The sequence below is a fragment of the uncultured Brevundimonas sp. genome (genome assembly GCF_963974615.1).
Taxonomy (GTDB): Bacteria; Pseudomonadota; Alphaproteobacteria; order Caulobacterales; family Caulobacteraceae; genus Brevundimonas.
This window is the reverse complement of the sequence record NZ_CAXBDH010000016.1, coordinates 1-55,440: the sequence shown is the minus strand read 5'-3', so window position 1 is coordinate 55,440 and position 55,440 is coordinate 1. Positions and strand designations below refer to the sequence as shown.

The 55,440-nt window shown below is 65.5% G+C and carries 57 protein-coding genes, 1 tRNA gene and 1 pseudogene (1 of these 59 only partly in view); 38 read left to right on the top strand and 21 right to left on the bottom strand.

Annotated features, from left to right (window positions below):
- The 10 genes and pseudogenes from rplO to AAC050_RS11920 all read left to right on the top strand — a co-directional run.
- Positions 1-319 (top strand): annotated as a pseudogene (rplO, locus tag AAC050_RS11965) (50S ribosomal protein L15); its annotated part reaches 128 nt to the left of the window's first position; the annotation flags it as partial.
- A gap of 247 nt (positions 320-566) precedes the next feature.
- Entirely contained in the window at positions 567-1,961 is a 1,395-nt protein-coding gene (gene secY / locus AAC050_RS11960) for a preprotein translocase subunit SecY (RefSeq protein WP_339915318.1), read from the top strand.
- Between the two features lie 24 nt (positions 1,962-1,985).
- Positions 1,986-2,558, top strand: coding sequence for an adenylate kinase (locus tag AAC050_RS11955; protein ID WP_339915317.1), 573 nt, complete (start codon positions 1,986-1,988; stop codon positions 2,556-2,558).
- A 107-nt stretch (positions 2,559-2,665) separates the two neighbouring features.
- A complete protein-coding gene (locus tag AAC050_RS11950) occupies positions 2,666-3,358 on the top strand; it encodes an energy transducer TonB (protein ID WP_339915316.1) in 693 nt (230 codons plus the stop codon).
- A 141-nt stretch (positions 3,359-3,499) separates the two neighbouring features.
- Positions 3,500-3,868, top strand: a complete 369-nt coding sequence (gene rpsM / locus AAC050_RS11945) for a 30S ribosomal protein S13 (RefSeq protein WP_339915315.1) — start codon at positions 3,500-3,502, stop codon at positions 3,866-3,868.
- Positions 3,869-3,883: 15 nt separating this feature from the next.
- On the top strand, positions 3,884-4,273 hold the full coding sequence (gene rpsK / locus AAC050_RS11940) for a 30S ribosomal protein S11 (protein WP_013268944.1): 390 nt from the start codon (positions 3,884-3,886) through the stop codon (positions 4,271-4,273).
- Between the two features lie 87 nt (positions 4,274-4,360).
- Positions 4,361-5,380: a DNA-directed RNA polymerase subunit alpha gene (locus tag AAC050_RS11935; RefSeq protein ID WP_339915314.1), complete on the top strand. Its 1,020-nt coding sequence runs from the start codon at positions 4,361-4,363 to the stop codon at positions 5,378-5,380.
- 102 nt (positions 5,381-5,482) lie between these two features.
- Entirely contained in the window at positions 5,483-5,902 is a 420-nt protein-coding gene (gene rplQ, locus AAC050_RS11930; RefSeq protein ID WP_339915313.1) for a 50S ribosomal protein L17, read from the top strand.
- Positions 5,903-6,110: 208 nt separating this feature from the next.
- Entirely contained in the window at positions 6,111-8,501 is a 2,391-nt protein-coding gene (locus AAC050_RS11925; RefSeq protein WP_339915312.1) for a TonB-dependent receptor, read from the top strand.
- Positions 8,502-8,595: 94 nt separating this feature from the next.
- Positions 8,596-9,069: a GNAT family N-acetyltransferase gene (locus AAC050_RS11920; protein WP_339915311.1), complete on the top strand. Its 474-nt coding sequence runs from the start codon at positions 8,596-8,598 to the stop codon at positions 9,067-9,069.
- Positions 9,070-9,072: 3 nt separating this feature from the next.
- On the opposite strand, the gene AAC050_RS11915 is transcribed toward AAC050_RS11920, so the two are convergent.
- Both AAC050_RS11915 and AAC050_RS11910 read right to left on the bottom strand, forming a co-directional pair.
- Positions 9,073-9,927 (bottom strand): hypothetical protein, encoded by an 855-nt coding sequence (locus AAC050_RS11915; protein ID WP_339915310.1) that lies wholly within the window; start codon positions 9,925-9,927, stop codon positions 9,073-9,075.
- A complete protein-coding gene (locus AAC050_RS11910; protein WP_339915309.1) occupies positions 9,917-10,828 on the bottom strand; it encodes an ABC transporter ATP-binding protein in 912 nt (303 codons plus the stop codon). The genes AAC050_RS11915 and AAC050_RS11910 overlap by 11 nt, the downstream gene beginning before the upstream one ends.
- Positions 10,829-10,923: 95 nt before the next feature.
- Here AAC050_RS11910 and AAC050_RS11905 point away from each other — a divergent pair, with 95 nt between their 5' ends.
- Positions 10,924-12,147 carry an ectonucleotide pyrophosphatase/phosphodiesterase gene (locus AAC050_RS11905; RefSeq protein WP_339915308.1) on the top strand — a complete coding sequence of 408 codons (1,224 nt, stop codon included), beginning with the start codon at positions 10,924-10,926 and terminating at the stop codon, positions 12,145-12,147.
- A gap of 84 nt (positions 12,148-12,231) precedes the next feature.
- A complete protein-coding gene (locus AAC050_RS11900; protein WP_339915307.1) occupies positions 12,232-13,611 on the top strand; it encodes a trypsin-like peptidase domain-containing protein in 1,380 nt (459 codons plus the stop codon).
- A gap of 3 nt (positions 13,612-13,614) precedes the next feature.
- Here the strand turns inward: AAC050_RS11900 and AAC050_RS11895 are convergent, their stop codons facing one another.
- Entirely contained in the window at positions 13,615-14,034 is a 420-nt protein-coding gene (locus AAC050_RS11895; protein ID WP_339915306.1) for a VOC family protein, read from the bottom strand.
- A 70-nt stretch (positions 14,035-14,104) separates the two neighbouring features.
- Between AAC050_RS11895 and AAC050_RS11890 the strand changes: the two genes are divergently transcribed.
- The 6 genes from AAC050_RS11890 (at position 14,105) to AAC050_RS11865 (ending at position 18,025) form a co-directional block, all read left to right on the top strand.
- The gene (locus tag AAC050_RS11890) at positions 14,105-15,421 is read left to right on the top strand and encodes a replication-associated recombination protein A (RefSeq protein ID WP_339915305.1); all 1,317 of its coding nucleotides are present in this window, start codon (positions 14,105-14,107) and stop codon (positions 15,419-15,421) included.
- Positions 15,418-15,801: a VOC family protein gene (locus AAC050_RS11885; RefSeq protein ID WP_339915304.1), complete on the top strand. Its 384-nt coding sequence runs from the start codon at positions 15,418-15,420 to the stop codon at positions 15,799-15,801. The genes AAC050_RS11890 and AAC050_RS11885 overlap by 4 nt, the downstream gene beginning before the upstream one ends.
- 47 nt (positions 15,802-15,848) lie before the next feature.
- Complete coding sequence (locus AAC050_RS11880; RefSeq protein ID WP_339915303.1) at positions 15,849-16,286, top strand: hypothetical protein; 438 nt, start codon at positions 15,849-15,851, stop codon at positions 16,284-16,286.
- A 39-nt stretch (positions 16,287-16,325) separates the two neighbouring features.
- Positions 16,326-17,051: an RluA family pseudouridine synthase gene (locus AAC050_RS11875; RefSeq protein ID WP_339915302.1), complete on the top strand. Its 726-nt coding sequence runs from the start codon at positions 16,326-16,328 to the stop codon at positions 17,049-17,051.
- 58 nt (positions 17,052-17,109) lie between these two features.
- Positions 17,110-17,604: a hypothetical protein gene (locus AAC050_RS11870; RefSeq protein ID WP_339915301.1), complete on the top strand. Its 495-nt coding sequence runs from the start codon at positions 17,110-17,112 to the stop codon at positions 17,602-17,604.
- Positions 17,605-17,674: 70 nt separating this feature from the next.
- Entirely contained in the window at positions 17,675-18,025 is a 351-nt protein-coding gene (locus AAC050_RS11865) for a DUF3147 family protein (protein ID WP_339915300.1), read from the top strand.
- A 494-nt stretch (positions 18,026-18,519) separates the two neighbouring features.
- Here the strand turns inward: AAC050_RS11865 and AAC050_RS11860 are convergent, their stop codons facing one another.
- Positions 18,520-19,683 carry a hypothetical protein gene (locus AAC050_RS11860; RefSeq protein WP_339915299.1) on the bottom strand — a complete coding sequence of 388 codons (1,164 nt, stop codon included), beginning with the start codon at positions 19,681-19,683 and terminating at the stop codon, positions 18,520-18,522.
- Between the two features lie 200 nt (positions 19,684-19,883).
- Here AAC050_RS11860 and crcB point away from each other — a divergent pair, with 200 nt between their 5' ends.
- The 4 genes from crcB to AAC050_RS11840 are packed head-to-tail and all read left to right on the top strand — an operon-like array spanning position 19,884 to position 23,483.
- Positions 19,884-20,279, top strand: coding sequence for a fluoride efflux transporter CrcB (crcB, locus tag AAC050_RS11855; protein ID WP_339915298.1), 396 nt, complete (start codon positions 19,884-19,886; stop codon positions 20,277-20,279).
- 23 nt (positions 20,280-20,302) lie between these two features.
- Entirely contained in the window at positions 20,303-21,319 is a 1,017-nt protein-coding gene (locus tag AAC050_RS11850; protein WP_339915339.1) for an RluA family pseudouridine synthase, read from the top strand.
- Positions 21,316-22,809, top strand: coding sequence for a putative 2OG-Fe(II) oxygenase (locus AAC050_RS11845; protein WP_339915297.1), 1,494 nt, complete (start codon positions 21,316-21,318; stop codon positions 22,807-22,809). Before AAC050_RS11850 ends, AAC050_RS11845 begins: the two co-directional genes overlap by 4 nt.
- Positions 22,806-23,483, top strand: a complete 678-nt coding sequence (locus tag AAC050_RS11840; protein ID WP_339915296.1) for an HAD-IA family hydrolase — start codon at positions 22,806-22,808, stop codon at positions 23,481-23,483. The genes AAC050_RS11845 and AAC050_RS11840 overlap by 4 nt, the downstream gene beginning before the upstream one ends.
- Positions 23,484-23,489: 6 nt before the next feature.
- Here AAC050_RS11840 and AAC050_RS11835 read toward each other — a convergent pair whose 3' ends face one another.
- Positions 23,490-23,867, bottom strand: a complete 378-nt coding sequence (locus tag AAC050_RS11835; RefSeq protein WP_339915295.1) for a DUF202 domain-containing protein — start codon at positions 23,865-23,867, stop codon at positions 23,490-23,492.
- Positions 23,868-23,949: 82 nt separating this feature from the next.
- Here AAC050_RS11835 and AAC050_RS11830 point away from each other — a divergent pair, with 82 nt between their 5' ends.
- From AAC050_RS11830 to AAC050_RS11820, 3 genes are all read left to right on the top strand, one after another.
- Positions 23,950-24,711: an ATP12 family protein gene (locus tag AAC050_RS11830; protein WP_339915294.1), complete on the top strand. Its 762-nt coding sequence runs from the start codon at positions 23,950-23,952 to the stop codon at positions 24,709-24,711.
- Between the two features lie 51 nt (positions 24,712-24,762).
- Complete coding sequence (locus AAC050_RS11825; protein ID WP_339915293.1) at positions 24,763-25,557, top strand: PHB depolymerase family esterase; 795 nt, start codon at positions 24,763-24,765, stop codon at positions 25,555-25,557.
- Positions 25,558-25,634: 77 nt separating this feature from the next.
- A complete protein-coding gene (locus AAC050_RS11820) occupies positions 25,635-27,167 on the top strand; it encodes an acyl-CoA carboxylase subunit beta (protein WP_339915292.1) in 1,533 nt (510 codons plus the stop codon).
- 6 nt (positions 27,168-27,173) lie between these two features.
- Here AAC050_RS11820 and AAC050_RS11815 read toward each other — a convergent pair whose 3' ends face one another.
- Together AAC050_RS11815 and AAC050_RS11810 are read right to left on the bottom strand one after the other, a co-directional pair.
- A complete protein-coding gene (locus tag AAC050_RS11815) occupies positions 27,174-27,500 on the bottom strand; it encodes a hypothetical protein (RefSeq protein ID WP_339915291.1) in 327 nt (108 codons plus the stop codon).
- 53 nt (positions 27,501-27,553) lie between these two features.
- The gene (locus tag AAC050_RS11810; RefSeq protein WP_339915290.1) at positions 27,554-28,207 is read right to left on the bottom strand and encodes a hypothetical protein; all 654 of its coding nucleotides are present in this window, start codon (positions 28,205-28,207) and stop codon (positions 27,554-27,556) included.
- Between the two features lie 103 nt (positions 28,208-28,310).
- Here AAC050_RS11810 and AAC050_RS11805 point away from each other — a divergent pair, with 103 nt between their 5' ends.
- Positions 28,311-28,700 carry a low molecular weight protein tyrosine phosphatase family protein gene (locus AAC050_RS11805; RefSeq protein WP_339915289.1) on the top strand — a complete coding sequence of 130 codons (390 nt, stop codon included), beginning with the start codon at positions 28,311-28,313 and terminating at the stop codon, positions 28,698-28,700.
- A 95-nt stretch (positions 28,701-28,795) separates the two neighbouring features.
- On the opposite strand, the gene AAC050_RS11800 is transcribed toward AAC050_RS11805, so the two are convergent.
- The 6 genes from AAC050_RS11800 to AAC050_RS11775 form a co-directional block, all read right to left on the bottom strand.
- Positions 28,796-29,182 (bottom strand): DUF302 domain-containing protein, encoded by a 387-nt coding sequence (locus AAC050_RS11800; protein WP_339915288.1) that lies wholly within the window; start codon positions 29,180-29,182, stop codon positions 28,796-28,798.
- Positions 29,183-29,375: 193 nt separating this feature from the next.
- Complete coding sequence (locus tag AAC050_RS11795) at positions 29,376-30,554, bottom strand: porin (protein WP_339915287.1); 1,179 nt, start codon at positions 30,552-30,554, stop codon at positions 29,376-29,378.
- Positions 30,551-31,423: a hypothetical protein gene (locus AAC050_RS11790; RefSeq protein ID WP_339915286.1), complete on the bottom strand. Its 873-nt coding sequence runs from the start codon at positions 31,421-31,423 to the stop codon at positions 30,551-30,553. Before AAC050_RS11790 ends, AAC050_RS11795 begins: the two co-directional genes overlap by 4 nt.
- Positions 31,420-33,108: an ABC transporter ATP-binding protein gene (locus AAC050_RS11785; RefSeq protein ID WP_339915285.1), complete on the bottom strand. Its 1,689-nt coding sequence runs from the start codon at positions 33,106-33,108 to the stop codon at positions 31,420-31,422. The genes AAC050_RS11790 and AAC050_RS11785 overlap by 4 nt, the downstream gene beginning before the upstream one ends.
- Before the next feature lie 2 nt (positions 33,109-33,110).
- Positions 33,111-34,172: a DUF1611 domain-containing protein gene (locus tag AAC050_RS11780; RefSeq protein ID WP_339915284.1), complete on the bottom strand. Its 1,062-nt coding sequence runs from the start codon at positions 34,170-34,172 to the stop codon at positions 33,111-33,113.
- Between the two features lie 264 nt (positions 34,173-34,436).
- Positions 34,437-35,210: a pseudouridine synthase gene (locus tag AAC050_RS11775; protein WP_339915338.1), complete on the bottom strand. Its 774-nt coding sequence runs from the start codon at positions 35,208-35,210 to the stop codon at positions 34,437-34,439.
- Between the two features lie 309 nt (positions 35,211-35,519).
- Here AAC050_RS11775 and AAC050_RS11770 point away from each other — a divergent pair, with 309 nt between their 5' ends.
- On the top strand, positions 35,520-36,023 hold the full coding sequence (locus AAC050_RS11770; RefSeq protein WP_339915283.1) for a hypothetical protein: 504 nt from the start codon (positions 35,520-35,522) through the stop codon (positions 36,021-36,023).
- Here the strand turns inward: AAC050_RS11770 and AAC050_RS11765 are convergent.
- Positions 36,020-36,676, bottom strand: a complete 657-nt coding sequence (locus AAC050_RS11765; RefSeq protein ID WP_339915282.1) for a DUF938 domain-containing protein — start codon at positions 36,674-36,676, stop codon at positions 36,020-36,022. The two genes, AAC050_RS11770 and AAC050_RS11765, sit on opposite strands and share 4 nt — an antisense overlap.
- A 206-nt stretch (positions 36,677-36,882) precedes the next feature.
- Between AAC050_RS11765 and AAC050_RS11760 the strand changes: the two genes are divergently transcribed.
- Together AAC050_RS11760 and AAC050_RS11755 are read left to right on the top strand one after the other, a co-directional pair.
- A complete protein-coding gene (locus AAC050_RS11760; RefSeq protein ID WP_339915281.1) occupies positions 36,883-38,733 on the top strand; it encodes a phosphoenolpyruvate carboxykinase (GTP) in 1,851 nt (616 codons plus the stop codon).
- A gap of 44 nt (positions 38,734-38,777) precedes the next feature.
- The gene (locus tag AAC050_RS11755; RefSeq protein ID WP_339915280.1) at positions 38,778-39,800 is read left to right on the top strand and encodes an FAD-dependent oxidoreductase; all 1,023 of its coding nucleotides are present in this window, start codon (positions 38,778-38,780) and stop codon (positions 39,798-39,800) included.
- Here the strand turns inward: AAC050_RS11755 and AAC050_RS11750 are convergent.
- On the bottom strand, positions 39,797-40,537 hold the full coding sequence (locus AAC050_RS11750; protein WP_339915279.1) for a TonB family protein: 741 nt from the start codon (positions 40,535-40,537) through the stop codon (positions 39,797-39,799). The genes AAC050_RS11755 and AAC050_RS11750 overlap by 4 nt on opposite strands.
- 129 nt (positions 40,538-40,666) lie before the next feature.
- On the opposite strand from AAC050_RS11750, the gene AAC050_RS11745 reads away from it, so the two are divergent.
- Both AAC050_RS11745 and AAC050_RS11740 read left to right on the top strand, forming a co-directional pair.
- Positions 40,667-41,464, top strand: coding sequence for a transglycosylase SLT domain-containing protein (locus AAC050_RS11745; protein ID WP_339915278.1), 798 nt, complete (start codon positions 40,667-40,669; stop codon positions 41,462-41,464).
- Between the two features lie 103 nt (positions 41,465-41,567).
- Positions 41,568-42,707, top strand: a complete 1,140-nt coding sequence (locus AAC050_RS11740; protein ID WP_339915277.1) for a DUF2336 domain-containing protein — start codon at positions 41,568-41,570, stop codon at positions 42,705-42,707.
- A 64-nt stretch (positions 42,708-42,771) separates the two neighbouring features.
- Here AAC050_RS11740 and AAC050_RS11735 read toward each other — a convergent pair whose 3' ends face one another.
- The 3 genes from AAC050_RS11735 to AAC050_RS11725 all read right to left on the bottom strand — a co-directional run bounded on the left by AAC050_RS11735 (position 42,772) and on the right by AAC050_RS11725 (position 45,265).
- Positions 42,772-43,248, bottom strand: coding sequence for an Hpt domain-containing protein (locus tag AAC050_RS11735; RefSeq protein WP_339915276.1), 477 nt, complete (start codon positions 43,246-43,248; stop codon positions 42,772-42,774).
- Between the two features lie 63 nt (positions 43,249-43,311).
- Positions 43,312-44,097, bottom strand: coding sequence for an NAD kinase (locus AAC050_RS11730; protein ID WP_339915275.1), 786 nt, complete (start codon positions 44,095-44,097; stop codon positions 43,312-43,314).
- A gap of 31 nt (positions 44,098-44,128) precedes the next feature.
- Positions 44,129-45,265: a DUF2336 domain-containing protein gene (locus tag AAC050_RS11725; RefSeq protein ID WP_339915274.1), complete on the bottom strand. Its 1,137-nt coding sequence runs from the start codon at positions 45,263-45,265 to the stop codon at positions 44,129-44,131.
- A 190-nt stretch (positions 45,266-45,455) separates the two neighbouring features.
- Between AAC050_RS11725 and AAC050_RS11720 the strand changes: the two genes are divergently transcribed.
- From AAC050_RS11720 to AAC050_RS11705, 4 genes are all read left to right on the top strand, one after another.
- Positions 45,456-46,220, top strand: coding sequence for a class II aldolase/adducin family protein (locus AAC050_RS11720; RefSeq protein WP_339915273.1), 765 nt, complete (start codon positions 45,456-45,458; stop codon positions 46,218-46,220).
- A complete protein-coding gene (locus tag AAC050_RS11715) occupies positions 46,217-46,975 on the top strand; it encodes a hypothetical protein (RefSeq protein ID WP_339915272.1) in 759 nt (252 codons plus the stop codon). Before AAC050_RS11720 ends, AAC050_RS11715 begins: the two co-directional genes overlap by 4 nt.
- 128 nt (positions 46,976-47,103) lie before the next feature.
- Positions 47,104-48,237, top strand: a complete 1,134-nt coding sequence (locus tag AAC050_RS11710; protein WP_339915271.1) for an efflux RND transporter periplasmic adaptor subunit — start codon at positions 47,104-47,106, stop codon at positions 48,235-48,237.
- Positions 48,237-51,467 carry an efflux RND transporter permease subunit gene (locus AAC050_RS11705; RefSeq protein WP_339915337.1) on the top strand — a complete coding sequence of 1,077 codons (3,231 nt, stop codon included), beginning with the start codon at positions 48,237-48,239 and terminating at the stop codon, positions 51,465-51,467. Before AAC050_RS11710 ends, AAC050_RS11705 begins: the two co-directional genes overlap by 1 nt.
- Here AAC050_RS11705 and AAC050_RS11700 read toward each other — a convergent pair.
- Positions 51,437-51,931 carry a cytochrome c family protein gene (locus tag AAC050_RS11700; protein WP_339915270.1) on the bottom strand — a complete coding sequence of 165 codons (495 nt, stop codon included), beginning with the start codon at positions 51,929-51,931 and terminating at the stop codon, positions 51,437-51,439. The two genes, AAC050_RS11705 and AAC050_RS11700, sit on opposite strands and share 31 nt — an antisense overlap.
- A gap of 146 nt (positions 51,932-52,077) precedes the next feature.
- Here AAC050_RS11700 and AAC050_RS11695 point away from each other — a divergent pair, with 146 nt between their 5' ends.
- Positions 52,078-52,353: a FeoA family protein gene (locus AAC050_RS11695; protein WP_339915269.1), complete on the top strand. Its 276-nt coding sequence runs from the start codon at positions 52,078-52,080 to the stop codon at positions 52,351-52,353.
- Entirely contained in the window at positions 52,353-54,224 is a 1,872-nt protein-coding gene (locus tag AAC050_RS11690; RefSeq protein ID WP_339915268.1) for a ferrous iron transporter B, read from the top strand. Before AAC050_RS11695 ends, AAC050_RS11690 begins: the two co-directional genes overlap by 1 nt.
- A 20-nt stretch (positions 54,225-54,244) precedes the next feature.
- Here the strand turns inward: AAC050_RS11690 and AAC050_RS11685 are convergent.
- A tRNA-Thr gene (locus AAC050_RS11685) sits at positions 54,245-54,320 on the bottom strand.
- 68 nt (positions 54,321-54,388) lie between these two features.
- A complete protein-coding gene (locus tag AAC050_RS11680) occupies positions 54,389-54,826 on the bottom strand; it encodes an HIT family protein (RefSeq protein ID WP_339915267.1) in 438 nt (145 codons plus the stop codon).
- Between the two features lie 101 nt (positions 54,827-54,927).
- On the opposite strand from AAC050_RS11680, the gene AAC050_RS11675 reads away from it, so the two are divergent.
- Positions 54,928-55,293 carry a phage holin family protein gene (locus AAC050_RS11675; RefSeq protein WP_339915266.1) on the top strand — a complete coding sequence of 122 codons (366 nt, stop codon included), beginning with the start codon at positions 54,928-54,930 and terminating at the stop codon, positions 55,291-55,293.
- Positions 55,294-55,440 lie beyond the last annotated feature (147 nt).

The window sequence follows — 55,440 nt, the reverse complement described above, 5'->3', positions numbered from 1 at the left end:
TGTCGCCATCGGCGGCTTCGAGGGTGGCCAGATGCCGCTGTACATGCGGATGCCCAAGCGCGGCTTCAACAATCCCAACGCCCTGAAGCTGGCCGAAGTGAACCTGTGGCGTCTGCAGGACGCCATCGACGCCAAGAAGCTGGACATCAAGGGCGAGATCAAGGGCGATGCCCTGGTCGCCGCCGGCGTGATCCGTCGCGTTAAGGACGGCGTCCGCATCCTCGGCACCGGCGAGATCAAGTCGAAGCTGAACCTGGTCGTCTGGTCGGCCTCGGCCGGCGCCGTCAAGGCCATTGAGGCTGCCGGCGGTACCGTGGTCCAGGAGCGGATCGCGGCTGAAGCCAAGGCTGCAGCCCGCGTCGAAAAACGCAACGCCGCCAAGGGCAAGGCTCCGGCTCCCAAGGCTCCGCGGGGCGACGCCAACAAGATCTCGGCCCGCGCTGCGCGCACCGCCGCGAAATAAGCTTTACGGGCGGCCCTCGCTAAGGGGCCGCCCATCGCCTATCTGGGTGCAGGTGCCGGATATGATTCCGGACGCCGCATTCTGACAAGTCGGGGTAGTGACTATGGCTTCGGCCGCCGAACAACTCGCAGCCAATATGAACATGGGCTCGTTCGCCAAGGCGACCGAGCTGCATAAACGTCTCCTGTTCACGCTCGGAGCGTTGCTGGTCTATCGCATCGGCACCTATGTGCCGATCCCGGGGATCAATTCCGAAGCCTTCCTGCAGTTCTTCCAGGACCCGGAGGGCAAGCGCGGCATTCTCGACATGTTCAACATGTTCTCGGGCGGCGCGGTCCAGCGTATGGCCGTCTTCGCCCTGAACGTGATGCCCTATATCTCGGCCTCGATCATCGTCCAGCTGATGGGCGCGGTCTATCCGCCGTGGGAGAAGCTGAAGAAGGAAGGCGGCGAGAGCGGCCGCAAGCAGCTGAACCAGTACACCCGTTATCTGACGGTGTTCCTGGCGCTGATGCAGTCGTTCGGGATCGCCATCGGCCTCAACAGCCAGCCGGGCCTGATCGACACCCCGGGCCTGTTCTTCATCGTCTCCACGGTCACGACCCTGACCGGGGGCACCATGTTCCTGATGTGGCTGGGCGAGCAGGTCACCGCGCGCGGCGTCGGCAACGGCATCTCGCTGATCATCTTCGCCGGTATCGTCGCCGTGCTGCCGGGCTCGATCGCCCGCATGCTGGGCCTGGCCCAGGAAGGCCAGATGTCGGCCTTCGCCCTGCTGTTCATCGCCACACTGGCGGTGGCCGTGGTGGTCTTCATCGTCTTCATGGAGCGGGCCCAGCGCCGGTTGCTGATCCAGTATCCGAAGCGACAGGAAGGCAACCGCATGGCCGGCGGCGAACGCTCGTTCCTGCCGCTCAAGGTCAATACCGCCGGCGTTATTCCGCCGATCTTCGCCTCGTCGCTGCTGATGCTGCCGACCACGGTGGCCCAGCTGACGGCCCAGGCCAATCTGCCGCCGTGGATGAGCTGGTTGCCGCTGGTGACCTCGCAGATGCAGCACGGCCAGCCGCTGTTCACCGCGCTGTACGGCGTGCTGATCGTCTTCTTCTGCTTCTTCTACACTTCGATTACCTTCAACCCGGAAGACACCGCCGAGAACCTGCGGAAATACGGTGGCTTCCTGCCGGGCATCCGTCCGGGCAAGCGCACGGCCGAATATCTCGACTATGTGCTGACGCGTCTGACGACCATCGGTGCGGCCTATATCACCGCCGTCTGTCTGATCCCGGAGTTCATCGGAGCCCAGTTCGGCAACGGCATCATCTTCGGCGGCACCTCGATCCTCATCGTCGTGTCGGTGACCATGGACACCGTGGCCCAGATCCAGTCCCAGTTGCTGGCCCACCAGTACGAAGGCCTGATCAAGAAGGCCAAGTTGCGCGGTCGTGGCGGCAAGGGGTCCGGCGGACGGGGTGCCCTGGCACCGGCGCGTCGCTGATCCGCTGACGGGGGAGGGCAAGCCTTGAATCTGATCCTGTTCGGACCGCCGGCTGCCGGCAAGGGAACCCAGGCCAAGCGCCTGGTCGAACAGCGGGGCATGGTCCAGCTGTCGACGGGTGACATGCTGCGCGAGGCCATCGCCTCGGGCAGTGATCTGGGACGGGAGTGCCAGGCCATCATGTCGCGGGGTGACCTGGTCTCGGACGCCATCGTCATCGCCCTGATCGAGGCCCGGCTGAAAGAGGCCGAGGACGCCGGTGGAGCCATCTTCGACGGCTTTCCGCGCACCGTGGCCCAGGCCGAGGCGCTGGATGCGATGCTGGCCAAGCTGGGCAAGCAGATCGACCGCGTCATCCGCCTCAAGGTCGACGACACGGCCCTGCTGGCGCGGGTCGCCAAACGGTTCGCCGAACAGGGCCGACCGGATGACAATCCCGAAGCCTTCTCGGTCCGGCTCGAGGCCTATAATCGCAATACGGCACCGCTGTTGCCCTATTATGCCGACAAGGGTCTGCTGACCGAGATCGACGGTATGGGGGCGATCGAGGTGGTTTCGTCCACCATTGATGCGGTCCTTGCGGCCCCGGTCAGCTGATTTTCGCCTGACCTTTCCCGCTTCCGTGCGTTGATGCGGGGATGACCGGGACTGATGTGCAAATTGATCGATCGAATTCCCGGCGCCGGCGTCTGAAAAGAGCGGGGGTGGTTGCCGGGGTAGGGTTGGCCCATGCCGGGCTGTTCGCCCTGCTGGCCCTGGCCCATGTCCCGGCGCGCCTGCTCGAGCCCGCGGTGCCGATCATGGTCGAGCTGGTTCGTCCGCCCGAGCCGCCCCCGCCGCCACCCCCGCCGCCGCCGCCCGAGCCTCCGGCTCCGGTGGCCGGGGGCGGGGCACCGGCGGCTCCGTCCCGCGTCCATGTTCCGCCCAAGCCGGCCCCGGTTCCCCGTGAGGTTCCCGCGCCCCGGGTTCAGGCTCCCGAACCGGCGCTGGTGGTCGGGGTTTCCGACAAGGCCAGCCCCACGCCCGATATGGGGCAGGGCGGTGAGGGCACCGGAACCGGGTCTGGCCGTGGGGCCGGTGACGGTCCCGGCTCAGGCGGAACCGGGCCACAGTTCCTGCGCGGACCGTCCCAGCGCGACATCCTGTCCGTGGTGCCGCCGGAAGCCCGCCGTGCCCGCCAGGCCGGTCGCAGTACCATCAGCTGCCTGATGCGCGCCGACACCCGCCTGGAGGGCTGTCGTATCGTCAGCGAGACGCCGGAGGGGTTCAATTTCGGCCAGGCGGCGCTCAGGGCGTCGGTCTTCTTCCGGTTCCGCCCGCCGACCTCGGCTGACGGTCGGGTGGTGGAAGGTCAGCGGGTGACGGTTAACGTACAATTCGGTCGCCAGGGCCGCTGATTGAGGGGCCGGACGCCAGACAAGCCATTGACGGAAACTGAATCGGCTATATAAGGACCGACTTCCGCGAAGGACGCACACGCTCCTGGTCTGTTGACCGGAGCGTTTCCTGCGTCTGTCCACGCGTATCTGGAGAACTACGTGGCCCGTATTGCTGGCGTCAACATTCCGACCAACAAGCGCGTTGAAATCGCGCTGCAGTATATTCATGGCATCGGCTCGCACGCCGCCAAGGACATCACCGGGAAGGTGGGTATCGAGGCTTCGCGCCGCGTGAACCAGCTGACCGATGCTGAAGTTCTGCAGATCCGCGAGACGATCGACCGCGACCATACGGTCGAGGGCGACCTGCGCCGCGAGACCTCGATGAACATCAAGCGTCTGATGGACCTGGCCTGCTACCGCGGCCTGCGTCACCGCAAGGGCCTGCCGGTCCGCGGTCAGCGTACCCACACCAATGCACGGACCCGCAAGGGCCCGGCCAAGCCGATCGCCGGCAAGAAGAAATAAGAGAGAGCCGAACCGATGGCCAAGGAACCGGGTCGCGTAAAGAAGCGCGAGCGCAAGAACATCACGTCGGGCGTCGCCCATGTGAATGCGTCTTTCAACAACACCATGATCACCATCACCGACGCCCAGGGAAACGCGATCTCCTGGTCCTCGGCCGGTCACATGGGCTTCAAGGGGTCGCGCAAATCGACCCCGTACGCCGCCCAGATGGCCGCCGAAGACGCGGGCAAGAAGGCGCAGGAGCACGGCGTCAAGACGCTGGAAGTCAACGTTTCGGGTCCCGGTTCGGGTCGTGAATCGGCGCTTCGGGCCCTGCAGTCGGTCGGCCTGACCATCACCACCATCCGCGACGTCACTCCGATGCCGCACAACGGCTGCCGTCCGCCCAAGCGCCGTCGCGTCTAAGCTGCCGCCTACCCCCTATTCCACGCCGGTTCCGGCGACCCTGATCACAGGGGCGCGGATCCGGCGAAACCCGTTCGAGGGACACCAATGATCGAAAGAAACTGGCAAGAGCTGATCCGTCCCGAGAAGCCGCAGATCGAAATGGGATCTGACCCGCAGCGCAAGGCGCGGCTGGTCGCTGAACCCCTCGAGCGCGGCTTCGGTGTGACACTCGGCAATGCCCTGCGCCGCGTCCTGCTGTCGTCACTGCAGGGTGCCGCCGTCACCGCCATCCAGATTGACGGCGTGGTCCATGAATTCTCGTCGCTGGAAGGCGTTCGCGAGGACGTGGTCGACATCGTCCTCAACATCAAGCAGCTGGCCCTGCGCATGCACGCCGAGGGTCCCAAGCGCATGACGCTGAAGGCCACCGGCCCCGGTGCCGTCAAGGCCGGCCAGATCGAGCTGCCGGCCGATATCGAGGTTCTGAACCCGGACCATGTGATCTGTACCCTCGACGACGGGGCTTCGATCCGCATGGAAATGACGGTCCAGAACGGCAAGGGCTATGTCGCCGCCGAGCTGAACCGTCCGGAAGACGCGCCGATCGGCCTGATTTCGGTCGACGCCCTCTATTCCCCGGTCAAGCGCGTGGCCTATCGGGTCGAGCCGACCCGCCAGGGTCAGTCGCTGGACTATGACAAGCTGGTGCTGGAAGTCGAAACCAACGGTGCGGTTTCGCCGGTTGACGCGGTGGCCTTCGCCTCGCGCATCCTGCAGGACCAGTTGCAGATCTTCATCACCTTCGACGAGCCGAAGAAGGTTGCAGAGGTTTCGGACGGCAAGCCCGACCTGCCTTTCAACCCGGCGCTGCTGAAGAAGGTCGACGAACTGGAGCTTTCGGTTCGTTCGGCCAACTGCCTGAAGAACGACAACATCGTCTACATCGGCGACCTGATCCAGAAGACCGAGGGCGAAATGCTTCGCACCCCGAACTTCGGGCGCAAGTCGTTGAACGAGATCAAGGAAGTTCTCGCGACGATGGGCCTTTCGCTCGGCATGGATGTGCCGAACTGGCCGCCTGAGAACATCGAAGATCTGGCCAAGAAGTTCGACGAACAGATCTAGTTTCAACCCTCCGCCCATTTCCCACACGGGGATGCGGGGCGGTTAGAATTATACGGCCCCAGGTCCTGAAGAGGATACCGGGGTTGAGTAGGAGAGACCCCGATGCGCCACGGCGCCGCCTATCGCAAGCTCGGCCGCACGGCCAGCCACCGGACCGCGTTGTTCGCCAATATGGCGGCTTCGTTGATCAAGCACGAGCAGATCACCACGACCCTGCCCAAGGCCAAGGAACTGCGTCCCTTTGTCGAGAAGCTGGTCACCCTCGCCAAGAAGGGTGATCTGCATGCCCGTCGTCAGGCAATCAGCGCCGTGCGCGACGTGACCCAGGTCGGCAAGCTGTTCGACACGATCGGCACCCGTTACGCCGACCGCAGCGGTGGCTATATCCGCATCATGAAGGCCGGTTACCGTCACGGTGACAACGCCGCCATGGCCGTGATTGAATTCGTCGATCGCGACGTCGACGCCAAGGGCCTGGACTCGGGTCCGGTCTATGCCGTCGAGGGCGACGACGAAGCCTAGGTCTTTCCGGACTGTAGCGATTTTAAAGGCTCCGGTGTTCGCACCGGAGCCTTTTTCGTGGCCGTCGTCCGCCCCTCAGGAGCTATTCCTGAGGCCTCGGGAACATCGGCTGCAGAGGGTTCCGGAGGCAAACGTGGGCGCTTACCAAACGCCGGTCTTAAGAGTATTCTGACATCCGGATTCCGATTTTTCGGAGGGGAGCAGGGACATGCGTAACCATCACTACATGAGCCGTGGCACGAAGACAGTGCTGCTGGCCGCGACGGCCCTGGCGGCTGTCGGCGTACCGACACTGGCATTCGCGCAGTCGTACCAACCCACTACGCTTGACGAGATCATCGTCACCGGCACCAAGCGGGATTCGACTATTCAGGACGTGCCCTTCTCGATCAACGCCCAGACCCAGGAAGACATCCAGCGGTCGGGTGCGGTCACGCTTGAGGATCTGTCCCGCAATGTGGCGGGTCTGACGATCCAGAATTTGGGACCGGGTCAGAGCCAGGTGTCCGTTCGCGGCGTGTCGGCCGGCCAGGTCGTGCGCGATCAGCCCGGGGTCAAGGAGCAGGTCGGCATCTATCTCGACGAGTCGGTCATTTCCCTGTCGCTGTTTACGCCTGATATCGATCTGTTTGACCTGAACCGGGTCGAGACCCTGCGCGGTCCCCAGGGTACCCTGTTCGGTTCAGGGTCGGTCGGTGGCACCATCCGCTACATCACCAACCAGCCGCAGCTGGGCGTGACCGAGGGTCTCGTCGAGGGCAACCTGAACATGGTCGACGGCGATGACGTCGGCGGTCACCTCAAGGGGGCGATCAACCTGCCGCTGGGCGAGAATGCCGCCATCCGCGCGGTCGCCTACCACACCGACTATGCCGGCTTTATCGACGCCCTTGGTGAGGGTGGCACGCGCCGGAACAATGTGAACGGCGGCTCACGGACCGGGGGGCGTCTCGCCATCCTGTTCCAGCCGACGCCCGGCATCAGCATCACCCCGCGCATCGTCTACCAGGAGATCCGGGCGGACGGCTTCAACCGTCAGGACAGCTTCAATCTGTTCGCCAACCCCTTCACCACCACCCGCCCGGCGATCACCCTCGGCGAGCGCGAACAGTATTTGCTGCTGAGCGAGAGCTTCGCCGATAACACGATGCTGGCGGACCTGACGGCTTCGTTCGACATGGGCGGTGTCGAGCTGACCAGCGTCACCAGCTATATCGACCGCAGTATCGAAGTGAACCGTGATGCCAGCGCCCTGACGGGCAGTGTGTCGGTCGATCTGGGCTATCCTGACGCGGCCGTCGTACTGCCGTCCAAACTGGTGGACACGACCGACCTGCAGACCTTTACCCAGGAACTACGCCTCAGTTCCGTGAGCGACGGTCCGTTCCAGTGGCTGGTCGGTGCCTTCTATTCGAAGGTCGATCGCCTCTACAACCAGCGTCTGCCCACACCGGGATATGATGCCTATACCGATGCCGCATTCGGCGCGGGCACCTCGGCCGCGGTCGCCAACGGCTTCCCGCTCAACTCGCCCTATAACGCCCGACTGCCCTACGACATCAAGCAGACGGCCGTGTTCGGTGAGGCCAGCTACAATATGGACCGCTGGACGGTCACGGCCGGTGGCCGTTTCTATGATTTCACCGAAGAGCGGCGGTTCACCTCGGGCGGCCTGTTCGCCAACGGCGACGACCAGACCGACACGACCTCGTCCAATGGCTTCACGCCGCGGGTTCTGCTGAGTTACGAGGCCTCCGATGCCCTGACCTTCAACGCCCAGGCGGCCCAGGGCTTCCGTCTCGGTGGGGTCAATGACCCCCTCAACCTGCCGCTCTGCTCACCCGGGGATGCCGCTATTTTCGGCGGCTTCCAGTCCTATGGGGATGAGTCCCTGTGGAACTACGAGGCCGGATTCAAGTCCCGCGCCAACGGGATCACCTTCAATGCGGCGGCCTTCTACACTGACATCAAGGATCTGCAGACGACCCTCGACGCCGGTTCGTGCTCGTCGCGCGTGGTCTTCAACGTGCCGAAAGCCCATACCAAGGGCATAGAGGCTGAACTGTCGGCCATGCTCGCTCCCGGTTTCGAAATCGGCCTTTCGGGCAGCCTGGTGGAAGCCCAGTTCGACTCGACTGTTCGTGACGGTTCGGGGACGGTCATTGGCGGAATCCGGGAAGGTAACCGACTTCCGTCGGTGCCGAATTTCCAGATTTCGTTCAATGCCACCTACACCCGGCAGATTGCATCCAACATGGATGGCTATGTCAGTGCCTCGATTCAGCACGTCGGCAGCCGCTTTACCCAGGCCAGCGATCAGGAAAACAATCCGCGGTCGTTCGTTTCCGGCCTGCCGTTCGGCGGCGCTCCCGGAACCAATGCCACAGTGCTCGATCTTGAACTGCCCAGCTATGAGCTCGTCAATCTGAGCGCCGGTATCGAGATGGACAACGGTGTCGACGTCGTTGCCTACATCAACAACGTCTTCGACGAGAATGCGCTGATGTCGTTTGACCGTGAGCGGGGCGGCCGGGCCCGTCTGGGCTACTCCGTCGGTCAGCCGAGGACGGTGGGCGTCACCGTGCGGAAAGCCTTCTGAAGGCGATCCCAACCCTGAAGACAGGAGGGCGGCCGGAGCGATCCGGTCGCCCTTTCGCTTGCCCCGTCGCCGGGGCGGGACCATCTGGAACGCCATGACCCCGGCCGATGATATCCGCATCGTGGACTACCGCCCCGACCATGCCGCGGCCTGGCGGACCCTGAACGAGGCCTGGCTGTTCGCCGGCGGCTATGCGCTGGAGGCCAAGGACCAGTGGGTGCTCGGCGACCCGCAGGGAGCGGTGCTGGACCGGGGCGGCCGGATTTTCATCGCCGAGCGCGCCACGGAAGCCGTCGGCTGCTGCTCGCTGATGACCATGACCGACGGCGGCTTCGAGGTCGGCAAGATGGCCGTCGACGTCGGTTCGCACGGTCTGAACCTCGGTCGACGCCTGCTGGACGCGTGCGAAGCCGCCGCGCGGGCGGCGCAGGCCCCGCGCCTGTATCTGGAAACCAACCGGAGCCAGACCCACGCCATCGCCCTCTACCGGCGGTTCGGCTTCGTCGATGTGCCACCCCGGCCGTCACCCTACGCCCGCTGCGACGTCTGGATGGAAAAGCGGCTGTAACGCCTATTCCTTCGACAGGTCCTGACGCCGGAACCAGGCCAGGGCCCCGGCCAGCGGGACGGCGGTCCACAGGCCCAGGCCGACCAGGGCACGCATCGTCGATTCAGCCGTCGGTACCGCCGGGGCAGTCCCCTGAACGATCGCCATCTTGAGCGTGTCATAGTCCAGTCCCGGCAACAGCAGCAGCGGGGCCCACATGTGCGGCTCCCAGCCGAACATCCCCATGGCCTGCCCCAGGATCGACTGCACGAAGCCCAGCGCCCACGGCACGAACAGCGCCGCCATCATCGACCGGGTCATCACCGCCGTCAGCAGGGCGATCAGGGTGAACTGGATCACGCGCACCCAGGCCAGCAGCCACAGCAGGCCGAACTGGCCCGCATGGGCCCCGTCCAGGCTGAAGGTCATGGGCCGGTGATAGACAAGGGCCTGGGCGGCGTAAAAGACGAGGCTGGCGATCAGGAAGGCGGTGGTGGCGGCCAGCGCCGTCAGCTTGACCACCCCGACCTTGCCGAGGATCAGTGACATCCGGTCATTACGCGCGCTGATCAGCCGCCAGGTCTCCCAGTGGTAGTCGCCGGCATAGATGCCGGCCGCAGCGATCAGGACGCAGATCATCAACACGCCGTTGGCGGCGTAGTTGGCCCCGAACGCGAGCGCCTCGGCCATGTTCACCGGGGCGGCGGCCACGGTCAGGCCGACCTTGGCCGCCATCTCGTCACCCTTGCTCTTGGTGAAGATGTGGAAGGCGATGCCGCCTACGGCGAACAGCAGTGGTGTGAGCAGCACGCTCCAGAACAGCTGCAGGCGGTTCTTCGTCAGCCGGTAGCCCTCGGCCCGGATCGCATCAAACAGCATGATCGCGCTCCGGTGTGCGGACGTTGCCCGTCTCGGTGAAGAAGATGCTCTCCAGATCGGTCCCGACCCAGCGGGCCTCGTCGATCTCGATGCCGGCCTCGACCAGGGCCCTGATCAGGGTCGGGCCCTCGGCGCGGGGGATATCGGCCAGCACCGCAGTCCCGTCCTGCGTTCCGCGGCTGCCGAGAACTTCCAGCACCCGGTCCATCGGCGTCACCGACAGCCGCAGGCGTTCGCCGCCGGTCGTCAGTTCGCTGACCACGCCTTCGCGTACCAGCTTGCCCCGGTTGAGGATGGCGACGCGGTCGCAGACGCGCTGGACCTCCAGCAGCTGATGGCTGGCCAGGGCGACGGTGACCCCGTCCTGATCGGCCAGACCGCGGATCAGGGCGCGCATCTCCTGGATGCCGGGTGGGTCCATGCCGCTGGTCGGTTCGTCGAGGATGACCAGCTCGGGCCTGCACATCAACGCCGCCGCGACGCCCAGTCGCTGCAACATCCCGACCGAGAAGCCCTTGACCCGGCGATCCGCCGCCTCGGCCAGGCCGACCCGTTCGATCCAGTAGGGGATGTCCGCGCTGCCGGTCGCCCCGTGCTCACGTGCCAGCCATTCCAGCACCTGTCGGGCGGTCAGGAAGGGCGGGAAGCGCGGCGTCTCGATCATCGAGCCCATGCGGCGCATGGCGGCGACGTCACCGATGGCCCCGCCCATCACCGTGGCGCTGCCGTCACTGGGCCGGATCAGGCCCAGCAGGATGCGGAACAGGGTCGACTTGCCGGCCCCGTTGGGACCCAGAATGCCATAGACCCCGCCGCGCGGGATCGACAGGCTCAGCCCGTCCAGGGCCCGGACCGCGCCATAGGCCTTGGTCAGGTCGCGGGTTTCGATCACAGCGGTCATGGAGCGAGCCTGACCTGTGTTTGGAGCTCCGGCAAGCTGTCGTGAGCCTGTCGCGCATTAAGGTTAGGCAATACAGAGGGTTTTCCGGAGACATTATGTTCGCTCGTCTGATGGCCGTTGTGGCCGCGCTCACCCTTTCGGCCTGCGCCGCCCTGTCGCCGCCGATGTCGGCCCCGGAGCCGCGGCCGCTGGTGCTGCTGGTCTCCATCGACGGCTTCCGCCCGGACTATCTGGACCGGGGCGTGACCCCGACCCTGTCGCGGCTGGCGGCGGAAGGGGCCACGGGGCCGATGCAGCCGTCCTTTCCCAGCAAGACCTTCCCCAATCACTACACCCTGGTCACCGGCCTCAGGCCCGACCACCACGGCATCGTCAACAATACGATGGAAGATCCGGCCATTCCGGGGGTGACCTTCCGCCTGTCCGACAAGGCGGCGGTCACCGACCGGCGCTGGTGGGATGACGGCGAACCGGTCTGGGTCACGGCCGAAAATGCGGGTCTGCATACGGCGACCCTGTTCTGGCCGGGGTCCGAGGCCGATATCCATGGGGTGAGGCCGGAACGCTGGCTGCCGTTCGACCAGACGATGACCGGTGATGCCCGGGTCGATCAATTTCTGGCCTGGCTCGATGATCCGGCGGCGGCCCGTCCGGATTTCGGCACCCTGTATTTCGACATCGTCGACACCGCCGGTCACCGGTCCGGGCCCGACTCGCCCGAGGTTGACGCCGCTGTCGCCTCGGTCGATGCCTCGATGGCGCGTCTGCTGGCCGGATTGCGGGCCCGGGGACTGGCGGATCAGGTGGTGCTGGTCGTCGTCGCCGACCACGGTATGGCTGCCACCGCCCCCGAACGCAGCATCCCGCTGGGGCCGGTCACCGCTTCGGACGCGGCCCATGTGGTCTTCGCCGGGGCCATCCTCGGCGTCGACCCTGTGCCGGGTCACGAGGCCGCGGTCCGGGCCGAACTGCTGGCTCCGCATGACCACATGCAGTGCTGGGAGCGCGGGCATCTGCCGCCGCGGCTGGCCTTCGGCACCCATCGCCGGGTCCCGGCCATCTTCTGCCTGGCCGAGACTGGCTGGGAGATCGTCTGGCCGGACCAGAAGGGCTGGAGCGGCGGTGACCACGGCTATGACAATGCGGCCCCCGAGATGCAGGCCCTGTTCATTGCTCACGGCCCCGGCGTGGCGCGCGGAGCCCGGATCGAGGGACTGCGCAATGTCGATGTCCACGCCCTGCTGGGGCGGTTGCTGGGCATCGCGGTGCCGGCCGATGACGGGGACCCCCGGCTTGCGGCGACGGTTCTGGTTCCCTAGGTCTTCGCCATCGCCGGGCCGGTGCCATGTTAAGGCCCGAAATTCGTAGCCGAATGGATCACCGCCATCAGTATCGACCGGACCATGATGAAGACCTCCAGCCTCGCCATCGCCGTCACCCTGCTGCTCGCTGCCTGCGGGTCGCCCGACAACTCCAGCGCCCAGGACAATGTCTTCGCCGAGAGCAATCGCCAGATTCCCGGCGACGCCAGCGCGATGAAGGCCAGTTTCGCCCCCGTGGTGCGCGAGGCGGCCCCGGCCGTGGTCAACATCTCGGCGCGCGGTGTGCAGACGATGCGCGATCCCTTCTGGGGTATTCCGGGTCAGCGTCAGACCGGCTCGATCGGCTCGGGGGTCATCGTCCGCGACGACGGGGTGGTGGTGACCAACCGCCATGTGATCGAGAACATGCAGCAGATCCGCGTCACCCTGGCCGACCGGCGCGAATTCGCGGCCCGGGTGGTGCTGGCCGACGAACGCTCCGATATTGCCGTCTTGCAGCTTGAGGGCGTCAACGAGCGCCTGCCGGTCCTGCGTATCGATGACCGTGAGGAACAGCAGGTCGGTGATCTGGTGCTGGCCATCGGCAATCCGTTCGGGGTCGGTCAGACGGTCACCAACGGTATCATTTCGGCCCTGAACCGCACCGACACCGGCATCTCCGACTCCGGCTCCTTCATCCAGACCGACGCGGCCATCAACCCGGGCAATTCCGGCGGGGCCCTGGTTGATCTCGACGGTGACCTGATCGGTATCAATACCGCCATCTTCTCGCGTTCGGGCACCTCGTCCGGCGTCGGTTTCGCCGTGCCCGCATCCATGGTGCGTCAGGTGGTCGATTCCGCCATGGGTGGGGCCAGCGCCGTGATCCGGCCGTGGCTGGGGATCAAGGGCGACACCATCACCGCCGAAGTCGCCCGCAGTCTCGATCTGGCCCGGCCGCAGGGCGTGGTCGTTACCGACGTCTATGCCGACGGCCCGGGGGCCCGCGCCGGTTTGCGGGCAGGGGACGTGATCACCGCCATCGACGGTCAGGAGATCAATGACCAGGGTGGACTCAATTTCCGTGTCGGCTCCCGCGAGCCCGGGGCCACGGTCGAGGTCGCCGTCCTGCGCGACGGTCATCCGCAGACGATCCGCGCCCGGGTTCAGAAACTGCCCGGTGAGGTCGATCCCGACCGGGCGGTTCTGATCCGGGAAGGTGGACTGTCCGGGGCCCAGGTGCTGGTGCTCAATCCGGCTCTTGCCGACAGTCTGGGTGGGGATCCGTTCAGCCGGGGAGTCATCGTCGGACGCGTCGTGCGCGGCAGCTATGCCGAACGCACGGGCTTCCGCACCGGTGACGTCATCGTCAGCCTCAACAACCGTCCGGTGACCACCGCCGCCAGCCTGGCCAATATCGGGCGCGGCACCGAGGTCACGATCGAGCGTCAGGGCCGCCGCGTTACCGGCACCATCCGCTGAGGTTCAACCCTTGACCGGTCCGCCGATCGACCATGTGTGGCCGAACGGGTCGCGCACCTGACCGTAGCGGTCGCCCCAGAACTGGTCGGCCATCGGCATCACCGGCACGGCGTCGGCCAGCAGGGCCCGGGCCCACCATTCGTCAGGGTCGTCGACCTGCAGATGCAGGGTCACGCCCTTGGGCACGACGTTCTGTTCGCCGTTGTATTCGGGGAATTCGTCATTGAGCATGACGCTGGAGCCGTTGATCAGCAGATGGGCGTGCATCAGCCGTTCGCCGTCGTCGGCGAGATGACGATTCAGCTCCTTCGCCCCGAAAGCACGGGCGTAGAAGGCGATGGCGGCCTCGCCGCCGCGACCCGGAATGGTCAGATGCGGTGTGACCCCGGACGTCGGGGCCTGGACTTTGGCATCGTCGGACATGTCGGCTCCTCTGGCTGTGTCGATACTAACGCGTGAAAAGCCCGTCGGTAACGCCTATCTGTGTGGGTTCATGACTGATCTGTTCGAAGCCTCCGGCATCCATCCCCCCGACGCGCCCCTGGCCGACCGGCTGCGTCCGGCCACCCTCGACGAGGTGGTGGGCCAGGACCATCTGCTGGGCGAGGGCGGGCCGATCCGGCGCATGGTCGAGGCCGGCCGTCTGGGGTCGATGATCCTGTGGGGTCCGCCCGGCACCGGCAAGACCACCATCGCCCGGTTGCTGGCCAATGCCGCCGGCTATCAGTTCCAGCAGATCAGCGCCGTCTTCTCGGGCGTGGCCGACCTGAAGAAGGCGTTCGAGGCCGCGCGCATGCGCCGCGCCGCCGGCCAGTCGACCCTGCTGTTCGTCGACGAGATCCACCGTTTCAACCGGGCCCAGCAGGACGGCTTCCTGCCGTTCGTGGAGGAGGGGGTCATCACCCTCGTCGGGGCCACGACCGAAAACCCCAGCTTTGAATTGAACGGGGCCCTGCTGTCGCGCAGCCAGGTCTATGTGCTGAAACGGCTGGATGACGCGGCGCTCGATCAACTATTGATTCGGGCCGAGGCACAGGAGGGCAAGACCCTGCCCCTGACGCCCGAGGCGCGACAGGCGCTGGCGGCCCTGGCCGACGGCGACGGCCGCTATCTGCTGACGATGAGTGAAGTGCTGTTCGACCTCGCCGACACCACCACCGAACCACTCGACGTCCAGGCCCTGGCCGGCGTGCTGCAGAAGCGCGCGCCCGCTTACGACAAGAGTCGAGAAGAACACTATAACCTTATATCTGCGCTGCATAAATCTGTTCGCGGATCGGACCCGGACGCCGCCCTTTACTGGCTGGCGCGGATGCTGAACGGCGGCGAGGATCCGCTGTATCTGGCGCGCCGTATCGTGCGCATGGCGGTCGAGGATATCGGTGAGGCCGACCCCCTGTCGCTGCTGGTCGCCAACGCGGCCAAGGACACCTACGACTTCCTCGGCAGCCCCGAGGGTGAACTGGCCCTGGCCCAGGCCGTGGTTCACCTCGCCACCGCACCCAAGTCGGTCGGGGTTTACGAAGCCTTCAAGGCGGCGAAGAAGGCCGCGCACGAGACCGGCTCCCTGATGCCGCCGGCCCACATCCGCAACGCCCCGACCCAGCTGATGAAGTCGCTCGGCTACGGCAAGGGCTATGCCTATGACCCCGACACGCCCGAGGGGTTTTCCGGGGCCAATTTCTTCCCCGACGAGATGGAACGCCGCACCTTCTACAAGCCGAAAGGCGAGGGCCACGAAGAGAAGGTCCGGGCTCGCCTCGAACGCTGGGCCACGATGCGGGCGGCCAAGACGGGGGAGCGGGCGTGAACCTCAACCAGGTCACCGTCGATGTCGCCGACATTCCCCGGGCGCGGGCTTTCTATCTGCGGCTGGGACTGGAGCTGATCGTCTCCAGTGACCACTACGCCCGCTTTCTCTGCCCCGGCGGCGCGACCTTTTCGATCCATCTGGCCGATCCGCCCCGCCCGGGCGGCACCGGCCTGTATTTCGAATGCGACGATCTGGACGCCCGGGTGGCGCGGCTGAAGGCGGAGGGCACCGTGTTCGACAGCGGTCCGGTCGACCAGAAATGGCTGTGGCGCGAAGCCTGGCTACGCGATCCGGACGGCAACCGGCTGTGTTTCTACTTTGCCGGTGAGAACCGGATCGACCCGCCATGGCGGGTTCACCCGCTAGCGTTGCCGTAACGCCGTTACGGGCGTAACTTCCCGGGGTTAACCTTGGGAGGGGTAGAATGACTGAAGCGAAAAAGGTCCCGTGGCATCTGTGGGTGGTCGGTGTGATCGCCCTGCTGTGGAACGCCTATGGCGGGTACGACTACTATATGACCATGACGCAGGGGGAGGCCTATATGGCGGCCTCGGGACTGAGTCCTGAGCTGATCGCCTACTATGGCGGCTTCCCGGACTGGATGGCCGGAGTCTGGGCTGTCGGGGTCTGGATCGGGGTACTGGGCGCGGTCTTGCTGCTGCTGCGGATGAACTGGGCCGTCTATGCCTTCTTCGTCTCGCTGGCGGCCTTCCTCGTCAGCGTCGTCTACACCTATGTCCTGTCCGGCGGGGCGGCCATCGTCGGTCAGCAGGGCATGATCATGAGCGCCATCATCGGGGCCGCCGCCCTGTTCTTCCTCTGGTATGCGGCCCGGATGCAGAAGCGCCACGTGCTGCACTAGAAGGCTGACGGGCGGTCCGGCATCGCCTATGCACGGCCGGTGAGCACCCGACCGCCCGTTTCCCTGTCCGATGAAGACATCGCCGCCGTCCGCGCGTGGGTCATCCACGAGGACGCGTCGGTGATCGCCTTCAACAAGCCCTCGGGCCTGTCCAGCCAGGGTGGGCGCATCAAGGCGCATACGCTCGACGACCTGCTGTGGGCCTTCGCCCGGTCGAACGGCAAGCGCCCCGACCTGATCCACCGGCTGGACCGCGACACCTCGGGCGTCATCCTCGCCGCCAAGACCAGGCCCGCCGCCGGCTTCCTCGGCAAGGCGCTGCAGGCGAAGAAGCTGAGCAAGACCTATCTGGCCCTGGTCGCCAGCGCGCCCGAACCGCGCGAGGGCCTGATCGACGCCGCCCTGCTGCGTCAGGAAATCGGCCGCGAAAGCTATATGCGCGTCGTCGCCCCCGACACCCCCGGGGCCCAGCTGTCGCAGAGCCGCTACCGCACCCTGGTCGCGACGGAGGAGGGGGCGCTGGTCGAGCTGTCGCCCCTGACCGGGCGCATGCACCAGCTGCGCGTGCACATGGCCCACATCGGCCGCCCCCTGGCCGGGGACCAGCGCTATGGCGGGGCCCTGACCCTGGCCGGCCGCGCCGCCCCGCGCCTGATGCTGCACGCCGCCACCCTGACCTTCCCCCACCCCGACGGCGGCCGCGTCACGGTCGAGGCCCCGCTGCCGGAGGATTTTGTGGCGCTGAAGGCGGCGGCGGGGCTCTGAACCCGGAACCACCGCCGCCGTCCGACGCTATCCCTGTGACCCCGTCCGGAGAGACCCGATGAAGCGCCTGACCCTCGTGACCCTCGCCGCCTCGGCCCTGGCCCTCGGGGCCTGCGCCAGCCTGGCCCCCTATGGCCCCCAGACCGCGCCGAACGGGCAGGGCTTTGCCGAGCAGCGCATTGAATCCAACCGTTTCCGCGTCACCTATCGCGGCGTCGGCGCACCTGGCCCGGTCGCCGACATGGCCCTGCTGCGCGCCGCCGACCTGACGGTCCAGACCGGCTACGACTGGTTCGAGGTGACCCAGCGCTGGACCGACGGCCGTCCTGACAGTGCCGGTGGCCTGCGCCCCAGCGTCTCGATCGGCGCGGGCAGCAGTCGCTATGGCCGCTATTCCACGTCCGGGGTCGGGGTCGGTGTCGGCCTCAACCTCAGTGGCCCGCAACCGACCTCGACGACGCTGGAAGTGATGATGGGCCATGGCGCGACGCCGGATCGCCCCACGGCCTATGGGGCCCGCGACGTCCAGGCCACCCTGCGCGGACGGCGCTAGAGCCAGAGCCCGCCACGGTTCGCGGCCATCTCGGCCTTGCCATCGGGCTCCGGACGTTCACAGTCCGGCCATGCTGTACCTCGCCCTCAAGGCCCTGCTGTCAGGGATCATCATCGCCGCCGTGTCGGAGCTGGCCAAGCGCAGCCCGGGCGTCGGGGCGCTGGTCGCCTCGCTGCCGCTGGTCTCGGTGCTGGGCATGATGTGGCTGTGGCACGACACCCGCGATCCGGTGCGGATGGCCGCCCATGCCGGGGCCACCTTCTGGTTCGTGCTGCCGTCCCTGCCGATGTTTTTGCTCATCCCCGCCCTGTTGCAGCGGGGGGTGCCGTTCTGGATCGCCCTGACGGCCGGCTGCGCCCTGACGGTCGGCCTCTATCTGGCGATGATCTGGATCGGGCCGCGTGTGGGTCTGAACCTGTGACCCAACCCTGGTGCCCGCCACGCGTCAGGGCCCGGTATTCGACAGACTCCCACCCTCCGTCATCCTCGGGCTTGTCCCGAGGACCCATTTTGCTGGCTTGCGAGTGGCCGAAACCTGGCCGCCAGCGATAGCCACGGGTTGAAGCCGAAATATAATGCCGGGATCAGCGACGCCTTATTCCACGTCGGCGTATGAACCAGAACGCAGCGATTGCGACGGGTATGAGGAGGATCGCCTGCCAGTCGCCGGTCGAAAAAGCTCCCATCAGGATTACAGCCCAGATTGCAATGAGTGCGAGAAATCCGATCCAGAATATCGCAGCGACGGTTTGTTTTCTGGTCATCCGATTCGTCATGAAAAATGGGCGATGCTTGCCGCACGGCCCACACTCGCAAACCTTCCTTAAACGCAGGTTGCGTTCAAACGTCCCGGATCGCTGCTGGCGCAGCGTCCGGGATGACAAGGGGGCCTCACCGCTGCCGCCGCCTGAACCCTCAGCGCCCCCCCCGCGTCAGGGCCCGGTATTCGACCAGACGTTCCTTGTCGCGCCGCACCTGGTCGGCGACGGCGTTGTCGACGTCCAGCGAGGCGTAACGGACCCAGTTCTCGATCCCCAGCTTGTCCTGGATGGCCGAGGTCGGGGTCTGCCAGCGGAAATAGGACAGGAAGCTCACCGCCACCCCCAGCACCACGGCCAGAGCCTCGAGGCCCCGGAAAACCACCTCCTGGCCGGGCGGCGGGGACTGGACCAGGAACACACCCAGCCAGATCAGCAACAGGATCGGCGTCAGGAAACGGTTGAACCAGCGCATCCAGTAGCGTTCGCGGCGCACGCGCCACAGCTCCATCTGGACGTATTTCTCGAGGTATTCCATGCGTGCGCCCAGCCACATGGTCAGCCGGGTCAGGTACATGGCGCGCTGGCCCCAGGCCTTGCCGTCCTGCTGGTACTGGGTCTCGGCCTGGTCGGCCATGGCCCGGCCGCTGGTGAACAGGTTCTGCAGTTCGCGGGTGCGCTGCACGATGCTGCGCGACAGCTGATAGGAGTCGTTCTCCAGCTTGAAGCGGTACTGGACGAACAGGATCGCCTGCGCCCCCCAGTACACACCGAACGCCACCAGCATGGCCGCGGCGGCGAGCGCCGGACCGGACGTGTCCGAGCCGGTCCATACGCTGAACCAGGTCGGGCCGATCAGGGCCAGAACGGCGAAGGCGGCCATGGCCAGCACCTGACTGATGCGCTTGACCAGCACATGGATGCGCAGGGCGTCGAAGATGCCCCGGCCATAGACATAGATGTCGCTGCGGATATCGGAGTCGTTGGGAAACCGCTCCTCGATCTGGCGCGCGTACAGGACGTGGAAACGGTCCGGCTTGCTGTTGCTCTCCCAGAACGGAAAGATATCCAGCGGCTGGTTGAAATATTCGTCGATGTGCGCCGACACCAGCTCCAGTTCCACCGGGTCGTGCGAGAAATAGGCGCTGTCCTGGATCGGCTGGAGGATGCCGTCGGGCGAGCGCGCCGCGCCGGCGTGCGGGGTCGGGATGGCCGAGGGCGCCGTCCGGTCAGGCAGATCGGCGGCCCCCGGAGGCGGGGCCATATGCGGCGGGGCCGCCGGGGGCGGCGCGGCTTCCGGATGGTGATCGTGATCGGACATGGCTGTCGCAACGCTCCCAGACTGCAGCCCGATCCTAGGGCAGACCGGTCCACAGACCGACGATCTTCCCTCAGGACGCGAACGCCTGCCTCAGCTATCGCCGTTAACCGGACCGGATCGCAAGTGAAGTTTCGGTCAGGCTTGGGGCCGGAAAGGCCGCGCCGTCTTCGCAAGGCCGTGATGCGCGCTATAAGCGCCGGATGATACGTTTTCTCATTGTCGCCGCGGGGGGCGCGCTCGGGGCCATGGCCCGTTATGGCGTCGGGATCGCCACCCAGCGGCTGGTGCCGGTGACGACCTGGCCGTGGGCCACCCTGACGGTCAATGTCGCCGGTGGTCTGGCCATGGGGCTTCTGGTCGGCTGGCTGGCGCTGAAGGCGGGGGCCGGTCAGGAGAGCGTGCGCCTGTTCGCCGCCGTCGGTCTGCTGGGCGGTTTCACCACCTTTTCGGCCTTTTCGCTGGAGACGGTGCTGATGATCGAGCGCCGTCAATTCGCCATGGCCGGGGGCTATGTCGCCCTCTCGGTGATCCTGTCGATCATCGCCCTGTTTATCGGCCTGATGGTCGCCCGCCGCGCCTTCGGAGCCGCCCTTTGACCCCCCCTGAAACCAACGACCCCATTCAGGACGCTGAACCCGCCGCCAAACGCGAGGTCCAGACCATCTATGTCGCCGAGGCCGAGGACGGCATTCGCCTCGATCGCTGGTTCCGCCGGCGCTGGCCCCACCTGTCCAACATCCAGGTGCAGAAGATGGCCCGCAGTGGCCAGATCCGCGTCGACGGTGGCCGTATCAAGCCGGAAGGTCGCCTGACCGCCGGTGCCGCGGTACGTGTCCCGCCGATCCCCGATGACACCTCGCGCCAGGCCGGGGACGTCCATACCCTGACCCAGCGCGACATCGATTTCGCCAAATCCCTCGTCATCTACGAGGACGACATGGTCATCGCCATCAACAAGCCGCATGGCCTCGCCGTGCAGGGTGGCACCAAGACCAGCCGCCACGTCGACCGGCTGCTGTCGGCCTGGGGCGAGGGCATGGACCGGCCGCGTCTGGTCCATCGTCTGGACCGCGACACCTCCGGGGTCCTGCTGCTGGGCAAGGGGCCCGAGGCGGCCAAACGTCTGGCCGGGGCTTTCGCCCGCCGTCAGGCGAAAAAGACCTACTGGGCCATCGTCATCGGCAATCCCAAACCCTCGGCCGGTCAGATCGACATGCCGCTGAAGAAGACCGGCATCAACGACTTCGAGATGATGCGCCCCGCCGACCGCAAGGACCCGCGTGGCGAGTCGGCCGAGACCGCCTTCGCCACCATCAGCCGCGCCGCCCACCGCGCCAGCTGGATGGCGCTTCGGCCCTTCACCGGCCGGACCCACCAGCTGCGCGCCCACATGGCCGGGATCGGTCATCCGATCCTCGGCGACCGCAAATACGGGGACGACAAGTCACGCGAGCTGAGCGGCATCCTGAAGCTGCAGCTGCACGCCCGCCGCATCGAGCTGGACCATCCGTCCGGTGGCATCCTTGACGTCACCGCCCCGCTCAGCCCCGAGGTGAAGGTCGGCTTCGCCCATTTCGGCTTCGACGAACATGAAGGCGACGACGATCCGTTCGAGGGAGTCCGCAGGCAGAGATGAGCATTGAGCTGAACCGGACCGCGAACCAGCTGATCGCCCAGGGACGGGCTGCCGAGGCCCTGCGCCTGACCGAACCGGCTGTGGCCGGGGATACGGTGGCGGTCACGGCCCTGAACGCTCATGCGGCTGTGCTCAAGGCGCTGGATCGCCACGCCGAGGCCGCAGTGTTCAACCGCCGCGCCGTGCAGCAGGATCCGAAGGACCGGATCGGCTGGCACAATCTGGCGGCCACCCTGTGCGACCTGTCCGACTATGCCGGGGCCCGCAAGGCGGCCGAGCGCGCCTTTCGTCTGGGGCTGGAGGCCCCCGAGACCTTTCTGGTGTCCGGTCGGGCCCTGCAGGGGCTGGCCATGTTCGACGGAGCCGAGCGGGCCTTTCGTGATGCGCTGAAACGCCGTCCTGACTATGTCGACGCCCATCGCGACCTGGCCCAGCTGATCTGGATGCGCACCGCCGACCCGGACCTGGCTCTGGCCGGGCTGGAGACCGCTGTGGCCGCCCATCCATCCCCTGCGCTGGCGGCCATGCAGGCCATGGTGCTGGAACGGGTCGGACGACCGCGCGATGCCTATGACGTCCTGCGTCAGGCCCTCGGGCGCTGGCCCGGTGACGCCCGGTTGCAGGTCGCCGCCGCCGGGGCCGCCTCCGATCTGGGCGAGACGGATGAGGCCGTGCGTCTGGCCGAGGCCGCCTGGGCCCAGGCCCCCGGTCATCCGCAATTGCTGGAATCGGTCTGCACCGCCTGGCTGGCGGCCGGGCGTCCGCGTGAGGCCTTTGAGGCCCTGGGGACGCGGCTGGCGATCGCCCCGCACGACCAGATCGCCCTGGCCTTCCGCGCCACCGCCGCCCGGATGCTGGGCGAGCCCGACTATGAACGGCTGTACGATTATGACGCCTTCGTGCGTCCGATGGCGGTCGAGCCGCCGAAGGGCTGGGCCAGCCGTGAGGCCTGGCTGACCGACCTGTCGGCCTCCCTGCACCGCCTGCACAAGCTGAAGAGCCATCCGCTGGAGAATTCGTTGCGTCACGGCAGCCAGACGGCCCAGAGCCTGCGCCAGTCCGACGATCCGGCGATCAAGGGCTTCTTTGAGGCCATCGACGCCCCGATCCGCGCCTATATGGCGGCGATCGGCACCGGTCCCGACCCGCTGCGGGCGCGCAATACCGGAGCCTATGACATTCGCGGGGCCTGGTCGGTGCGGCTAAAACCCGGCGGCTGGCACGTCGACCACATCCATCCGCAGGGCTGGCTGTCGTCAGCCTTCTATGTTGAGACGCCGACCGCCGCCCTCGACACGCCCGAACGCGAGGGCTGGATCCGCTTTGGCCAGCCGCGCCACCGGACCACCCCGCCGCTGGACGCTGGTCGCCACGTCCGGCCCGAGCCCGGCACCCTGGTGCTGTTCCCCTCATACATGTGGCACGGCACCGTGCCCTTCACCTCCGACGAGTCCCGCATGACCATCGCCTTCGACGTGGTGCCCGCATGAGTCGCCCGCTGGCTGTGTTCGACATCGACGGCACCCTGGTCGACAGCCGGGCCTCGATCTTCCGTGCGGCGACCGAGGCGGCCCGCGACCTCGGTCTGGCCGCGCCGGACTACGACCGGGTCCGCCAGATCGTCGGCCTGTCGCTGCCCAAGGCCCTGCACGTGCTGGAACCGGCCCTGACCGACGCCGAACTGGCCGATTTCGTCACCGCCTTCCAGCGCAGCTTCCAGCGCATGCACGCCGAACAGGTCGAGGAACCGCTGTACGCCGGGGCCATGGACACCCTGCGTCGGTTGAAGCGCGACGGCTGGCGTCTGGCCCTGGCCACCGGCCAGAACCGCCGCGGCGTGACCCGCAACCTGGCCCGCGCCGGCTGGGCCGAGCTGTTCGTGTCCAGCCACTGTGCCGAGGACGGTCCGGGCAAGCCAGATCCCGCCATGCTGTATGCCGCTATGGCGGCCAGCGGAGCCGACGCCGCCTCGACCACGATGATCGGTGACACCAGCCACGACATCACGATGGCACTCGGGGCCGGGGCTCATCCGCTGGGCGTGGCCTGGGGCTTTCACACGCCTGAGGAACAGCGGGCTGCCGGGGCCCACCACGTCGCCGACGACTTCACCGATCTGGAAGCCGCGCTTGAGCGGTTCGCCAGCGCGACCGTCGCCGCCTGATCCCGCTCAGACCAGCAGCCAAAGCCCGGCGACCAGGGCCACCCCGCCCAGGCCGATGCCAAGGGCGATGATCCGCAGGTTCATCTGCGGCAGGGGGTTGATCGAATGGGTGTTCAGCCGGGCGGCCATGGCGCAGGCCCGGCGTTCGGCCATGATCACCAGAAAAATGCCCAGCCCGATGAATACGGTGGCGATGGCCTTGGCCGCCCAGGTCGGCTCCATCGTTTTGAACAGGGCGTTGAAGGCCAGGCCGATGCCGATCGCCGCCATCGCCGTACGGGCCCAGCCGGCAAAGGTCCGCTCATTGGCCAGCGCCGTGCGATCCTCGGCCAGATCGGTGCGGTCCTCAGCCAGTTCGGTACGGTCGGGTCTGTCGTCGTCCATGGTTGGATAATCGGCCGGACGCCCCGATCGTTCCACCGTCCCGGGGCTGTGAAGCCCGCCGGACCGGTCTATAGAGCGCCGCATGAGCCATATTCCGCCCCTCGATCCCAATGTCGCCGCCCGCAAGGGCTTTCGTGAGTCCGAGGAACGGCTCAAGCGGTTCTGGAAGACCGTCGACGTCGCGGCCGAGGGCGACGGCTGGGCTGTGCGGCTGGACGGGCGCGTGCCCAAGACCCCGGCCCATGCCCGGCTGATCCTGCCGACCGGGGCCGCCGCCGATCTGGTCGCCGCCGAATGGGCCGGGCAGGGCGAGTTCCTCGACCCGGGCACCATGCCCGCCACCCGTCTGGCCTCGACCGCCATCGACCGGGTCAGCCGGGTGCGCGAGGCCGTGGCCGACGAGATCGCCGCCTTCGCCGGCTCCGACCTGCTCTGTTACATGGCCGAGGCCCCGGCCTCGCTGGTGGCCGAACAGGCGCAGGCCTGGGGTCCGTGGCGCGACTGGGCCGCCCGCACCCACGGCATCACCCTCGAGGTCGCCGAGGGCCTCACCCACCGGACCCAGGACCCCGCGGCCATCGCCCGCACCCGCGCCCTGGCCCTGGCGCTCGACGATTTCGCCCTGACCGGTCTGGCCACGGCCACGCCGCTGCTGGGCTCGGCCGTGCTGGCCCTGGCCTTGCAGCAGGGCGAGATTGACGGGGCGGGGGCCTTCGAACTGTCCCGTCTCGACGAGGCTTTCCAGGAACGCCAGTGGGGCATTGATGCCGAGGCCGCCGAACGCACCGCCGCCCGCCGCGCCGAGGCCGTGCTGCTTGACCGGTGGTTCCGGGCCCTGGGTTGAGGTCTGCCCGCCCCTTGATGTTAGGTTGGTCGTCTGACCCGAGGAGGCCCCATGATCCGCATCGTCGACCTGTTCCGCCCCAGCCGCCGCACCCTGCTGGCCGGCGGCCTCGCCGCCATCGCCCTGCCGGCCGTGGCCCAGTCCTCAATGATCGGGAACCCGGAAGCGTATGCCGGTGGCCGACTGCGCGCGCGCATCATTCCCGGCTTCCATCCCCCGGAGCCCGAGCGGCTGACCCGCCCCCTGGGTCTCGAGGCCCGCGACGCCTTCCTGTTCATCCCCGCCTCGCTGGATCTGTCGCAGCCTGTACCGCTGGTGCTGGCCCTGCACGGGGCCGGGCAGGCGGCCGCCGACCTGCTGGGCCAGATCGACCGCGAGGCTGCCCGCGCCGGGGTCGTGGTCCTGTCGGTCAGCTCGCGCGGCACCACCTGGGACCTCGAGGGCGGGCCGCTCGGGGCCGATGCCGCCTTCATCGACGAGGCCCTGCAGACGGTCTTCGACCAGGTCGCGATCGACCCGGCGCGGATCGCCGTGCTGGGCATGTCGGACGGCGGCTCGTATGCGCTGTCGACCGGCATGGTCAACGGTGACCTGTTCACCGACGTCATCGCCTTCGCCCCGGTCCGGTTCGTGGCCCCGTCGTCGCAGGGCCGACCGCGCTTCTATATCTCGGCCGGACGTCGCGACATGGGCAGTTCCTACGCCCACCAGCGCGACATGGCCCGCCAGCTGGACGGCTTCGGCTATCCGGTGCGGTTCCATGCCCATCCCGGCGGTCACATTGTCGACCGCGACGGTCTGCGCGAGAGCCTGACCCGCTTCGTCGCCGGTGGCGTCGCGCCCTGACGGTCGGGGATTGGTCCGCTGTTCTTGCCAGCCGGGGCCCGGCCACCTAATCCGGGGGCACGATCAAGGAAACGACCATGCAAGACATCCTCGACCAGCTCGAAGCCCGCCGCGCCGGCGCCAAACTCGGCGGTGGCGAAAAGCGCATCGCCGCCCAGCACGCCAAGGGCAAGCTGACGGCGCGCGAGCGCATCGAGGTGCTGCTGGACGAGGGCAGTTTCGAAGAGACCGACATGTTCGTCGAGCACCGCTCGCACGACTTCGGCATGCAGGACCAGCGTATCCCCGGTGACGGCGTGGTCACCGGCCGCGGCACCATCGGCGGCCGTCTGGTCTATGTCTTCTCCAAGGATTTCACCGTCTTCGGCGGCTCGCTCTCGGGGGCGCACGCGTCCAAGATCGTCAAGCTGCAGACCATGGCCCTGACCAACGGCGCGCCGATCATCGGCCTGTTCGACGCCGGCGGCGCGCGCATCCAGGAGGGCGTGGAATCCCTCGCGGGCTATGCCGACATCTTCCTGCAGAACACCCTGGCCAGCGGCGTCATCCCCCAGATCAGCGTCATCATGGGCCCCTGCGCCGGCGGCGACGTCTATTCTCCGGCCATCACCGACTTCATCTTCATGGTGAAGGACACCTCCTACATGTATGTGACCGGCCCCGACGTGGTCCGTACCGTCACCAATGAGGTCGTGACGCACGAGGATCTGGGCGGGGCCCGTGTCCATTCGCAGAAGTCCGGCGTCGCCGACGGGGCGTTCGAGAACGATCTGGAGGCCCTGTCGGAAGTGCGCCGCCTGATCGGCTTCCTGCCTTTGTCGAACCGCGAAAAGCCGCCGCTGCGCGAGTCCTATGACGACCCCGACCGCGACGAGGCCAGTCTCGACACCCTGACCCCGGCCAATCCGAACCAGCCCTACGACATGCACGAGCTCATCTTAAAGGTCGTGGATGAGGCCGAGTTCTTTGAAATCGGCCCGGATTTCGCCAGGAACATCATCACCGGTTTCGGCCGCCTCGACGGCCAGACCGTCGGCATCGTCGCCAACCAGCCCCAGGTCCTGGCCGGGGTGCTCGACATCGACTCCAGCCGCAAGGCCGCCCGCTTCGTGCGCTTCTGCGACGCCTTCGACATCGCCCTGGTCACCTTCGTCGACGTGCCCGGCTTCATGCCCGGCACCCGCCAGGAATACGGCGGCCTGATCAAACACGGGGCCAAGCTGCTGTTCGCCTATGCCGAGGCCACCGTGCCCAAGCTGACCGTCATCACCCGCAAGGCCTATGGCGGCGCCTATGACGTGATGAGCTCCAAACACCTGCGCGGCGACGTCAACTACGCCTGGCCCAGCGCCGAGATCGCCGTGATGGGGGCCAAGGGCGCGGTCGAGATCATCTTCCGCAAGGAGGCCGGCGACCCCGAGGCCCTGGCGGCGCGCGAGGCCGAATACAAGGAACGGTTCGCCAATCCGTTCGTGGCGGCGTCCCGCGGCTATATCGACGACGTCATCATGCCGCACGGCACGCGCCGCCGCCTGATCCGGGCGCTACGGACGCTGAAGAACAAGCAGCAGAGCAATCCGTGGAAGAAGCACGATAATATTCCGCTTTAGAGAGGGTTAGTCAGAAAGCCATTTAAGGTGCGCCTGAAAGCGTACACCGGGTGCCTGAGGGCTCGTGCCTTCAGCCGTAATCATGTTGCCGGTCCATTTTCCGTTTAGATGGATTTCGACCTCATCCACGCCAAATACAGACTCAATGTCTTCGATTTGAGTGTGTCGAGCAGTTCGGACCGTCGCGCGGAACGACTCGCCGTCTAACGTGTAATCGCCAATATAATACAGAGCGGCATCGCCCCCTCGGAGGCGGTTTTCGGATAAATTGACAACGCCTGCACCGCTCCCTTGAGCGGTGATGAAGTGGGCAGCGTACAAACCAGTCTTCATATTAGGTCTCGTAGTTTTGGGGGGTAGACGAGGTCGTGGCAGGCCGGCCGTGTTTACCAAGGAGGTGGACGGTCCTCGAGTGCATCGCCGAGTCCCGCTTCTTCAGAACGAATGTCCAGCATCAGTTCTTCCACCCACTCGACCATGCTGCGCCAAGCGGTTCGAACTGCGGCCGCGTCGGACAGCAAATACGCTTTAGGCTCGTGGAGTGAGAGAATGCCAAAGTCGTCGGGAGCATCATCATCCTCGGCGTACAAGTCTGACATGAGGGCAAGTGTTGAATAGATGGCCCCCGGCTTCAGGTCGGGCCGCTTGGTGTTCCAGACGTGAAAGGCCAGCCGTTCCGAACCCCGTTTCAGACCAAACTCAGGCTGAAATGCGATCTTGAATATGTTGCGCGGGCTCTCGTAGATTTTGTTCTGAGGCTTGAATCCGTCGCCTGGAGCCCCGTTCCGCCATAGACCGAGCTTGGTCAAACCGGCCACCATCGCCTTACGCTCGGGCAGCGGTGTTATCTTGCCGGCATATTCGAGCAAGCCAGCCAATCCTTCACCCGCGACGACATGCTTGTTGCTGGCGAGCTTCAGTCGACGATGGAAGTCATAGCCGTCACCTGACGGGAAGAGGCGCTTGCGCAGCTCAGTCTTCCGAGGTTTCGGATTGAGGGAAGCGACTTTCAGGAACGCAGCAACACCAAACGTAGGCATACCGATCCTCCAGTGGATGAAGGAATGGTTAAGCTGATTCGTCCGCGTGCCTAATAGTAGATTTCTTCCCTACGGCGATTCTCCACAAGAGCACCATTTTTCTGTGACCAACCTCCTCTTCCTCTGTTCCCGCAACCGCCTGCGCTCGCCCACGGCCGAGCAGGTGTTCGCGGCATGGCCCGGCGTCGAGACCGCCTCCGCCGGCCTGGCTCCCGATGCGGAGGAGCAATGCTCCGCCGAACTGGTCGAATGGTCCGACATCATCTTCGTCATGGAGCGCGCCCACCGCGCCCGGCTGCTGCGCCGCTTCAAGCCCCAGCTGAGGCGCGCCCGCGTCATCTGCCTCGACATCCCTGACGACTACACCTTCATGCAGCCCGAACTGGTGGCGCTGCTGGAGAAGCGGGTCGGGCCGCATCTTCCTTCTCCCCTTGCGGGAGAAGGTGGCCCGCGCAGCGGGTCGGTTGAGGGGTCACACCGGCGGGGACGGTGAGGGGGCCACCGGCGGTCGATGACTCTCGCCGTCAGTGAGACCCCTCATCCGTCAGCCTTCGGCTGCCACCTTCTCCCGCAGGGGGAGAAGGAATATCAAACCGCGTCCACCGCCCGCTTCAGACTGGCCCCGATCTCTTCGGCCTTGGCCTTCAGGCCGGGGTTGTCGATGGCGGTCATCGAGGCGACGGGGTCGATGGCGGCGATCTCGCTGCCGCCCGACGCCAGCGCCTGGACGATGACATTGCACGGCAGCATCAGCCCGACCTTGTCCTCGAATCCCAGCGCCTCATGCGCCGCCTTCGGGTTGCAGGCCCCGAGGATGATGTAGGGGCGAAAATCGACGTCCAGCTTTTCCTTGAAGGTGCCGGTGACGTCGACCTCGGTGATGATGCCGAAGCCCTCGGCCTTCAGGGTCTCGCGGGTTTTCGCCACGGCCTCATCGAACGGCAGGGTGGTGGTTTTGGAATGGTAATAGGTCATGGAAGGTCTCCTTCACCGTAAGCAACGGGCGGCCGCTGTTGGGGTTGCCCGCGCTGCGGATTTGGTGCGCCCCGTTCCCGAAACCGCGCGAGCCTCCGGCCCCGGGCAAGGCAAGACCGGCTCTGACGGTGTCGTCAATCAGAGCCGGTCCTGCTTAGCCTGAAGCCGGCGGGGTCGTCAGAAACGAAGGGGTCTAGAAATTGACCTGGATCCGGCCCGCGAGCAGCGTGGCGTCGCGATCGGGAACGCCGGGCACGTCCTTCACCGAGCTCAGCCCGTAATTGGCCATGAGGCGAAGGTTCTCATTGAGGTACCAGTTGGCACCGAGGGTCATCGACCTGCCGACGCCATGTGCAAACGCGCCGTCGTTGAGGTCCAGCTCGCTGTAGCGGGCCACCATCTCTACGGCCCTGTGGCCCGGTCTCAGCCGAACGCCGGAGACGACCCCGGAGGACCGGGAGTAGCGGTATCTCTGTCCCGTGACCACCCATCCGGCCTGGGCGTACCACCCGTCAAAATTGAGCGTGGGGTTGCTGTTTCGGGTCAGGGTGGAGGCGACATACTGGCTCTGGAACAGGAGAGGGCCGTGCGACAACGCCACTTCGGCACCGATGTTGGTCAGGTGTTTCGGGTCGGCGATTCCCCCGGTTCCGAGCAGGGTCGGGGCGAAATTTGATCCGGGGTCGGCCTGGAAACGGGTCACCTTGCCGGCCGAAAAGGCGCGGTCCTCAACCCCCGCACCAAAGTGAACGAGGTTTCCCCTGCTGTTGATCGGGGCAACGGTGAAGCGGCCGGAGTATCCGGTTCCGCGCTCTGCAGTGCGACCGTATTCATCGTTCAGGGCGTTGCCGAAATATCCGCCTGCCAGTGTCCAGTGACGCTGGGAGTATCGGGCCCCGACGCCGACGCCGAACCCGGGGGTCAGGGCCGTGACGATGGAGCGTTCCATCAACGGAATACTGTTTGAACTTTGCGAGCCTTCCATCGCGAACGGGACGATGAAATTGCCGGCCGTGATCTTCAGGTCGTCGGTCGCGCGAACGGACACCCAGGCATTCCGCCAGCCATCAGTACCGGCAAACTCACGATCAACGCGGAAGCGGATGCGATCCGCGATCTTTCCGGACAGTTCGAGCCGCGCACGCCGGAAACCCGATGTCGTCAGGTTGGAGCCGTTTTCATCATAGGAAAGCCCGTCGTAATGAAGGCGGCCGCCCAGAGTCAGCTCAAAATTTCCACCCGCCGTCGTCAGGGTGACGCCGTCAGAACTGGTGCTCACGCCGTCTTCTGCATGGGCGATGGCGGGCAGGAGCAGGGCGAAGGTGGCTCCGACAAGAAGGCCGGGGTTCCGTCTTAAACAGGTCGTCATCATTGATTTGTTTCCGTTAATTTGATGGAAGAGAGGTTGAATTTTTCGAATACAGTCTCTGCAAGCGCCCCATGTTCGGCTGCATCGGTGAAGGAATGAGAAATCCCGTCCAGCACTGTGAGGCTCGACGGCGCGGCGCGAATGCCTCTCTGGTGGGTCTCCCGTTCCATGGCAGCGAACCAGTTCCGCGCGCGTGCGAGCCGGTTGTCGCCCTGCAGCTGATCGAGCTTGCGGCTGGTTCGGAATGCCTCATCCCGCCCAACGTCACGCGCTCCCACCAACACGTGGCGCGGCACTGCGAGGAAGCGGTCGGGGTCGAAACTGTGCTCGGGTATCGGACAGGACCCGATTCCGAGAGGATAGGGCAGGTCAGTCGTCGGGAAGGTGTACCAGCCGGCTGCCGCGATCGCGATTGAGGTGATTCGTTCAGGGTGCATCATCATGAATCGATGCGCGAACTGGGCACCACCCGAGAACCCGAACATATAGAAGCGTTCGACGGAGACGCCCGTGTCGGTCGCCACGGCGTCGAGCATGTCGAACAGGGCTTCATCCGCCCGAGGGCGGGTCGGTTTGTCCATCACCTGCTGATATTGACCGAACGCTTCCCTGACGAACAAAGGGGCGATCAGGATGGCCCCCGTGCGATCCGATTTGGCACGGAACCGAAAGACGTGCTCGGCCGCATTCCGTGTGATGCCGTGAATCAGGGTGACTACCGGCGAGCTCGCGTCGGCACCTCGCGGAACATAGACGAAGCACTCTCTCACCGGCTCGCCGGGGAAGGAATGAAAAATGACCTGGCCGCGGGGCCAGTGGCCTTTTGATTTGTCGAGGAGGGGTCCCGGCTTGTGCGGACATGCAAGGTTCAAGTCTCATTCCCTTTTTCAGCGTGGCGGGCTTCCAGCGGGAAGATATTCGTTGCCCCGGAGGTGACGGTTTTGTCTATCAATGCGCCGTCCTCGATGTGCCAGATGCGTGTCGCGCAACCGGTGATCTCGGGGCGTGAGGCGGTCATCAGCACGATGCCGCGGTATTCACGAAGTATGTGCGTGAGCCGCTCTACGACCTCAGGAGTGAGGTGACTGTCGACCGAGTCGATCAGAAGGATGTCGGGAGAGCCCAGAAGTGCGCGCGCCAGCAGGACCGCCTGGCGTTCGCCCAGGGACAGGTTTGCACCGTCGCCCCTGACTTTGGTGTCCAGGCCATGGGGCAGGCGCGCCACCAGCCGGTCAATGCCACAATCGGCAAGGTGGCGAACGATTTTCTCCACGCCTGTCTTGGGTGCGCGATAGCGCAGGTTCATGCCAAGGCTGCCCTTGAGCAGCGGCAACGCCGGACTTGCGAATCCGACAAGGCGTCGCAACGCGCCGGGGCTGAAGCTTTGCAAATCCTGCCCGCGATAGAGGATGGTCCCTTCGGTCGGCTGAATCAGTTGGGCGAGGCAGGCGAACAGGGTGGACTTTCCGGCTCCCACCGGTCCCTGGACCAGCACGATGTCGCCGGGATCGGCGCACACGCTTACGCCGGTCAGGTCGGGCGTAACGCTGATCGAGTCGATGACCAGACCGGAGTGGACATTTCGGGAGCGGGAATTTCCGACGGTCCGACGGCGAACCGGTTGGCGGAGTGCGGTCTCAATTCGTTCGCGCGAGATTTGTGCGGGATACCACATCTCTATCGCTCGACCGAGATCACGCATGGCGGAAGCCAGGAGTCCCACCAGACTTATCGTTCCGACAACTGTGCCCGGGGTGAACCGACCTGCCTGGATCTCATGCATGCCGACGAACAATGTCACGAGGATCATCAATGAGCCGGTAAGGTGTGCGATCCCCCGCATACCTCCTGTCACCCACGCCCGGCGTATGCCGGCCTGGTTGAGCGCCAGGGTGCGCGCGGCAACTTTTTTTCGTTCGCTGCGCGACCGGCCCATCATCTGAATTGCTGCGGCACTGGCCAGTCTTCCCGAAACAAATCCGGCAAGGGCACCGCGCCGACGACGCAACTCACGTACAGTGGTGTCCAGTGGACGACCGAGGGCGAGCAGAACAGCAATACCTGCCGCCATGGTCATGCCGATCGCCAGGCTCAGGACCAGGCTCTGGCTGCCGATCGCCGCAAGCAATGCCGTAACGGTAATTACTGACACGCTGACGCGGGCAAGTCCGTCACTGACCCATTGCTTGATCGCAGACAGATCGCCGACGAACGGCAGGAGTACGGCTCCGTGGCTGTCGAGCGCCGGCCGTCGAGCCGGTATCTTCATGTGATGATCGAACAGCTCGAGGCGGACGTCGGCCGTGTATTTGAGGCCCAGGCCCTCTCCCAGTCGCCGCTGTACGATTTCGAGCAGGAAGGCCAGGAAGACGGCACCGGTGAAGACCCCTGCCAGTAGTCGAAGATCCAGACCGGGAGCGGTATGACCCCTGATCAGATTATCGAAAATATGCCGAACGCACCATGCGGCGCTGGCGGCGGCCAAGGCTTGCGTCAACGCCGTCGCCAGGAGAGCGGCGAAAATCTTCCGACGCTCGATATTCCAGAGCGAAACCATTCCTAAATCAGGGGCGCAGTGGCAAAAACGGGCAGGGTCATACACAGTTTGGTGGCGAGCACGGGGTCAGAAAGACTCGAAATCCCCAGCACCGGCAGGCCGACGGCATCCTCAACCTCGCGCCCTCCAAGTGGAGACGCCGACACGACCCCCGAGACCGCCAGCACGGGCAGGCCGCGATCCCTTAGCCAGTTCACTCCGGCAGCAGCCCCCATGGCATCGCCAGCCGCGAAAATGACGCCGTTCAGGCGCGACTGGAATCGGGAAGAGGCGAGAAGATGCGCCGTTTCCTTTTGCAGCACCCCGTCTGCGATTTCGATGATGACGACGTCGACGTCACCGCTGGAAAGCTGATCAACAAGCGAGAGCGCGACATATTCAATTTCCAGCGGCGTCAGACCGGCGGTGGAGGCATGCCCCATGTCAGTGAAGTCGAGGACGGTCCGGGCACCCGCATCAACGAGGGACCACAGGTCACCGCCCGATCCCGTACCGGTGACCTTGCCGGCGCTTACCTTGAGTCCCGCGCGCGACAGGCCATGCACCAGTGAAGACGCCGTCGTTGTCTTGCCCGCGTTCATCGATGTGCCGGCCACGACGATGACCACGGGATTACCGGTGGGGCGTTGCACGTCATTGAGAGCGAACCGTCGGAGATTGAGAATCCGGCCCTCTGCGTCACCCAGCAGGCCGATCGGTATGATGCGCGTCGGCTTCATGTTCTTGCTGTGGCGACTCAGGACCCGTGCAGCGACCCCCCCTCCCGCAGCGAGATCGCACGGACCGAGATCGTCCGGAACGACAGCCTCGAATTGGTCCGGCGCATAGCGGGCACCGAATGCGACGATGATCTCGTCGCCCGGATAGAGTTTGCAGCGTCGCCCGTCCCGGGACTCCAGGCGTGCATGGAGGCCAACGCTCTCGACTCTTGCCAAGACAAGATCACCTGCCAGCGGCGCACATTTCGTCGTGAGTCGACAGGCCAGCGAAAAATCGACGCGACGCGTGGTGAATGCGCGCTTTGCGGCGGCAACCCGACCCGGCTTCAGGTCGGTCCCCGTCAACGCTTCTCTCCGTTCGGGTAGCGGCGGGAGAGCCAATTCTTCGGCATCATCGAGAAGCGCCTGCGGAAGCATTTTTCTTCCTTCTTGATCTCATAGAAAAGCCGCTGAACTCTAAGAGAGCAGCGTGTGATTACTGTCTCTTTATCGACGATGTCGGTTAAAACTTATTCAAATTTTCTGCGGGTCGACGAAAATTTATTCGAGTATTGATGCGCGTGCGCGGCGGACGGGTTGATGGTTCTCTTTTTCTTTCAGGGCGGAACCCTACCCCTGACCCACCAGCGCCGCCCGTTCCTCGGCGGTCAGCACGCGCCAGTGGCCCTCGGGCAGATTGTCCAGCCGGATCGGGCCGATGCGGACGCGGATCAGGTCAATGACCTCGAGGTCGACCATCTCGCACATGCGCCGGATCTGGCGGTTGCGGCCCTCGCGCAGGATGAATTTCAGCCGGAAGGACTCCATGCGGCTGACGTGGGCGCGCTTCAACTGACGGCCGTCCAGCATCAGGCCGTAGCGCAGCAGGGCCAGCTTCTTCTCGGTCACGTCACCGGCGATGCGGACCAGATATTCCTTGTCGAGGTTCGACTGCGGCCCGATCACCGCCTTGGCCACCACCCCGTCGTTCGACAGCAGCAGCAGGCCGCGCGAATCCTCGTCCAGACGACCGATCGGCGGAAACGACGCGTCCTCGGCCGGTTCCTCGCCCGCGAACGGCCACGGGCCGACGCGGTTGGGTTCGATCACCAGCTGGATGGCCGGGACCTTGTCCGGCTCGGGCTGGCCCGAGACGAAGTCCAGCGGCTTGTGCAGCATGATGGTGACGCCCGAGGCCAGCTCGGCCTCGGCGCTGTCGGACAGGGTCAGGGTCTGGCCCGGTTCGATCTTGCGGCCCGGGTCGGTGACGGTCTCGCCGTCGATCGAGACCATGCCGGCCACGATCAGCCCTTCGGCCTCGCGCCGCGAGCAGACGCCGCTCTGGCCCAGCCATTTGTTCAGGCGCTGCGGTTCGTCGCCGTCATAGGTGCGGATGAAGGCCATGGGGCTCCGGGGGTCAGGATCTGCGCCTGTGTAGAGCCGGACGTGGCAAAGGGGAATGCGCAGCGGCGGGTCGTCGGCCGCCGATGCTTTCATCATCGTCCAAGGTGTTCCTGTCAGGGAAAAATAGCGAAAAGCGTTGACGTGACAGGGATTTTTAATATAAGGTCCGCTTATTCCAAGATCACGATGTATCTCCGGGTTCAGGCTTTGCGCCGAGCCCGTGCAGAGCCATTTCATATACTGATCGTATCGACTGACGGCTGTATTTCGCAGCCCGAATAGTCGATCTCATCTTTGAAGGAGATGCTTTTGTTTGCACAACGCGCTGGTTCCAACTCCGCCCGTCCCCGTAATGACTTCCGTCGCGCCCCGATCCGGGCCCGGATGGGCTTGGCCATGCGTCGCCTGATGGACTTCGGTCCGCTCGGCGATATCGAGCCGCTGATGCAGAGCCAGGGCCTGTCCCTGGCCCCGATGTCGACCGGCGACGCCAGCCTGTCCGTCGGGGGTGTCACCGTCCTGGCCACGGCGCGTGGCGCGGACATCGCCAGCGGGGCTCTGAAGGGCCTGATCGTGCCGGGCGGCATGACCGACGATGATTCCATGGCGGCGGTGAAGACCCTGCTGGACGCGGCCCAGGCCAAGGGCGTGCCGATCCTCGCCTTCGGCGACGGGGTCGAACAGGCTGTGCTCGCCGCCGGTGGTGATCCGGCCGCCTTTGCCGATGCCCCGGCCGTGCTGATCCACGGCACCGAGGTTACCTCCCTGGCCGACCGGGACGCGGTGGCCGCCGCCGCCGGCAAGATCGGTTAGCGCGACAGACCCTGAACCCGACGGAACAGCAGGCACAGATTGTTGGCCGGCATCGCGTTCCGCAGGGTGAAGGCCAGTCCGGCGTTTTCGGCCAGCTGAACGACGTCCTCGAGGGCGCGCAGACCCCAGTCCGGGTCGCGCGCCTTCAGCGACTCATCAAAGGCTTCATTCGACGGGGCCAGCGGGACATTAGCCTCGCGATAGGGACCGTACAGGCACAGCAGGCCACCGGGATGGCGCAGCATCCGCGCCGCGCCGGCCATCAGCCCCTCGGTCGCGGCCCAGGGGCTGATGTGAATCATGTTGATGCAGACCACGGCGTCGAACGGGGCCGCGTCCTCCGGCCAGCTCCCCGCATCGGCGGCGTCCAGCGCCAGCGGCGCGGCCAGATTTGGCAGGTCGGCGGCCTCGCGCCAGGCCGCGATACTGGCCCGGGCTTCGGCGCTGGGGTCACTGGGGGTCCAGTCGATGCCGGGCAGGGCGCGGGCGAAGGCCACCGCGTGCTCGCCCGATCCCGAGGCAATCTCCAGCACCCGGCCGCGCCCCGGCAGATGGGCCCGCAACCGCTCCAGCAACGGCGCGGTATTGCGCGCCACGGACGGCGAAACGAGGCCACCGGACGGGGCAGGCATGACGGTGTCGAGGCTGTTCACGGGCGATCGATACCGCTCCCGCCCGCTCGAGGCGACCGGAAAATGCGAATCCCACAGGCGCTGCCGGGGCGGAGGGGTGGAAAATTGCTGCGGTTGACGAAGCCCCCCGTCGCAGTGTTCTTGCCGCTGTAACAGTGCGTGAACACCACGCCCGAAGCGCCGCGACGGCGGAGATCGTCGGGCGGACAGGTTCAGGAGCGATACACGTGACCCAGACCCCTTCCATTCCCGGCCTCCATCCCGCCCCGCCCCGCCACGCCGGACTGGTCGCCTGGGTCGAACAGATCGCCACCCTGACCCGTCCCGCCCGGGTCCACTGGTGCGACGGTTCGGAGACCGAGAAGGCCGCCATCGTCGCCGACCTGATCGACAAGGGCACGCTGCGCGAACTGGACCAGACCAAACGCCCCGGCTGCTACCATGCCGCCTCGGACCCCAGGGACGTTGCCCGCGTCGAGAGCCGCACCTTCATCTGCTCGCAGGACACCGCCGACGCCGGACCGACCAACAACTGGTCCGACCCCGCCGAAATGCGCGACCGTCTCGACGGCTTGTTTGACGGTTGCATGGCCGGCCGCACCATGTACGTCGTGCCGTTCTCCATGGGCCCGCTGGGCTCGCCCCTGTCGGCCCTCGGCGTCGAAATCACCGACAGTGGCTATGTCGCCGTCTCCATGGGCATCATGACCCGCATGGGCAGCGCCGCCCTGGAGGCCATGGGCGATGACGGTGTGTTCGTTCCCGCCGTCCACACGCTGGGGGCCCCGCTGGTCGAGGGTCAGGCGGACGTGCCGTGGCCCTGCAATGCCGACAAATGGATCGTTCACTTTCCCGAGACGCGCGAAATCTGGTCCTACGGCTCGGGCTATGGCGGCAACGCCCTGCTGGGCAAGAAATGCTACGCCCTGCGCATCGCCTCGGTCATGGCCCGTGACGAGGGCTGGCTGGCCGAGCATATGCTGATCCTGAAGCTGACCAGCCCCGAGGGCCGCGCCAAATACATCGCCGCCGCCTTCCCCTCGGCCTGCGGCAAGACCAACCTGGCCATGCTCCAGCCCAGCCTGCCCGGCTGGAAGGCCGAGACCATCGGCGACGACATCGCCTGGATGCGCTTTGGTGACGACGGCCGCCTGTATGCCGTGAACCCCGAGGCCGGATTCTTCGGCGTCGCCCCGGGCACCAGCCGCAACACCAACCAGAACGCTCTGGCGACGCTAGCCACCAATACGGTCTTCACCAACACCGCCCTGACCGCCGACGGTGACGTCTGGTGGGAGGGCCTGACCAAAGAAGCCCCCGAGGGGCTGACCAACTGGAAGGGTCAGCCGCACGATCCGGCCTCGGGCGAGCCTGCGGCCCATCCCAACGCCCGCTTCGCCGCCCCGGCCGGTCAGTGCCCGATCATCGCCCCCGAATGGGAAGATCCGAAGGGCGTGCCGATCGATGCCATCCTGTTCGGTGGCCGTCGCGCCTCGGCCGTGCCGCTGGTGACCGAGGCCTTCGACTGGGAACACGGCGTATTCCTCGGCTCGTCCGTGGCTTCGGAAGGCACCGCCGCCGCCGAAACCGCCATCGGCGAGCTGCGCCGCGATCCCTTCGCCATGCTGCCCTTCTGCGGCTACAACATGGGTGACTATTTCGCCCACTGGCTGTCGATGGCGGGCAAGACCGACGCCGCCAAGCTGCCGCGTATCTATTTCGTCAACTGGTTCCGCAAGGGCGCGGACGGCAAATTCGTCTGGCCCGGCTTCGGCGACAATTCGCGCGTGCTGAAATGGATCGCCGAACGTCTGGACGGTACCGCCGGGGCCATCGACACGCCGGTCGGCCGCACCCCGGATCGCGCTTCGCTGGACCTGTCCGGCCTCGATCTGTCCGAGACCGACCTGGCGACCCTGCTGGACGTCGACGCCGATGTCTGGGCCGAGGAAGCCTCGCTGATCCCGGCCTTTTACGAGAAATTCGGTGACCGCTTGCCGCTGGCCCTCTGGGCCCAGCACGCGGCGCTGGTCGAGCGTCTGGCCGCCAAACGCGGCGCGGCCCTCGCGGCGGAATAGCCACGTCGCTTGAAATCGGGACGCGGGCGGTCGAAGGAAAGCCGGTGTTCTCCTCAAGTGAAATCCTGATCATCGGTGCCGGGGTCCTCGGTCTCTGCACCGCCGCCGAATTGCTGCGCCGGGGCCATGAGGTCACCGTGGTCGACCCGGGTGGATCCAATGCCTCGGCGATCGCCGCCGGCATGATCGCCCCGGCCTTTGAAAGTCTGGCCGACTGGCGCGCGTCGGGTGGTCAGGTTGATCGCTCGGATATGTTCCAGGCGGCCCGTAATCAGTGGCCGGCCTTTGCCGGGGCCTTCGACCTGCCCCTGTATCGCGAGGGCGCGGAATGGCGCGGACCCGACGCCGACGAGGTTCTGGCCGGGCTGATCCGGCTGGGTTTTACCGCTGAACGCACGGCTCATGGCGTCGTCTGCCCGGATGACTGGCGTGTCGACGCCCCGGAAACACTGGCCCGTCTCCGCACGATGCCGGGCGTGCGCCTGATCGAGGCCCGGGCGACGATCCTTTCCGCCGACGGAAAAGTCTGGCGGGCGGTGCTGGCCGACGGCACCGCCATCACGGCCGCAACCGTGGTGCTGGCGACAGGGGCCACGACGATGCTGACCCTGCCGGACACGGTCACTCGCCTGACCGCACAGGTCCGGCCGATCAAGGGCCAGATCGCCTATACGACCACGCAATTGGTCACCCATGCCGTCCGCGGCCCGGCCGGCTATATTGCCCCGGCCGCCGGCGGAGCCGTCATCGGAGCGACGATGGAGCCGGATCGTTGCGACACCGTGCCGGACCCGGAACAGGGCGCGCGCCTGCTCCGCGCCTGCCTTGATCAGACCGGTATCACCGACAGTCTGACCGTGTCCTGGGCCGCCGGGCTTCGCGGCGCATCACCGGACGGACTGCCGATGGCCGGACTGTCGGGGGACGGTGGGCTGTATCTCGCCCTGGCTCCGCGCCGCAACGGCTGGTTGCTGGGACCACTGGTCGCCCGAACGGTTGCCGACGGGATCGAGGGCCGGGACGCCGGAGCGTTCGCCCAAGCCCTCGATCCGCGCCGTTTCCTCTAGTCTTCCGGCAGGGTGAAGCGCAGGTTGATGTTGACACGGGCTCCGCTCACGACCTGGCCGTCCACCGTCCGCGGACTGATGCGGAACTGTCGCGACAGGGACTGCGCTGCCCGCCCGAAGCCGTAACTGCCGGGCGTTTCACTGGTCACGACACAATCGCTGACCGAACCGCTGGCCTGGACCACGCAGGTCAGGGACGCTGATCCGGCGACACCGGCGACGATCGCCCGCCGCGGATAGGCGCGCATCAGCTGGTCACCGGTCGGCTGCCGGATCCAGTGTGGATGGTTGATCACCGAAGGCGGAGTGTCGATGACGATGGGTACGGTGCCTGTTCCGGTCGACGAAGGCATGGCGATCGGCCGGTTCAGAACCACAACGGGATTGATCGTGGGCCCGGGGTGGTCCGACTTCACTGCGGTCACGGTCTCAACCGGGCGCGTGACAGGCGTCGACTGGTGAATCGGTGCATTGGCGGCCGGGGGCTCAGGTTTCGCCACCACAGGTTCGGGTGGCTTGGGACGGAGCATTTCGACCTGGATCGGCGGCGTTTCCGGGGCGCTGATCAGGGCCGGGGGTAGTTCGAAACGCTGGTAGTAGAGCGCCGCCCCGACGCCGACGTGGGCCAGGGCCACAACGCCTATGGCAGCCCAACTCGCACGGGAAAGAGGTTTGCGGCGCTCACCGAAATCGATCGGATTCACAAGTGCGGGTCCGCTCGCGGTTCTGATCATCATGGTCGTCACTCCCTGTCGTTTGCCGTCCCATGCCTTCCCCGACCACAAGTTGAGCGCCGATCTTGCGGCAAGTTTGGGGCGACCTCGCTTAGGGTTTCGTTAACCATGATCGTCGAGCGTCCAACACACATGACCATCGGAGCGATTCCATCTTCGGGCGGCGTGGAGGCGGCCATTCGGCGCGCGTCCAGCGCCACCGGCGTGGATTTCGACTTTCTGATGAAGACGGCGCGTCGTGAAAGCGCGATGAACCCGTCGGCCAAGGCGAGAACATCCTCGGCTGCCGGCCTGTTTCAATTCATCGAACAGACCTGGCTGGCGACGGTCAAACAGCATGGTGCCCGTCACGGCTACGGTCAGTACGCGGATCTGATCCAGCAGGGCGGGGACGGCCGTTGGCGCGTCGAGGGATCGGCCCGGAATGTGGTGCTGGATTTGCGCTTTGACGCCCAGGCGGCCTCGGCCATGGCGGCGGAATTGACGGCATCAAATGCCGCCTATTTGCGCGGTCGAACCGGACGCGAACCCGGTGCCGGTGATCTCTATGCCGCTCATTTTCTGGGCCCGGGTGGGGCCGCCCGATTGATGGAGGCTATGTCCAGTCGACCCGGAGTCAGCGCCGCCGCGATGTTTCCGCAGGCGGCGGCGGCCAACAGGTCGATTTTTTACAAGGACGGCCGCCCCGCCACGGTTGCCGAGGTTCATGCCAATCTGAACCGGTCGGCCGGAGCGGGGACACCGGCGTCCACGGGGGCCACGCCCGCACTGCCGGATCTCGATGACCGTGCGCGCATGCTCGCGGCGAGACTGGATCGCCTGAAACAGGATCAGGGCCTGCTAGCACTGTTGCTGGGACAGGATGGTGATGGCAAGTCCGGCGGGTTCGGTGGGGCGTTCGGGCCTGAACCCACGCGCGGCACGGGATGAATTCTGCCGCGCTTTGGTAAATGAGCGTTAAGGATCAAGGTTCATCCTACGCTTTGAGCTAGTCTCCGATTCCCTGCAGTGACGAATCCTCGAGCGCCAACAAATGACTGCCTATCGCGCGCGCCTGACCGAGTTTGATATCCGCCGCCTGATAAAGGCGACAGACGCGGATGATCGTGCCTCTGCCGCGCACAAGCTGTGCCGCAGCATGGATAGTGGTGACCTGACTGAGCTGGATCGTGAGGCGGCCCAGAAAATCCTGCGGGTCATGGCCAACGATACTGCTGAACTGGTGCGCAGGGCCCTGGCTGTGACGTTGAAGGCTTCGGATTTGCTGCCCCGCGATGTTGCCCGACAACTTGCCGCGGATGTCGACAGCGTGGCCTTGCCGGTCATCGGTTTTTCGCCTGCTTTCAGTGACGATGACCTGATCGAGATCGTTCGTGCCGGGTCCGCTATCCGCCAGGTCGCGATCGCTGCCCGTCCCAGTGTATCGCGCGATGTCGCGACGGCGCTGGCCGTCGATGGGTGCGAGCAGGCTGTCCGAACCCTGGCTGCCAATGACAATGCCGATATGTCCGAGGCCTCGATGGGGGTGGCGATCGACCGGTTCGGGGCCTCGCCGGAGGTCGCTACCGCTCTGGCCTATCGGCAGGTCCTGCCGCTCTCGGTGACAGAGCGGCTGATTACCCTGGTTGGCGAGGCCGTTCGGGAGCATCTGGTGACCCGCCATGCTGTGGCCCCCGAAACTGCGATTCGGTTGGCTCAGTTCGCCCGCGAGCGCGCAACCGTCGACTTGGTGGACCAGGCCTCGACCAGCGCTGACCTGTCCGTGTTTGTGGCGCAGTTGAATTCACGCAAGGCGCTGAGTCCATCATTGATCCTGCGGGCGCTGGCCCGGGGGCAGATGGCGCTGTTCGAGCATGGCCTGGCTGAACTGGCCCAGACGCCTCACCATAGAGCCTGGCTGATGATTCACGATGCCGGCCCCTTGGGACTCAAGGCTATCTATGATCGTGCCGGACTTCCGCCGCGCCTGTTTCAGGCCGTTCGCGCCGGGGTCGATACCTGGCGAACCCTTCACGCCGAGGGTGCCGATACGTCCGGTGATAATTTCCGCCAGAGAATGCTGGAGCGTTTCCTGACACAGAGGCCGAATGCGCCACGTGAGGACCTGGCCTATCTGATGGAGCGTCTTGATCAGGCTCCGACTCAGGTCCAGGCGCGTTCAGCCGCCGCCTGACGCTGACCGGTAATTCGCCAAGGTGTCGGGACCGCAGGCGCATGACCGCCTGTCTCGTCTATAATCAACCGAGGTGGGCGGCCACACGGGACTCGAGCGTTTCGGCCAGGATGCGGCCGGTCGGATGCTCATCTGTCTGGATGCCGTCCCGCACCACGGCCCGGATCGCGTCAATGTGCGCTTCAACCAGCAGGGGCGGAGCGGCGAGCCGCTTTTCCGGATCGTCCATCATCTTGCACAATGAACCGGCCAGCCGGGTGACGAGTGGATACTGATAGGTCGTGCCCAGTCCCTTCAGGTCATGGGCGCGGAAATACAGGCTTTCTGCGGTTTCAGCATTGTAGCCCTTGTCGCGAATGTTGGACTGGGCCAGCTCAAGTTTGGTGATTTCGTCCTGCAACCACTGGCCGAATTGGGACGACATGGCCTTCAGGGCTTCTTCAGCCTTGGCTATGGCTGCCGCGTCAATGCCGCCGAAGCCGCCGCCGACCTTCATGCGAAGGGTATTGGGGGGTCGAATGACCTGGGCCGAATTGCTCACGATGAGGCTCCCGCAGAGTGTTACCCAACCTTGGCATTGCGCCCGTTAAGAACCCGTGACCGGTCAACTGTTGAATTGTTCGGCGAGTACGCGTTCCTCGAATGAACGCGTTGCATCGAACAGCATCGTCAGGGCGACGTCGCGACGTTCGTGCACATCGACCCGGGTTACACGCCGCACCTCGAAACTGTCTGCAGTGGCGCTGACGGGGCGTTTTTCAGCTTCCAGAACATCGAAACGTACACGGGCCTGATGCGGCAACAGGGCCCCTCGCCACTGTCGTGGGCGAAAGGCACTGATGGGGGTGAGAGCAAGAATGCGGGCGTCCAGCGGGATGATCGGACCATGGGCCGACAGGTTGTAGGCCGTGGATCCGGCGGCGGTCGCCACCAGGCAGCCGTCGCAGGTGAGCTCATCGAGGCGAACTGTCCCATCTATATAGATGCGGAGCTTGGCACTCTGCCGCGTCTGCCGGAGCAGGGAGACCTCATTGATGGCCAGGCCGGTGTGAAGCGTCCCGTCTTCGTCCCAAGCGTTCATTTGCAGGGGGTGAATGACTGTGCGTCCGGCCAGGGCCAACCGTCCCGGGAGGTCCTCCTCGTCGTAATCATTCATCAGAAACCCGACGGACCCGCGGTTCATACCGTACACGGGAGTCTGCCGTTCGAGGTTATTGTGCAGGGTTTCCAGCATGAAACCGTCGCCGCCGAGGGCGACGATCACGTCGGCTTCGGATGGTGCCACCGAACCATAGCGCCCTGCCAGACGCGCCCGGGCGTGCTCCGCCTCGACACGTTCGCTCGAAACGATCGCGATCTTCGGGAGTTTGCGGGAGGATAAGAAGCTCACGTCCGTACGCAAGCCGAGCGCGACCGTGAAGTCAAATGGCCTGGCCCGCATTGCCCCTGACAAGGGCGCGGAAAGCCCGGGCGGCTGATGCGGTCGAGATCGCGCCGCGTTGCCATTGTTGTTCGCCATAGTCACCCGGTGACCCGGCGTTCAGGACGCGAATTTCCCTGATCAGGGCACCAAATGCCGCACGGTCGATGCCGATAGATGAGCATGCGTAATAAAGGGCTTCAGGAGTCGCACCGTCGAGGGCCGATCGGACTTCCCCGACGGAATACCCGCCCAGGGCGGCCAGTCCTTCGACGAACAAGTTCAGGCGTTTTTCGCGTATGGCCCGAATCAGGAAGCTGGCGCGCAGTTGGCCAGAGGCCTTGAGCTTGGCAACCAAGCGACGTTCGGTCTCGGCACGATCGTCATCGGCGACCTCGTCCAGAGGAAGGGGGATATTGTGAAAGCTCTGATCGACAGCGTGATAGACTGCCGATTCCACAACTTCATCCTCGATCTGGAAGCGAGCTCCGATCGCCTGCCGCAGAGCGATGCCGACCCATTGGTAGAGCTGTTTCGCCAAGGTATCTGTCAGTCTTGGGTGGCGTGTGAGTGGCGCGCGTAGCGCGGCTATGCGCCGGGAATGTTCTACGAGCCGCCGCACACCGTCCGAACTGATTTCTGCCGTTCGATTGGAGGCGAGTGCCGTCAGTGTCGCGGGCTCGGCGCGTTCGATAATCGTGTCCGCAACCCGCCCGCTCAGGGCGGGGCGGCGCGCGACTTCAATCTGGTGCTCAATCGTGGCCTGAAGCAGGATGACGATCAGATCGTCATCCTGAAGAATTGAACTCGAGGTGAGGACCGGTCGTGCGATCTCGATCTCGTCGAGAGCCAGCATGATGATCAGGGCATGCGGTGCCCACTCTGAATGGGCGAGTTTTTCCGAGAGGCTGCGCCGAACATCCCGTTCGACCTGCTGGGCAAGGGTCAACAGCACCTCCCCCAGAATACCCGAAATTTCGCCGGCAGGAGGGTTAGTATTGCACAGGGATGTAATCGCGAGGAGCAGTCGCTCACGATCATTGACCGAGCGACTTCGTGCCAGCGTCAGTAAGTCACTGGCGGGCAGCGTTTCTTCGTTTGAATCTTGACGTGGGTTGAGCTGAACGACAACGGTCACGCCTGGCTCCGGTCCAAAATACGCAGACTTCCAATAGCTGTTAACCTTGTCGCCGTGTCGGTGAAGGTTTGATTAACGAAGGTGCCGGTGGTCCGGAGATACCTGTGTCGCCGATGCCTTGACCTCGGCGTTCTGCGGCGCGAGCGTTGAATCTGCCGAGGTGGCACATAAGCGATAGTGGAGCATGACCATGGCAGACGGAGCGGTGCAGTCCTTGAAGTCCCGAGTATCAGCCGAGGAATGGCAGGTCCGGGTCGATCTCGCGGCCCTGTACCGGCTGGTGGCCCTGCAGGGCTGGGACGACATGATCTTTACCCATATTTCGGCCCGGGTGCCCGGACCCGAGCATCATTTCTTGATCAATCCCTATGGGTATTATTTCGAGGAAATCACAGCGTCCTCACTGGTGAAGGTCGATCTTGAAGGCACGATCGTTCAGGAGACCACGAATTTCATCAATCCGGCTGGTTTCACGATCCATTCAGCGATCCATGCGGCGCGTGAGGACGCGCGCTACGTCATTCACCTTCATACTGAGGCCGGTGTCGGGGTCGCGGCCCAGAAGCACGGACTGCTGCCGATCAGCCAGAACGCCTGCCTGTTGCAGTATCAGGTCGCCTACCATGGCTATGAGGGACTGGCGCTGAACCACGATGAACGCGAGCGGCTGGTCGCGGATCTCGGCGACAAGTCGCTGATGCTGCTGCGCAACCATGGGACCCTGGCCGTGGGACCCACGGCGGCGGCGGCCTGGGTCGGGATGTTCTTCCTCGAGCGCGCCTGTGCCCAGCAGGTCGCGGCCCTGTCGGGCGGACGTGATCAGGTTCTGATCGCTCCGGATGCAGCCCAGGCGGAGACGCGGGAACAGGGCGGCGGCATCGGTATGGTCTCGGCCCTGGCCTGGCCCGGGGCCCTGCGACAGCTGGATCGCAGATCGCCGGGCTACGACAGTTGAGAGTTGCCGCGCCGGGGCTGGTTTGCCTCGCCGCGGCGCTGTCGGCCGGCTCCGCATGTGCCGGGGCCTGGACCCAGCCCAAGGGCAAGGGGCAGGTGATCCTTAAATATGAGAACATGCTGGCGAAGCATGGGTTTGATCCGGCCGGACATCTGTTGCCGCTGTCGGTTGATCGACAGGATCGTTCAATCGGGGTCTTTGCCGAGTATGGCCTGACCGATCGCCTGACCCTTCAGGTCAAGGGTGACTGGCAGACGGGGCAGGATGCCTTTGTCGATTATCAAGGTCGCGGGCCCCTCGAGGTCGGCGTGACCTGGCAGGTGTGGCGCGACGACGCCAATGCCGTCAGCCTCTATGTGGGATATGCCGACGGTGGTGAAGGTCGCAATGCCGGCTATGCATCCCCGGGAGTCGGGGACAGGGACTGGGAAGTGCGGACATCTGCCGGACGGTCCATGGCTGGAGGTCGTGCTTTCGTTGAGGTTCAAGGCGCGCGCCGGTTCCGGGAGGGGCTGCCGGATGAAACCCGGGCCGATCTGACCGTCGGGGCGCATTTCGGGCAGGACTGGATGCTGCTGGGGCAGGCGTTTGGCGGCGTGGCGGACAATTCGGGCCCGCGCTGGCTCAATCTCGAAACATCAATCGTGCGTCGCCTTGGTGACTGGAGCCTTCAGGTAGGGTGGCGTCAAACAGTTGCCGGACGTGAAGCCCCGAAGGCCAGGGGAGCGATATTGGCCCTCTGGCGTCGATTCTGAAATTTCCCGACTGGTACGCAAACAGTTTGGCGCGACGGAATCAAAGCCCTAGATCGTTACATTGTGTTCGGTTGCCTTGATTGCGGGAGCCGCTAATTCAGCGCTCGTTGTCCGGAGGCCTTGCACGCGTGTTCAAACGCCATTTTTTCCTCATTGCCGCCGTTGTCGTTATCGGCCTGATGGCAATGGCGGTTCTGATCCGGGTCGGATTTTCCGGAGATGACAAGAGCGGCGGGCCTTCGGGTCGTGGCGGCGGGCGCAGCCAAACGGTGTCGCAGGCCGTTGTCGGCCAGCGAGAGTTTTCGGATCAGATCAGGGTTCTCGGGGCCGCGCGAGGGCGGCGTTCGGTCAATATCACCTCATCGACCACGGAATTGATTACCCGGGTTCTGTTTGCTGACGGCCAGCGCGTGGCCGCCGGAGCACCGCTGGTCGAGCTGCAGGCTCATGAGGAGGATGCCGGTATCATTCAGGCGCGGGCTCAGGTCGTTCAGGCTCAGCGCGAGTATGACCGGTACCAGAATCTGGCCGATCGTGGCATCGCACCGCGCGTTACTGCTGAACAGGCTGAAACGGCACTGGAGACGGCCCGGGCCGGGCTGGAGGCGGCCCAGGCTCGCAGGGGCGACCGGATCATTCGGGCTCCATTCTCGGGTGTTCTGGGTCTGACCAGTGTTACGCCGGGCACGTTGATCAACCCGGGTGCGGTGATCACGACGCTGGATGACACCAGCGTCATCCGCGTCGATTTCCCGGTTCCCGAGCGCTATCTGGGTGTGCTGCGGTCCGGTACGCCGATCGTGGCGACGGCCGATGCCTTTGCGCAGGAAAGTTTCACAGGACAGATCTCCCTGATCGATATCCGGGTGAACGAGCAGACCCGGGCGGCCACGGCGCGGGCCGAGATTCCCAATCCGACCGGTCGGATTCGTCCGGGCATGCTGATGCGGGTCTCGATCCGTCAGGGGGCACGGCAGGCCTTGGCTGTTCCTGAGGCTGCGGTCCTTTATGAGGGGGAGGGGGCTTTCGTCTACCGTATCGCCAAGGGTGAACGGGGTACGAATGCACAGCGGGTCGAGGTGGAAACCGGTGCGGTCGAGGGTGGTTTTGTCGAAATCCTGTCGGGTCTCAACGCCGGGGATCATATCGTCGGTTCGGGCCTGAATCGTATTCAACCCGGGGCCCCCGTGACCGTCGCGGGTGAGGGGCGGGGCACATCCGTTTCGAGGCCATCCGGTACCGGACGAGGCCCGGCGCGATGATGCTGTCTGATGTTGCTGTTCGTCGGCCGGTCTTTGCGGCCGTGGCGGCCATCGTTTTGTGTGTCATAGGCGTGGCAGCCTTTTTCTTTCTGCCGGTGCGCGAACTGCCGGATGTGGATCCACCGATCGTCTCGGTCAGTACCAGCTATGCCGGTGCCTCGGCCGAGGTGATCGAGAATCGGATCACTGAGCCGATCGAGCAGCAGATCGCCGGCATTCAGGGGGTTGAGCGGATCAACTCGACCAGCCGGGACGGGCGCTCTAACGTCAGTATCGAATTCTCGCTGGATCGGGACATCGACAGTGCTGCCAATGACGTCCGGGATCGGATCTCACGCGTAGTCGGTCGTCTTCCGGATCAGGCCAGGCCACCGGAGGTGGCCAAGGCGGATTCCGACAGTCAGCCGATCATGATCCTGTTTCTGCGGTCGACGGCGATGAACCGTCTGGAATTGACGGATTATGCCGACCGCTACCTGATCGATCGTCTGGCCACCGTGCCCGGTGTCGCCCAGGTGCAGATCTATGGCGAGCAGCGCTATGCCATGCGGATCTGGCTGGATGCCGGAGCATTGAGTGCGCGGGGTCTTACGGTCACGGACGTTGAGACGGCCCTTAACAACCAGAATGTCGAACTGCCTGCCGGGGCGCTGGAGTCGGGGCAGAAAAATTACACGGTGCGTGTTGCCCGCACCTATGCGCGCGCCGAGGACTTTCAAGAACTACCGATCGGCACACGCGGATCGGCTCCCGTTGCGGGAGGGACCGGTCAGGCCGGTGTGACACCGACCTCAACCAGTGGCGCGTCGGGCGCGTTGCAGGCTCAGGCGAGCTACGTCACCCGTCTGGGTGACATCGCCCGGGTCGAGGAGGCTCCTGAGGAGGACCGGCGTCTGTTCCGCGGTAACGGTCTGGATCAGATCGGGCTGGCCGTGACGCGTCAGGCACAATCCAACGACCTGGCTATTTCGGATGGGGTGCGTCTGATGGTGAAGCAGGTGCAGTCTTCGCTTCCGGAAGGCACGGAACTGGTCGTCGGTACGGACAACTCGGTCTTCACCTCGCATGCCATCATGGAGGTCTGGATCACCATCGGCATTTCGCTGGTGCTGGTGGCTCTGGTCAATTTCGTCTTTCTGGGCAGTCTGAGGGCCGCCTTCATTCCGTCGATCGTGGCCCCGATCTGCCTGTTGTCGACCTTCATCGTTCTGGCTCCGCTCGGGTTCTCGCTGAACCTTCTGACACTTCTGGCCCTGGTGCTTTCGATCGGTCTGGTGGTCGATGACGCCATTGTGGTGACCGAGAACATCCAGCGCCGCCTCGATCTGGGCGAGCCCCCTCTGGTGGCGGCCGAGCGTGGGACGCGTCAGGTCTTCTTCGCCGTTGTGGCCACGACGGTGGTTCTGCTGTCGGTATTCGCGCCGCTGCTGTTCCTGCCCGGCTATGTCGGCCGGCTGTTCGTCGAGCTGGCCGCCGCCATCGCCGCCGCGGTGGCTTTTTCCGCTTTTCTTGCGCTCAGCCTGTCGCCGATGCTGGCTTCGAAAATCCTGAAACCTGTCGCCAAATCCGGATGGCTTGCGCGTCAGGTTGATCGGGCCATGGACGGGTTGAGGCAGTCGTATCGCCACTCCCTGGAAGCTCTGCTGGGTCGGCGGATCGCGGTCGCCGGCGTCGGTGGTCTGATCTTGCTGGTGGCGGCAGGGGCGGTCGGCATGTTCCTGACCCTCCCCAATGAACTGGTGCCACCGGAGGACCGTGGGCGGGTCATGATTCGGGTCAACGGACCCGAGGGAGCGGGCTTCGACTATACTCGCCGCATCATGCTGGGCCTTGAACCAATCATGGCCGGGTACAGGACGGCGGGCGAGGTCGACAGCTTCCTGGTTTCGGCCCCGGGCTTCGGCGGCGGCAGTTTCAATTCGGGCAATGCCGTGATGATCCTGAAGGACTGGTCCGAACGCACGCGGTCCGCGGACGAGATTTCCCAGGAACTGAACGGCAAGCTGCGCAGCCAGACGGATGCCCAGGTTAACGCCAGCGTACCCGGCGCATTTCAGCGGGGCGGCAGCAATTCCAACTCGATCGAGATGGTCGTGACCGGCTCTGAATATGATGAGCTCTATCACTGGCTGCAGCCGGTGCTGGCGCGGGCCCAGACCAATCCGGGCTTTTCCCGACCACGGCTTAATTACGAGCCGAATTCGCCGCGTCTGCTCGTGCATGTCGACCCGCAGAAGGCAGCGGCACTCGGTGTTTCGGCCCAGCAGATCGGGCGCACGCTGGAAACCATGTTCGGCTCACGACGGGCCACGACCTATATCCGGGGTGGGCAGGAGTATGACGTTATCCTGCAGACCGAACGCGAGAACCGGCGCTCGGTCGGGGATCTTGAGGCCCTTTATGTGGCGACCGGCGGCGGCCAGTTGGTGCCCCTGTCATCGGTGGTGACCACCCGGACGTCGGGCGATACGCCCGACCGTCGCCGACTTGACCGTCAGCGCGCCATTACCCTGAGCGCCGATCTCAATCCGGGCACGACCATCGCCGATGCCCTGACCTTCCTCGATGAGGTCGCCGCTGAACAGCCGGAGGGGGTGGCGACGGTCCAGTGGGGCGGGGCCGCGCGGGATCAGCAGCAGGCGGGGGGGGCGGTCGGCGCGGCCTTCGGTCTGGCGCTTCTGCTGGTTTTCCTGGTGCTGGCAGCCCAGTTCGAGAGCTGGATCACTCCGGCGGTGATCATGCTGACCGTGCCGCTCGCAGCCGCGGGCGGACTGTTCGGTCTGGTGATGGCCGGGTCCAGCCTCAACATCTACAGCCAGATCGGCCTGATCATCCTGATCGGGATCGCGGCCAAGAACGGCATCCTGATCGTCGAATTCGCCAACCAGCTTCGCGACCAGGGCCGGACTATCCATGAGGCCATCATTGAATCGGCGACCCTGAGACTGCGGCCGATCATCATGACCTCGATCGCCACCGCCTTCGGCTCGCTGCCGCTGGTGCTGTGGCAGGGGGCCGGGGCGGGCAGTCGCCAGACCATCGGGGTGGTGATCTTCTCGGGAGCCATGTTCGCGACCCTGCTGACCCTGTTCGTGGTGCCGGTGATTTATGGCGCGCTGGCCCGGTTCACCCGGTCGCCTGAATATACGGCGCGCAAGATCGAGGAATGGGAGGCACAGGAGGCCGCTCCGGCCGTCGGTCAGGAGCCCGGCGTTTCCGCCGGCGCATAGCCGGTCTCGGTCTTGAGAAAGGCGATGACGTCGCGACGGTCGGTCGGGTTCGGGAGGCCGGGGAAGGTCATCTTGTTGCCGGGCAGGAAGGTGCGCGGATTCTGCAGCCAGTGGTCGAGCCGGTCCGCGTCCCAGGCGAAGCCGGCCGCCTTCACGGGGCTGGAATAGTTGTAGCCGGCGTGGCTGCCGGCAGTACGGCCGAAGATGCCCCACAGATTGGGGCCGGTCATATTGGGGCCGCCCTCGGTGATCGTGTGGCACGACCGGCAGCGGGCGAAGACCCGACGGCCGTTGTCGAGGTCCCCCGCGTCATAGGGGGCGGGCAGGGCGGCCAGTATGGCGGCCTTTTCGACCGGGCTCGGCTCGGGCCGGGGGGGGGCAGCGGGCGCGGTCGACGACCCGGCCGGGCCGCAGCTGGCGAGGCCGAGACCCAGGACAGACAGGAGGGCGAGGGGGCGGATCATGACAAACTCCTGTTTCCGAGCCTCTTTGATAGCGCAAACACCGGATGCGGCAACGCCTGCGACGATCTGAGACTGGACGTCACCGTATCGCACCTGATAATCACTGTCAGAAGCAAATACGCAGGATCGCGCCGCCCGTGAGCGTCATGACCGACACCATTCAGTTGAACCTCGCCCGACGCGGTGACCGCGGCGTCATCGTGCGCGTCGGTGCCCATTGCCATCATGATGAACACGCGGTCGAGCTGGAGCGTCGCCTGCTGGAACTGGGCTTTGTCGAGGGAGCCCGGGTCGAGCTGTTGCATGAGGGCCTGTTCGGTCGTGACCCGATGGCCATGAAGATCGATGACATGAGGGTGGCGTTGCGACGGCATGAGGCGGCCAGTCTCAGTCTGCGCCTCGACTGTGCGACCGCTGCCTGATGGACATGGCCACGCGTCTGACCCGGGTCGCCCTGGTCGGTAATCCGAATAGCGGCAAGACGGCCCTGTTCAACGCCCTGACCGGGGCCCACCAGAAGGTCGCCAACTACGCCGGGGTCACGGTCGAGCGCAAGGAAGGCCTGATCCGTGCGCTGAGCGGCCGGACCCTGTCGGTGCTGGATCTGCCGGGCACCTATTCGCTGCGGGCCCGCAGTCCGGACGAGGAGGTCACCCGTGACGCGGTGCTGGGGCAACTGGCCGGCGAGGTGCCGCCGGACGTGATCGTCTGCGTCGCCGACGCCACCAATCTGCGGCTGGTGCTGCGTCTGGTGCTGGAACTGAAGCAGGTCGGCCGCCCGATGGTGCTGGCGCTGAACATGTATGACATCGCCCAGCGCCAGGGGCTGCGCGTCGACCTCGAGGCGCTGGGGGCCGAGCTGGGCGTGCCGATCGTGACCACGGTGGCGACGCGCAAGCGCGGCATTGATGATCTGGTCGCTGCGGTTGAGGCCCGGATCGAGGCGGGCCTGCCCGCCGGTGACAATGTCTGGAACGCGCCGGACGCCGCCGGATTGCGCACCGCGGCGCGCGAGGCCGAGCGCATCATGAAGGCCTGTGTTCTGCCGCCCGAGCGGCCTGACACCCTGACCGGCAAGATCGACTCGGTGCTGCTGCATCCGGTCGGGGGGCTGGTGATCCTGTTCGTCCTGCTGTTCGTCATGTTCCAGGCCGTGTTCAGCTGGGCCACGCCGGCGATGGACGCGATCGAGGCCGGGTTCGGCCTGCTGGGCGCGGGGGTTGCCACGGTCGTTCCGGCGGGGCTGGTGCAGAGCCTGCTGATCGACGGCATCATTTCCGGGGTCGGCAGCGTGCTGGTCTTCCTGCCGCAGATTGTCATCCTGTTCGCCTTCATCATCGTGCTGGAGGACTTCGGCTATATGGCCCGGGCGGCCTTTCTGATGGACCGCATCATGGGCGGGGCCGGACTGCACGGCCGGGCCTTCATCCCGCTGTTGTCCAGCTTTGCCTGCGCCATTCCCGGCATCATGGCGACGCGGACCATCGACAGCCGCCGCGACCGGCTGACCACCATTCTGGTATCGCCGCTGATGACCTGTTCGGCGCGGATTCCGGTCTATACGTTGATCATCGCCGCCTTCATTCCGCAGCAGACGGTGTGGGGCTTCGCCAATCTGCAGGGGCTGGTGATGTTCGGCCTCTATGCCGCGGGCATCGTCAGTGCGCTGGTGGTGTCGTTCGTGATCCGCCGCGTCTTCTGGCGCGGGGCGGTCGAGCCCTTCATGATGGAATTGCCGTCCTACAAGCTGCCTGACCTCAAGTCGGTGCTGATGAATCTGTGGATCCGGGCCCGGATTTTCCTGGGGCGGGCGGGACGGATCATTCTGCCGCTGATGGTGGTGGTCTGGGTTTTGTCGACCTTCCCCTATCCGCCCGAGGGCGCGGCCGGACCGGCCATCGACTATAGTTTCGCCGGGATCATCGGTCACTGGCTGGAGCCGGTGTTCCGCCCGATCGGTTTCAACTGGCAGATGGTCATCGCCCTGGTCCCCGGCATGGCGGCGCGTGAGGTGGCGGTGGCCGCCCTGGGCACCGTCTATGCCATCGCCGACGCCGAGAATTCGACCGGGGCCCTGTCGACGGTGCTGGCGGCCCACTGGTCGTTGGCCACGGGCCTGTCCTTCCTGGCCTGGTATGTGTTTGCGCCGCAGTGCGTGGCCACACTGGGCGTGGTCAAGCGCGAGACCAACAGCTGGAAATGGATGTGGATCATGGTCGCCTATATGACGGCCCTGGCCTATCTGGCGGCGCTGGTGACCTATCAGGCGGCGGTGGCCCTGGGCGCGGGCTGAGGTCGGTCCGGGCGGGGACATGGTGCCGGCTGCAGGAATCGAACCCGCGACATCCAGTTTACAAAACTGGCGCTCTACCAACTGAGCTAAGCCGGCCCCGTGTGTACGGACGGCGGTCCTTATGCTGGCGGGACTGCCGCGATGCAAGTCGTCGGGCCCCGGTTTCAGTCGAGGGCGGCGGCGATCCGTTCGGCCAGGGCCTGAAGCGTTTCCAGCTCGGCCATCGGGGCGTGGCCATGACCTTTCACGGGGCGATCGGCCCAGCGCGGGATGATGTGGAAATGCAGGTGGAAGACGGTCTGGCCCCCGGCCTGGCCGTTGAGCTGCATGACGCTGATCCCCTCGGGCGACAGGGCCCGTTCGACGGCGCGGGCGGTGCGCTGGACCGCGGCGGTGACCCGGGCCAGATCCCTGGGCTCGACCTCGAGCAGATTGCGCGCCTGCGAGGTCTTGGAGATTACCAGCACATGGCCCTCGGACTGGGGGAAGACGTCCATGAAGGCCAGCACATGCTTGTCCTGCCAGACGGTGACGGCGGGGACCTCGCCGCGCAGGATTTTGGCGAAGATGTTGTCGGGGTCGTAGGGACCGGTCAGACTCATGGAAACTCCTCGGTTGCCGACAGACTAACAAGGGAAGACGATGAGGGGGAGCCCGGCGGCGCAGACGGCGTGCGGGGTGGTCCGGAGCGACAGGAGACGACATGCTGAGATTCCTCGTACAGGCCCTGGTGACGGCGCTGGGGCTGTGGCTGGCCGCGCGGCTGATCCCCGGCGTGAACTTCACCTCGACCGGATCGCTGATCGCGGCGGCCCTGTTGCTGGGCATCGTCAATGCCGTGGTGCGGCCGATTCTGGTGGTGCTGACCTTTCCCATCACCCTGGTGACCTTCGGCCTGTTCCTGCTGGTGGTGAATGCGGCGACGATCGGCATCGTCGCCTGGCTGCTGGGCGGGTTCACGGTGGCGGGCCTGTGGCCGGGCATCGGCACCGCCGTGGTCACCGGTCTGGTCAGCTGGATCGCCGGCTCGATGATCGGCGACGACCGGACCTATTATCGCCGGGACTGAGCCTCGACGCAGCCGGGTGCGGCCGCGCCGGTCCGGCGGCGGTATGGAAGGGCAGGCGGAGCGCCGGGCCTTCGCCCGGTGTGCTTTGTGTTTACCGTTTCGACGAAGACCGACGCTCCGCGTGGAGATTTTCGACGAGCTTGCGGT

Coding starts and splice junctions, on each gene's coding strand:
- secY (WP_339915318.1), top strand. CDS start 567: ATGGCTTCGGCCGCCGAACAACTCGCAGCCAATATGAACATGGGCTCG.
- rpsK (WP_013268944.1), top strand. CDS start 3,884: ATGGCCAAGGAACCGGGTCGCGTAAAGAAGCGCGAGCGCAAGAACATC.
- AAC050_RS11935 (WP_339915314.1), top strand. CDS start 4,361: ATGATCGAAAGAAACTGGCAAGAGCTGATCCGTCCCGAGAAGCCGCAG.
- rplQ (WP_339915313.1), top strand. CDS start 5,483: ATGCGCCACGGCGCCGCCTATCGCAAGCTCGGCCGCACGGCCAGCCAC.
- AAC050_RS11925 (WP_339915312.1), top strand. CDS start 6,111: ATGCGTAACCATCACTACATGAGCCGTGGCACGAAGACAGTGCTGCTG.
- AAC050_RS11920 (WP_339915311.1), top strand. CDS start 8,596: ATGACCCCGGCCGATGATATCCGCATCGTGGACTACCGCCCCGACCAT.
- AAC050_RS11915 (WP_339915310.1), bottom strand. CDS start 9,927: ATGCTGTTTGATGCGATCCGGGCCGAGGGCTACCGGCTGACGAAGAAC.
- AAC050_RS11910 (WP_339915309.1), bottom strand. CDS start 10,828: ATGACCGCTGTGATCGAAACCCGCGACCTGACCAAGGCCTATGGCGCG.
- AAC050_RS11905 (WP_339915308.1), top strand. CDS start 10,924: ATGTTCGCTCGTCTGATGGCCGTTGTGGCCGCGCTCACCCTTTCGGCC.
- AAC050_RS11900 (WP_339915307.1), top strand. CDS start 12,232: ATGATGAAGACCTCCAGCCTCGCCATCGCCGTCACCCTGCTGCTCGCT.
- AAC050_RS11895 (WP_339915306.1), bottom strand. CDS start 14,034: ATGTCCGACGATGCCAAAGTCCAGGCCCCGACGTCCGGGGTCACACCG.
- AAC050_RS11890 (WP_339915305.1), top strand. CDS start 14,105: ATGACTGATCTGTTCGAAGCCTCCGGCATCCATCCCCCCGACGCGCCC.
- AAC050_RS11880 (WP_339915303.1), top strand. CDS start 15,849: ATGACTGAAGCGAAAAAGGTCCCGTGGCATCTGTGGGTGGTCGGTGTG.
- AAC050_RS11870 (WP_339915301.1), top strand. CDS start 17,110: ATGAAGCGCCTGACCCTCGTGACCCTCGCCGCCTCGGCCCTGGCCCTC.
- AAC050_RS11865 (WP_339915300.1), top strand. CDS start 17,675: ATGCTGTACCTCGCCCTCAAGGCCCTGCTGTCAGGGATCATCATCGCC.
- AAC050_RS11860 (WP_339915299.1), bottom strand. CDS start 19,683: ATGTCCGATCACGATCACCATCCGGAAGCCGCGCCGCCCCCGGCGGCC.
- crcB (WP_339915298.1), top strand. CDS start 19,884: ATGATACGTTTTCTCATTGTCGCCGCGGGGGGCGCGCTCGGGGCCATG.
- AAC050_RS11845 (WP_339915297.1), top strand. CDS start 21,316: ATGAGCATTGAGCTGAACCGGACCGCGAACCAGCTGATCGCCCAGGGA.
- AAC050_RS11840 (WP_339915296.1), top strand. CDS start 22,806: ATGAGTCGCCCGCTGGCTGTGTTCGACATCGACGGCACCCTGGTCGAC.
- AAC050_RS11835 (WP_339915295.1), bottom strand. CDS start 23,867: ATGGACGACGACAGACCCGACCGTACCGAACTGGCTGAGGACCGCACC.
- AAC050_RS11830 (WP_339915294.1), top strand. CDS start 23,950: ATGAGCCATATTCCGCCCCTCGATCCCAATGTCGCCGCCCGCAAGGGC.
- AAC050_RS11825 (WP_339915293.1), top strand. CDS start 24,763: ATGATCCGCATCGTCGACCTGTTCCGCCCCAGCCGCCGCACCCTGCTG.
- AAC050_RS11820 (WP_339915292.1), top strand. CDS start 25,635: ATGCAAGACATCCTCGACCAGCTCGAAGCCCGCCGCGCCGGCGCCAAA.
- AAC050_RS11815 (WP_339915291.1), bottom strand. CDS start 27,500: ATGAAGACTGGTTTGTACGCTGCCCACTTCATCACCGCTCAAGGGAGC.
- AAC050_RS11810 (WP_339915290.1), bottom strand. CDS start 28,207: ATGCCTACGTTTGGTGTTGCTGCGTTCCTGAAAGTCGCTTCCCTCAAT.
- AAC050_RS11800 (WP_339915288.1), bottom strand. CDS start 29,182: ATGACCTATTACCATTCCAAAACCACCACCCTGCCGTTCGATGAGGCC.
- AAC050_RS11795 (WP_339915287.1), bottom strand. CDS start 30,554: ATGATGACGACCTGTTTAAGACGGAACCCCGGCCTTCTTGTCGGAGCC.
- AAC050_RS11785 (WP_339915285.1), bottom strand. CDS start 33,108: ATGGTTTCGCTCTGGAATATCGAGCGTCGGAAGATTTTCGCCGCTCTC.
- AAC050_RS11775 (WP_339915338.1), bottom strand. CDS start 35,210: ATGGCCTTCATCCGCACCTATGACGGCGACGAACCGCAGCGCCTGAAC.
- AAC050_RS11750 (WP_339915279.1), bottom strand. CDS start 40,537: ATGATGATCAGAACCGCGAGCGGACCCGCACTTGTGAATCCGATCGAT.
- AAC050_RS11745 (WP_339915278.1), top strand. CDS start 40,667: ATGACCATCGGAGCGATTCCATCTTCGGGCGGCGTGGAGGCGGCCATT.
- AAC050_RS11740 (WP_339915277.1), top strand. CDS start 41,568: ATGACTGCCTATCGCGCGCGCCTGACCGAGTTTGATATCCGCCGCCTG.
- AAC050_RS11720 (WP_339915273.1), top strand. CDS start 45,456: ATGGCAGACGGAGCGGTGCAGTCCTTGAAGTCCCGAGTATCAGCCGAG.
- AAC050_RS11705 (WP_339915337.1), top strand. CDS start 48,237: ATGCTGTCTGATGTTGCTGTTCGTCGGCCGGTCTTTGCGGCCGTGGCG.
- AAC050_RS11700 (WP_339915270.1), bottom strand. CDS start 51,931: ATGATCCGCCCCCTCGCCCTCCTGTCTGTCCTGGGTCTCGGCCTCGCC.
- AAC050_RS11695 (WP_339915269.1), top strand. CDS start 52,078: ATGACCGACACCATTCAGTTGAACCTCGCCCGACGCGGTGACCGCGGC.
- AAC050_RS11690 (WP_339915268.1), top strand. CDS start 52,353: ATGGACATGGCCACGCGTCTGACCCGGGTCGCCCTGGTCGGTAATCCG.
- AAC050_RS11680 (WP_339915267.1), bottom strand. CDS start 54,826: ATGAGTCTGACCGGTCCCTACGACCCCGACAACATCTTCGCCAAAATC.
- AAC050_RS11675 (WP_339915266.1), top strand. CDS start 54,928: ATGCTGAGATTCCTCGTACAGGCCCTGGTGACGGCGCTGGGGCTGTGG.